General features: G+C 66.1%; 56 protein-coding genes and 1 tRNA gene (2 of these 57 cut by a window edge). 28 read left to right on the top strand and 29 right to left on the bottom strand.

The window, feature by feature from the left end:
- Together NDI85_RS10080 and NDI85_RS10075 are read left to right on the top strand one after the other, a co-directional pair.
- Window positions 1-1,281, top strand: partial view of a DUF92 domain-containing protein gene (locus NDI85_RS10080; protein ID WP_188998975.1) — the 3' portion only. 63 nt of this gene lie to the left of the window's left edge; 1,281 of the gene's 1,344 nt are visible here — the last part of the coding sequence; its start codon lies off the left edge, out of view; it ends in the stop codon at window positions 1,279-1,281.
- Entirely contained in the window at window positions 1,278-1,694 is a 417-nt protein-coding gene (locus NDI85_RS10075) for a GNAT family N-acetyltransferase (RefSeq protein WP_310915678.1), read from the top strand. Before NDI85_RS10080 ends, NDI85_RS10075 begins: the two co-directional genes overlap by 4 nt.
- Here the strand turns inward: NDI85_RS10075 and dnaG are convergent.
- On the bottom strand, window positions 1,691-3,025 hold the full coding sequence (dnaG, locus tag NDI85_RS10070; protein WP_188998969.1) for a DNA primase DnaG: 1,335 nt from the start codon (window positions 3,023-3,025) through the stop codon (window positions 1,691-1,693). The genes NDI85_RS10075 and dnaG overlap by 4 nt on opposite strands.
- A 130-nt stretch (window positions 3,026-3,155) precedes the next feature.
- Entirely contained in the window at window positions 3,156-3,869 is a 714-nt protein-coding gene (locus NDI85_RS10065) for a sugar phosphate isomerase/epimerase (protein ID WP_310915677.1), read from the bottom strand.
- Between the two features lie 52 nt (window positions 3,870-3,921).
- Between NDI85_RS10065 and NDI85_RS10060 the strand changes: the two genes are divergently transcribed.
- From NDI85_RS10060 to NDI85_RS10025, 8 genes are all read left to right on the top strand, one after another.
- Window positions 3,922-4,266, top strand: coding sequence for a tRNA-binding protein (locus NDI85_RS10060; RefSeq protein WP_166971789.1), 345 nt, complete (start codon window positions 3,922-3,924; stop codon window positions 4,264-4,266).
- Between the two features lie 75 nt (window positions 4,267-4,341).
- A complete protein-coding gene (locus tag NDI85_RS10055) occupies window positions 4,342-4,551 on the top strand; it encodes a DUF3311 domain-containing protein (protein WP_310915676.1) in 210 nt (69 codons plus the stop codon).
- A 1-nt stretch (window position 4,552) separates the two neighbouring features.
- On the top strand, window positions 4,553-6,082 hold the full coding sequence (locus NDI85_RS10050) for a sodium:solute symporter family protein (protein WP_310915675.1): 1,530 nt from the start codon (window positions 4,553-4,555) through the stop codon (window positions 6,080-6,082).
- 95 nt (window positions 6,083-6,177) lie between these two features.
- Window positions 6,178-6,660: a redoxin domain-containing protein gene (locus NDI85_RS10045; RefSeq protein ID WP_310915674.1), complete on the top strand. Its 483-nt coding sequence runs from the start codon at window positions 6,178-6,180 to the stop codon at window positions 6,658-6,660.
- 60 nt (window positions 6,661-6,720) lie between these two features.
- Window positions 6,721-7,119, top strand: a complete 399-nt coding sequence (locus NDI85_RS10040; RefSeq protein ID WP_310915673.1) for a DUF2892 domain-containing protein — start codon at window positions 6,721-6,723, stop codon at window positions 7,117-7,119.
- Window positions 7,120-7,195: 76 nt separating this feature from the next.
- The gene (locus NDI85_RS10035) at window positions 7,196-8,104 is read left to right on the top strand and encodes a DUF6293 family protein (RefSeq protein ID WP_188998950.1); all 909 of its coding nucleotides are present in this window, start codon (window positions 7,196-7,198) and stop codon (window positions 8,102-8,104) included.
- 307 nt (window positions 8,105-8,411) lie between these two features.
- Window positions 8,412-11,123, top strand: a complete 2,712-nt coding sequence (locus tag NDI85_RS10030) for a valine--tRNA ligase (RefSeq protein ID WP_310915672.1) — start codon at window positions 8,412-8,414, stop codon at window positions 11,121-11,123.
- An 84-nt stretch (window positions 11,124-11,207) separates the two neighbouring features.
- The gene (locus NDI85_RS10025; RefSeq protein WP_166971775.1) at window positions 11,208-11,384 is read left to right on the top strand and encodes a hypothetical protein; all 177 of its coding nucleotides are present in this window, start codon (window positions 11,208-11,210) and stop codon (window positions 11,382-11,384) included.
- A gap of 7 nt (window positions 11,385-11,391) precedes the next feature.
- Here NDI85_RS10025 and NDI85_RS10020 read toward each other — a convergent pair whose 3' ends face one another.
- Both NDI85_RS10020 and NDI85_RS10015 read right to left on the bottom strand, forming a co-directional pair.
- Window positions 11,392-12,171 carry a DUF1405 domain-containing protein gene (locus NDI85_RS10020; protein ID WP_310915671.1) on the bottom strand — a complete coding sequence of 260 codons (780 nt, stop codon included), beginning with the start codon at window positions 12,169-12,171 and terminating at the stop codon, window positions 11,392-11,394.
- A gap of 63 nt (window positions 12,172-12,234) precedes the next feature.
- Window positions 12,235-13,710 carry a hybrid sensor histidine kinase/response regulator gene (locus tag NDI85_RS10015; RefSeq protein ID WP_188998941.1) on the bottom strand — a complete coding sequence of 492 codons (1,476 nt, stop codon included), beginning with the start codon at window positions 13,708-13,710 and terminating at the stop codon, window positions 12,235-12,237.
- A 143-nt stretch (window positions 13,711-13,853) separates the two neighbouring features.
- On the opposite strand from NDI85_RS10015, the gene pdxS reads away from it, so the two are divergent.
- Together pdxS and NDI85_RS10005 are read left to right on the top strand one after the other, a co-directional pair.
- Window positions 13,854-14,762 carry a pyridoxal 5'-phosphate synthase lyase subunit PdxS gene (gene pdxS / locus NDI85_RS10010; protein ID WP_188998938.1) on the top strand — a complete coding sequence of 303 codons (909 nt, stop codon included), beginning with the start codon at window positions 13,854-13,856 and terminating at the stop codon, window positions 14,760-14,762.
- 98 nt (window positions 14,763-14,860) lie between these two features.
- Window positions 14,861-16,081: a mechanosensitive ion channel family protein gene (locus NDI85_RS10005; RefSeq protein ID WP_188998935.1), complete on the top strand. Its 1,221-nt coding sequence runs from the start codon at window positions 14,861-14,863 to the stop codon at window positions 16,079-16,081.
- Here NDI85_RS10005 and NDI85_RS10000 read toward each other — a convergent pair.
- Complete coding sequence (locus NDI85_RS10000) at window positions 16,078-16,386, bottom strand: hypothetical protein (protein WP_188998932.1); 309 nt, start codon at window positions 16,384-16,386, stop codon at window positions 16,078-16,080. The two genes, NDI85_RS10005 and NDI85_RS10000, sit on opposite strands and share 4 nt — an antisense overlap.
- 166 nt (window positions 16,387-16,552) lie before the next feature.
- Here NDI85_RS10000 and NDI85_RS09995 point away from each other — a divergent pair, with 166 nt between their 5' ends.
- The 5 genes from NDI85_RS09995 to NDI85_RS09975 all read left to right on the top strand — a co-directional run bounded on the left by NDI85_RS09995 (window position 16,553) and on the right by NDI85_RS09975 (window position 24,453).
- Complete coding sequence (locus NDI85_RS09995) at window positions 16,553-17,137, top strand: DUF2150 family protein (protein ID WP_188998929.1); 585 nt, start codon at window positions 16,553-16,555, stop codon at window positions 17,135-17,137.
- A 43-nt stretch (window positions 17,138-17,180) separates the two neighbouring features.
- On the top strand, window positions 17,181-20,240 hold the full coding sequence (locus NDI85_RS09990; protein WP_310915670.1) for a hypothetical protein: 3,060 nt from the start codon (window positions 17,181-17,183) through the stop codon (window positions 20,238-20,240).
- Window positions 20,241-20,335: 95 nt separating this feature from the next.
- Window positions 20,336-21,673, top strand: a complete 1,338-nt coding sequence (gene hmgB, locus NDI85_RS09985) for a hydroxymethylglutaryl-CoA synthase (protein WP_310915669.1) — start codon at window positions 20,336-20,338, stop codon at window positions 21,671-21,673.
- Between the two features lie 315 nt (window positions 21,674-21,988).
- Window positions 21,989-23,242 carry a multicopper oxidase domain-containing protein gene (locus tag NDI85_RS09980; RefSeq protein WP_188998920.1) on the top strand — a complete coding sequence of 418 codons (1,254 nt, stop codon included), beginning with the start codon at window positions 21,989-21,991 and terminating at the stop codon, window positions 23,240-23,242.
- Window positions 23,239-24,453, top strand: a complete 1,215-nt coding sequence (locus tag NDI85_RS09975) for a ZIP family metal transporter (protein ID WP_188998917.1) — start codon at window positions 23,239-23,241, stop codon at window positions 24,451-24,453. The genes NDI85_RS09980 and NDI85_RS09975 overlap by 4 nt, the downstream gene beginning before the upstream one ends.
- An 18-nt stretch (window positions 24,454-24,471) precedes the next feature.
- Here NDI85_RS09975 and NDI85_RS09970 read toward each other — a convergent pair whose 3' ends face one another.
- Genes NDI85_RS09970 through NDI85_RS09960 form a run of 3 tightly spaced genes read right to left on the bottom strand, consistent with a single transcriptional unit; the run spans window position 24,472 to window position 26,431 of the window.
- Window positions 24,472-25,179 (bottom strand): helix-turn-helix domain-containing protein, encoded by a 708-nt coding sequence (locus NDI85_RS09970; RefSeq protein ID WP_188998914.1) that lies wholly within the window; start codon window positions 25,177-25,179, stop codon window positions 24,472-24,474.
- A 54-nt stretch (window positions 25,180-25,233) separates the two neighbouring features.
- A complete protein-coding gene (locus tag NDI85_RS09965) occupies window positions 25,234-25,821 on the bottom strand; it encodes a type IV pilin (protein ID WP_188998911.1) in 588 nt (195 codons plus the stop codon).
- 43 nt (window positions 25,822-25,864) lie between these two features.
- Window positions 25,865-26,431 carry a hypothetical protein gene (locus tag NDI85_RS09960; protein WP_310915668.1) on the bottom strand — a complete coding sequence of 189 codons (567 nt, stop codon included), beginning with the start codon at window positions 26,429-26,431 and terminating at the stop codon, window positions 25,865-25,867.
- 91 nt (window positions 26,432-26,522) lie between these two features.
- Between NDI85_RS09960 and NDI85_RS09955 the strand changes: the two genes are divergently transcribed.
- Complete coding sequence (locus NDI85_RS09955) at window positions 26,523-28,019, top strand: replication factor C large subunit (RefSeq protein ID WP_310915667.1); 1,497 nt, start codon at window positions 26,523-26,525, stop codon at window positions 28,017-28,019.
- Window positions 28,020-28,043: 24 nt separating this feature from the next.
- On the opposite strand, the gene NDI85_RS09950 is transcribed toward NDI85_RS09955, so the two are convergent.
- From NDI85_RS09950 to NDI85_RS09925, 6 genes are all read right to left on the bottom strand, one after another.
- Window positions 28,044-28,247: a hypothetical protein gene (locus tag NDI85_RS09950; RefSeq protein ID WP_310915666.1), complete on the bottom strand. Its 204-nt coding sequence runs from the start codon at window positions 28,245-28,247 to the stop codon at window positions 28,044-28,046.
- Window positions 28,248-28,362: 115 nt separating this feature from the next.
- Window positions 28,363-29,346, bottom strand: a complete 984-nt coding sequence (locus NDI85_RS09945; protein ID WP_188998898.1) for an amino acid ABC transporter permease — start codon at window positions 29,344-29,346, stop codon at window positions 28,363-28,365.
- Complete coding sequence (locus NDI85_RS09940) at window positions 29,346-30,086, bottom strand: amino acid ABC transporter ATP-binding protein (RefSeq protein WP_188998895.1); 741 nt, start codon at window positions 30,084-30,086, stop codon at window positions 29,346-29,348. Before NDI85_RS09940 ends, NDI85_RS09945 begins: the two co-directional genes overlap by 1 nt.
- Window positions 30,083-30,757, bottom strand: a complete 675-nt coding sequence (locus NDI85_RS09935) for an amino acid ABC transporter permease (protein ID WP_166971738.1) — start codon at window positions 30,755-30,757, stop codon at window positions 30,083-30,085. Before NDI85_RS09935 ends, NDI85_RS09940 begins: the two co-directional genes overlap by 4 nt.
- Before the next feature lie 4 nt (window positions 30,758-30,761).
- Entirely contained in the window at window positions 30,762-31,568 is an 807-nt protein-coding gene (locus tag NDI85_RS09930; protein ID WP_310915665.1) for a basic amino acid ABC transporter substrate-binding protein, read from the bottom strand.
- A gap of 93 nt (window positions 31,569-31,661) precedes the next feature.
- Window positions 31,662-32,171 carry a cytochrome AA3 biosynthesis protein gene (locus tag NDI85_RS09925; RefSeq protein ID WP_166971733.1) on the bottom strand — a complete coding sequence of 170 codons (510 nt, stop codon included), beginning with the start codon at window positions 32,169-32,171 and terminating at the stop codon, window positions 31,662-31,664.
- 402 nt (window positions 32,172-32,573) lie between these two features.
- On the opposite strand from NDI85_RS09925, the gene NDI85_RS09920 reads away from it, so the two are divergent.
- Window positions 32,574-34,826: an NADP-dependent malic enzyme gene (locus NDI85_RS09920; protein ID WP_310915664.1), complete on the top strand. Its 2,253-nt coding sequence runs from the start codon at window positions 32,574-32,576 to the stop codon at window positions 34,824-34,826.
- Window positions 34,827-34,857: 31 nt separating this feature from the next.
- Here the strand turns inward: NDI85_RS09920 and NDI85_RS09915 are convergent, their stop codons facing one another.
- Window positions 34,858-35,100, bottom strand: a complete 243-nt coding sequence (locus NDI85_RS09915) for a hypothetical protein (protein ID WP_310915663.1) — start codon at window positions 35,098-35,100, stop codon at window positions 34,858-34,860.
- Window positions 35,101-35,295: 195 nt separating this feature from the next.
- Between NDI85_RS09915 and NDI85_RS09910 the strand changes: the two genes are divergently transcribed.
- Window positions 35,296-36,183, top strand: coding sequence for an NAD(P)-dependent oxidoreductase (locus tag NDI85_RS09910; protein WP_310915662.1), 888 nt, complete (start codon window positions 35,296-35,298; stop codon window positions 36,181-36,183).
- An 85-nt stretch (window positions 36,184-36,268) separates the two neighbouring features.
- Here NDI85_RS09910 and NDI85_RS09905 read toward each other — a convergent pair whose 3' ends face one another.
- From NDI85_RS09905 to NDI85_RS09890, 4 genes are all read right to left on the bottom strand, one after another.
- Complete coding sequence (locus tag NDI85_RS09905) at window positions 36,269-36,931, bottom strand: ribonuclease H (RefSeq protein WP_166971725.1); 663 nt, start codon at window positions 36,929-36,931, stop codon at window positions 36,269-36,271.
- A gap of 91 nt (window positions 36,932-37,022) precedes the next feature.
- Entirely contained in the window at window positions 37,023-37,265 is a 243-nt protein-coding gene (locus NDI85_RS09900) for a hypothetical protein (protein ID WP_166971723.1), read from the bottom strand.
- Between the two features lie 204 nt (window positions 37,266-37,469).
- Window positions 37,470-37,880 carry a hypothetical protein gene (locus NDI85_RS09895; RefSeq protein WP_310915661.1) on the bottom strand — a complete coding sequence of 137 codons (411 nt, stop codon included), beginning with the start codon at window positions 37,878-37,880 and terminating at the stop codon, window positions 37,470-37,472.
- A 44-nt stretch (window positions 37,881-37,924) separates the two neighbouring features.
- Window positions 37,925-38,362 (bottom strand): pyridoxamine 5'-phosphate oxidase family protein, encoded by a 438-nt coding sequence (locus tag NDI85_RS09890; RefSeq protein WP_188998876.1) that lies wholly within the window; start codon window positions 38,360-38,362, stop codon window positions 37,925-37,927.
- A 155-nt stretch (window positions 38,363-38,517) separates the two neighbouring features.
- On the opposite strand from NDI85_RS09890, the gene NDI85_RS09885 reads away from it, so the two are divergent.
- Complete coding sequence (locus tag NDI85_RS09885) at window positions 38,518-39,090, top strand: HalX domain-containing protein (RefSeq protein WP_396275528.1); 573 nt, start codon at window positions 38,518-38,520, stop codon at window positions 39,088-39,090.
- 10 nt (window positions 39,091-39,100) lie between these two features.
- Here NDI85_RS09885 and NDI85_RS09880 read toward each other — a convergent pair whose 3' ends face one another.
- Both NDI85_RS09880 and NDI85_RS09875 read right to left on the bottom strand, forming a co-directional pair.
- On the bottom strand, window positions 39,101-40,324 hold the full coding sequence (locus tag NDI85_RS09880) for an FAD-dependent oxidoreductase (RefSeq protein ID WP_310915659.1): 1,224 nt from the start codon (window positions 40,322-40,324) through the stop codon (window positions 39,101-39,103).
- A gap of 59 nt (window positions 40,325-40,383) precedes the next feature.
- Window positions 40,384-41,424, bottom strand: coding sequence for a zinc-dependent alcohol dehydrogenase family protein (locus tag NDI85_RS09875; RefSeq protein ID WP_310915658.1), 1,041 nt, complete (start codon window positions 41,422-41,424; stop codon window positions 40,384-40,386).
- A 72-nt stretch (window positions 41,425-41,496) separates the two neighbouring features.
- Between NDI85_RS09875 and NDI85_RS09870 the strand changes: the two genes are divergently transcribed.
- Window positions 41,497-41,877: a nuclear transport factor 2 family protein gene (locus NDI85_RS09870; protein ID WP_310915657.1), complete on the top strand. Its 381-nt coding sequence runs from the start codon at window positions 41,497-41,499 to the stop codon at window positions 41,875-41,877.
- A gap of 260 nt (window positions 41,878-42,137) precedes the next feature.
- Window positions 42,138-42,380: a PRC-barrel domain-containing protein gene (locus tag NDI85_RS09865; RefSeq protein ID WP_310915656.1), complete on the top strand. Its 243-nt coding sequence runs from the start codon at window positions 42,138-42,140 to the stop codon at window positions 42,378-42,380.
- A 170-nt stretch (window positions 42,381-42,550) separates the two neighbouring features.
- Here NDI85_RS09865 and NDI85_RS09860 read toward each other — a convergent pair.
- Window positions 42,551-42,694: transfer RNA gene (locus tag NDI85_RS09860), tRNA-Met, on the bottom strand.
- A gap of 134 nt (window positions 42,695-42,828) precedes the next feature.
- On the opposite strand from NDI85_RS09860, the gene NDI85_RS09855 reads away from it, so the two are divergent.
- Window positions 42,829-43,806, top strand: coding sequence for a hypothetical protein (locus NDI85_RS09855; RefSeq protein WP_310915655.1), 978 nt, complete (start codon window positions 42,829-42,831; stop codon window positions 43,804-43,806).
- A 132-nt stretch (window positions 43,807-43,938) separates the two neighbouring features.
- Here the strand turns inward: NDI85_RS09855 and NDI85_RS09850 are convergent, their stop codons facing one another.
- Window positions 43,939-44,307, bottom strand: coding sequence for a DUF5830 family protein (locus NDI85_RS09850; RefSeq protein ID WP_188998854.1), 369 nt, complete (start codon window positions 44,305-44,307; stop codon window positions 43,939-43,941).
- Window positions 44,308-44,381: 74 nt separating this feature from the next.
- On the opposite strand from NDI85_RS09850, the gene NDI85_RS09845 reads away from it, so the two are divergent.
- Window positions 44,382-45,044, top strand: coding sequence for a TVP38/TMEM64 family protein (locus tag NDI85_RS09845; protein WP_188998851.1), 663 nt, complete (start codon window positions 44,382-44,384; stop codon window positions 45,042-45,044).
- Here NDI85_RS09845 and NDI85_RS09840 read toward each other — a convergent pair.
- The gene (locus NDI85_RS09840) at window positions 45,019-47,571 is read right to left on the bottom strand and encodes a PAS domain S-box protein (protein WP_310915654.1); all 2,553 of its coding nucleotides are present in this window, start codon (window positions 47,569-47,571) and stop codon (window positions 45,019-45,021) included. The genes NDI85_RS09845 and NDI85_RS09840 overlap by 26 nt on opposite strands.
- Window positions 47,572-47,616: 45 nt before the next feature.
- Window positions 47,617-47,739, bottom strand: a complete 123-nt coding sequence (locus NDI85_RS09835) for an HVO_2523 family zinc finger protein (protein ID WP_255491948.1) — start codon at window positions 47,737-47,739, stop codon at window positions 47,617-47,619.
- Window positions 47,740-47,825: 86 nt separating this feature from the next.
- On the opposite strand from NDI85_RS09835, the gene NDI85_RS09830 reads away from it, so the two are divergent.
- Window positions 47,826-49,346, top strand: a complete 1,521-nt coding sequence (locus tag NDI85_RS09830) for a molybdopterin-dependent oxidoreductase (RefSeq protein ID WP_310915653.1) — start codon at window positions 47,826-47,828, stop codon at window positions 49,344-49,346.
- A gap of 41 nt (window positions 49,347-49,387) precedes the next feature.
- Here the strand turns inward: NDI85_RS09830 and NDI85_RS09825 are convergent, their stop codons facing one another.
- On the bottom strand, window positions 49,388-49,918 hold the full coding sequence (locus tag NDI85_RS09825; protein ID WP_310915652.1) for a dihydrofolate reductase family protein: 531 nt from the start codon (window positions 49,916-49,918) through the stop codon (window positions 49,388-49,390).
- A gap of 91 nt (window positions 49,919-50,009) precedes the next feature.
- On the opposite strand from NDI85_RS09825, the gene NDI85_RS09820 reads away from it, so the two are divergent.
- Window positions 50,010-50,300, top strand: a complete 291-nt coding sequence (locus tag NDI85_RS09820) for a hypothetical protein (protein ID WP_310915651.1) — start codon at window positions 50,010-50,012, stop codon at window positions 50,298-50,300.
- Between the two features lie 76 nt (window positions 50,301-50,376).
- Here the strand turns inward: NDI85_RS09820 and NDI85_RS09815 are convergent, their stop codons facing one another.
- Window positions 50,377-53,565: an adenosylcobalamin-dependent ribonucleoside-diphosphate reductase gene (locus NDI85_RS09815; protein ID WP_310915650.1), complete on the bottom strand. Its 3,189-nt coding sequence runs from the start codon at window positions 53,563-53,565 to the stop codon at window positions 50,377-50,379.
- Between the two features lie 495 nt (window positions 53,566-54,060).
- Between NDI85_RS09815 and NDI85_RS09810 the strand changes: the two genes are divergently transcribed.
- Window positions 54,061-54,249 carry a hypothetical protein gene (locus NDI85_RS09810; protein ID WP_310915649.1) on the top strand — a complete coding sequence of 63 codons (189 nt, stop codon included), beginning with the start codon at window positions 54,061-54,063 and terminating at the stop codon, window positions 54,247-54,249.
- On the opposite strand, the gene trpG is transcribed toward NDI85_RS09810, so the two are convergent.
- Window positions 54,246-54,854, bottom strand: coding sequence for an anthranilate synthase component II (gene trpG / locus NDI85_RS09805; RefSeq protein WP_188998827.1), 609 nt, complete (start codon window positions 54,852-54,854; stop codon window positions 54,246-54,248). The two genes, NDI85_RS09810 and trpG, sit on opposite strands and share 4 nt — an antisense overlap.
- A protein-coding gene (gene trpE / locus NDI85_RS09800) for an anthranilate synthase component I (RefSeq protein WP_310915648.1) crosses the window boundary here: on the bottom strand, window positions 54,851-55,454 show its final stretch. The gene runs 1,025 nt beyond the window's last position; only the last 604 of its 1,629 coding nucleotides appear in the window; its start codon lies beyond the right edge, outside the window; the stop codon is at window positions 54,851-54,853. Before trpE ends, trpG begins: the two co-directional genes overlap by 4 nt.

Here is a 55,454-nt window from a genome sequence, read left to right as displayed (position 1 = left end):
CCGGCCGCGACCCGCATCCAGTCGCCGGCGCTCGCGACTGTCGCCGCGACGGCCCCGTTCGTGCTCGTCGCGGTACTCGCCATGACCGTCGTCGATCAGGGGTCGGCGCTGTTCGAGTTGTTCGCCCGCCCCGGGGACTACGAGGACGGCAAACTGTACGGCCTCGCGGCCTTCGCGCTCGCCGCGGCCGGCCTCGCCCTGATAGCGGTCCAGTTCGGACTCCCCGTCTGGGTGTTCGTCGGCACCGTCGTCATCGTCGCCTACGGCAACCTCGGCCAGCGACTGGCCGCTCGGGTTCGGACCGACGAGGTCGTCGCGTCCGCCGGGTTCGTCGTCAGCGGATTCGCCACCGGCGTCGCCGCGCAGTTGGGGGCCGCCCGGTTGCAGGGCGCCACGGTCGCGTGGCCCGACGCGCTGTTTCTCGCCGCCAGCGGTGCCCTCGTCGCCGCGCTGCTCCGGTCGGTGCTGTTCGAGCGTGACGACCCGCTGGTGATGCTCTCAGTCGGGTTGTTGCTGTGGCTGTTCTTCGAACTCGACCCGTCGGTGGCCTCCCAGCGCGTGTTCGTCGCACTGGGTATCTCGGCCGTCCTCGGGTACGTCGCGTACGCGCTGGATACGGCCTCCTTACCCGGCATGCTTACCGGCGTCCTCCTCTCGCTGCTGACCATCGTGCTGGGCGGGTACGGCTGGTTCGCGATGCTCATCACCTTCTTCGGCCTCGGCGGTCTCTCGACGAAGTACCGCTACGAGGAAAAGAAAGACCGCGGCATCGCCGAGGAGAACGAGGGGGCCCGCGGGAGCGGGAACGTCCTCGCGAACTCCATCGTCGCGCTGGTCGCCGTCCTCGCGTGGGCGGCCAGTCCGAGCCACACCGCCGTCGACCCGACGTTGTTCCTCTATGCCTTCGCCGGCGCCGTCGCCGCCGCCATGACCGACACCTTCTCCAGCGAGTTCGGCGGCCTCTACGACAATCCCCGACTCATCACCACGCTCCAGCCGGTCGAACCCGGCACCGACGGTGGCGTCACGTGGCAGGGCGTCGTCGCCGGCCTCGTGGGGTCGGGCATCATCGCCGGTATCGCTGCCGTTACCATCGGCACCGTCGGGTCAGTTGGCGCGGCGGTGATTCTGGTCTGTGGGTTCGTCGGGATGACCGTCGACAGCCTCCTCGGAGCGACCGTCGAAGGCACCGTCGTCGGCAATCAGGGCGTCAACGCGCTGGCGACGCTCGCGGCGGCTCTCACCGGCGTCGCCGTCGCCGTGGGCCTCGCGCTGGTATGATTCGTCCGGCCAGCGGCGCAGACCACGACCGCCTCAGCGCCATCCAGTCGGCCGCGCTCGACCACCCGTGGCCGGGCCTGCTCGACGTCGCAATCGACGGGCCGCCGCTGGTCCTCGTCCTCGACGAGAACGGCCCGATAGCGTACGCACTCGCCGTCCCGGACCACCCCGTCGCCTACCTCGCGGAGTTCGCCGTCGCGCCGCCGGCACAGGGACAGGGTCACGGCACGCGGCTGATGGACGGCCTGCTCGACACCCTTCGCTCGGAGGGGTTCGAGACGCTTCGACTCACCGCTCGGGCCGACGAGGAACGCGTCCGGTCGTTCTACGAGCGGTTCGGCTTCTCGGTCACCGACCACCTCCCGGACCACTACGACGACGGCGACGGCGTCCTCATGGTACTGGACCTCTAGCCGACGGTTCGGACCTGCACGCTCGTCGGTTGCTTGACGTACTCGCCGTCGCCGGTCGCGACGACGACGTCGACACCGCGCTGGGCGGCGACGTCTACCACTTTCTGCGAGCAGATGTCGTCTAAGACGATGGTCCGGGGGACGCCGTCGCACGACTCGACGAGCGAGACGACGTCGTCGGCGTCGCCCTCGGCGAGGACGGTCAGGTCCTCGTCGAGCAGTCGGACGGTGCCACTCTCGCTCCGGATGACGGCGTCGACGTGGTCCGAGAGCCCGGCTGGGTCCGCCGTCTCCTCCTCGGTGGCGTCTTCGTCGCCCGCCGAGTCGTCCTCGTTGGGCGTCGCCGTCTCCTGCCCGCCCGTCGCGGCCGCTACTCGCTCGTCCGGCGACGGCGAGACCGGGTCGGGTCTGCTGACCGCCGCTGCAGACTCGGCGACCGTCTCGTCCGCGCCCGTCTGTGACCCGTCGACGGTGCCCGCCCCGTCGGCGCTCGTTTCGACTGCTTCGAGGGCGGCTTCCGGGGAGTCCGCGTCGGCGACGGTGTCGTAGGGCACCTTGTCCCGGAGCGCCTTCATCGCCTCGCCGCGCGAGAGGTCCTCGACCGAGTGGCCCCGCGGCGCGACGGCCACGTAGTCAACCTGCCCGACCTGTGCCAGTTCCTTCAGGATGAGGTCGCCGCCCCTGTCGCCGTCGAGGAAGGCCGTCACGGTCCGGTCGTTCGTCAACTCGGCGACGGCCTCGGGGACGTCGGTCCCCTCGACGGCGATGGCGTTCTTCACGCCGTACTTCAGCAGTTGCAGGACGTCCGAGCGCCCCTCGACGACGACGATGGCGTCGGAGTCGGCGACCCGTGGGCCGGCGGGGAGGCCCTCGTACTCCGTGATGTCCTCGACGCGGGCACGCTGTCGGACCGTCTCGACGATGTCCTCGGTCTGGACGGACTGCTCCTCGAAGGCGGCCAGCAACTCCGTCGCCCGGTCGACCACCTCCCGTCGTTTGGCGCTCCGGACGTCTTCGATGTCCGAGACGGCTATCTCGGCCCGGCAGGGGCCGATTTGCTCGATGGTCTCTAGGGCCGCCGCGAGGATGGCCGTCTCGACCTTGTCGAGGCCGCTCGCGACGGTTATCTGGCCGAACGACTGGCCGCTTTCGGAGCGTATCTCCACGTCGATGCGGCCGACCTTCTTCGAGTCCTGTAAGTCCCGAAGGTCCAGTTCCTCGCCGAGCAACCCTTCGGTCTGTCCGAACACCGCGCCGACGACGTCGCTTCGCTCGACGACGCCGGCGGCGGTAATGTCCGCGTGTATCAAATATTTCGCTGTGTCGTGCATTATCCCGGACTCCCGGTCCGTCGCAGAGAGTGGCGACAGACCGCTGTCACTATGCTTACGTTGGCGACGGCGCTCCAAATAATTGGCGTCGCGGGTCTGTCTGGTGGTTAGTCCCACGCAGCGACGCCGGTCACTGCTCAAGTACGCGCTCTACGACCTCGATACCGTTCTCCACCGAGGCCATCGGGTCCGCGGGGTCGTCGTGTTCGAAGACCAGCCACTCCGTGCCGGCGTCGCGGGCGGCCTCGACGACCCCGGGCAGGTCGACGACGCCCTCGCCGAGTTCGGTCGGTTCGCCCGCGGCGGTCACGTCTTTCAGGTGGACGACCGGGGCGCGGCCTGCGAGGTCCGAGAGGAGCGCCGCGGGGTCGCGGCCCGCCGCCTCCGCCCACCCCACGTCGAGTTCGAACCCGACGGCCGTCTCCGCGGCGAGGCGGTCGAACGCCGTCTCGGTCCCCACGGGGACGAACTCGTGGTCGTGGTTGTGGTAGAGGAGCGGCCGGTCGAACTCGCTTGCGAGGGCGTCGAGCATCGCGGCCGTCTCGTCGACGGTCGCCGTGTCTATGAAGTGGTCCGGGTCGAGATACGGGACGACGACGGACGGGACGCCGAGCGTATCGAGTTCGGCGGCGACGCCCGCCGGGTCCGCCCTGAGTTCGTCGGCGTCGACGTGCGCGCCGGCCGCCACCAGTCCCACTTCGTCCATCGCTCGGGCGGTCTCCGGCGGGTCCTCGATGCCGGCGAACTCGACGCCGTCGTACCCCGCGGCGGCGACCCGGTCGAGCAGTGCCGGCGTCGAGACGTCGAGGTTCCGGAGCGTCCACAACTGGACTGCCGTGTGCATACCTTCCTCTGCCGGCGCGACTGTCATATAACCGGCCCCACAATACGGTCCCATGGGATTCAGCGAAGCGAGCATCGACCCGGCACGGTTCCTCGAAGACGTGGAGATGCGCGTCGGCGAAGTCGTCGACGTGGCGGACTTCCCCGAGGCGCGAAAGGACGTCTACAAGCTCGAAGTGGACTTCGGCGAGGAGACCCTGCAGTCGGCGGCGGGCCTCACCGACTACTACGACCACGAGGACCTGCTGGGCGCACAGGTCGTCGCCGTCGTCAACCTCGGGACCGTCTCCATCGCCGGGTTCGAGAGCGAGTGTCTGGTCACCGGCGTCGACGGCGGTGACGGCGTGGTCCACCTGACCACCGAACGGGACGTCGAACCGGGGACCCGCGTGTACTGAAGAGAAAAATTCTTCATAACTTCGGTGTGAAGGTTCGATACCCATTAGTATCGCCAGTGTGTACCATGCGTCGATATGAGCGTCGCACGAACCGTCGGCTGGACAGTCGTCGCCCTCACGTTGATGGCGCTGGCCGTCCCGTGGTTCCTCTGGGGCAGTGCGGGTGTCGCGTTCGGGTTGCCGGTGTGGCTCTGGTGGCACGTCGGGTGGATGGTGCTCGCGAGCGTCGTCTTCGCCGTCTTCGCCAGAACCGACTGGGGCCTCGGCGTCGAGGGGGTACACTGAGATGGCCGACACCGCCCTCCAACTGGGTATCGTCGGTGCGTACATGGTCGTCGCGCTGGCGGTGGGCGTCGTCGCCTACCGCCTGACCGACCGGAGCGCCGAGGACTACTACCTCGCCAGTCGGACGCTCGGCACCGTCGTCCTCCTCTTTACGACGTTTGCCACCCTCCTCTCGGCCTTTACCTTCTTCGGCGGGCCGAACCTCGCGTTCGCCGCCGGCCCCGAGTGGATTCTCGTGATGGGACTGATGGACGGCATCATCTTCGCCGTCCTCTGGTACGTGCTGGGATACAAGCAGTGGCTGGTCGGCAAGCGCCACGGCTACGTCACGCTAGGGGAGATGCTCGGGGACCGGTTCGGGTCGACGCCGCTCCGGGTCCTCGTCGCCGGCGTCAGTCTCGTCTGGTTGTTCCCGTACGTGATGCTCCAGCAGAAGGGGGCGGGACAGGCCATCGTCGGCCTCACGGAGGGGGCGGTGCCGTTCTGGGTCGGCGCGGGCGGCATCACGCTGTTCATGATCGTCTACGTCGCCGCCTCCGGGATGCGCGGTGTCGCGTGGACGGACACCCTCCAGGGCCTGTTCATGCTCTCGCTGGTCTGGGTCGCCGTCGCGTGGATTCTTGCCGCCGTCGGCGGCGCGGGCGAAGCCACCGCGGCGCTCGCCGAGACGAACCCCGAGTTCCTCGCGCTGGGCGGGGGGCTCTACTCCCCGCAGTGGATGCTCTCGACGGCCATCAGCATCGCCTTCGGCGTGACGATGTTCCCCCAGATAAACCAGCGGTTCTTCGCCGCCGGGTCGAAGACGGTGCTGAAGCGGACGTTCGCGCTGTGGCCCGTCCTCGTCCTCTTGCTGTTCGTGCCGGCGTTCATGCTCGGCGCGTGGGCCGCCGGCCTCGGCGTGACGGTGCCGGAGGGCAGCAACGTCGTCCCGGCGCTGTTGGCCCAGTACACGCCGACGTGGTTCGCGGCGCTGGTCATCGCCGGCGCGATGGCGGCGATGATGTCTTCCAGCGACTCGATGCTCCTCTCGGGGTCCTCGTACCTGACGCGGGACGTCTACCGCCCGCTGAAGCGCGTCTTCGGCGAGGGCGAGACGGCCGCGGAGGACGCACGGGAGGCGCTGGTCGCCCGCGTCGGCGTCGTCGCGTTCGCGACGCTCTCGTTCGTCGCCAGCCTCTACACGCCGGGGACGCTCGTCCAGATAGGTGACACCGCCTTCAGCGGGTTCGCCCAGCTGACGGTGCCGGTCGCGCTGGCGCTGTACTGGCAGGGCACCACCCGCTACGGGATGTACGCCGGTATCGGCGGGGCGCAGGTGTTCTACGTCTTCCACGTCTTCCCCGTCGTCGAGACGCTCGCCGGAGTGGTCGGCGCCTCCGTCGCGCTCCCGACCGCGTACATGGGCTGGACGCCCGGTATCGTCGGCATCCTGCTCGGATTGGTCCTGACAGTCGGCGTCTCGCTGGTCACCTCCACCGCGCCGGAGGAGAAGCCGGCGGTCTACCGGGTCGACGGCGTCGACGCCGACTGACGGCCGTCTGCTCCGCCGTCTCTCAGCCCCCGGTTGTGTCGACCGGTCGCACACCCGGACGCCCGTTATCTATCGATGCGGCTAACGACGCTTGCATGACGCTGGAACAGTCGCAAGCGCCGGATTTCACGCTCCAGAGTACCAGCGGTGAAGACGTCTCCCTCTCAGACCACCTCGGCGACGGCCCGACGGTCGTTCTCGTCAACCGGGGCCACTGGTGCAGTTTCTGCGCCGAACAGCTACAGACGTTCAGCGAGGTCTCCTACGACCTCTGGTTCAACGACGACGTCAACATTCTCCCCGTCGTCACCGACCCCATCGGTCCCGTGACGGAGATGCGGGACCGCTACGACCTCGACATCCAACTGCTCGCCGACCCCGACGGCGATGTCGCAGCGCAGTACAGTGGCACCGAGGAGACCAGTCACGGTCTCACCGGCATCGCCGCCACCTACGTCGTCGACGAGTCCGGGACGGTCCAGTACGAACAGGTCGCGGACCACCCGGCCGACCGCACCTACGGCAACTGGGTGCGATACTTCGTCCGCAACGGCTACGAGGACCCGTTCGGCGAGTGAGGACGGGGCCGCCGTGGCCGAGATGTGAACCTACAAGGGCGTCCGGGCCGACGGTCCGATATGGACGTTTCAGAGAACGTCGGCGACCGCGACAGACTCGCCCGTGCAGCCCTCGCAGTGGTCCTCACCATCGCCGCGATTCGCTCGTTCCGGAACGGCAAGCGCATGCGGGGCCTGCTGGCCGGTGCCGGTGCGCTCGTCTTCGGATTCAACGCGAGCACGAAGTACTGCGGCGTCAACGACGCCCTCGACATCGACACGTCGGTCGGCGTCGCCGAGGACGAGTCGGACGACGACACCGCCGTGGTATCGACTGCCGACGAGACGACCGAGTCCGCGCCGGAGAGCGCGCCCTCCGGCGCGTCGCTGACCTGTGCCGCCTGCGGCGACCCCATCGTCGTCGGCGAGTCCCGAAGCCCGAACGAAGACGGCGAGACGGTCCACGACGCCTGTAAGTAACTGTTCGGTCGGTGCCCGTCGCCGACGCGGCGGGAGTCTACGGGAGTTTATAACCGTCCGTGACGGCAGTTTGGGTATGCAGACCCACATCGTCCCGGTCGGGTTCGACTACGACCGGCTCATCGCGCCGCTGGTGCGCGAGCAACTCGACGTGGACCGCGTCATCCTCTTAGAGGGGGCCGTCGGTTCGGAGGCCAACGTCGAGTACTCGCGCAACCTCGCCGAGAAGTTGGAGAAAGACTACAGCAACCTGCTGGGGGCCGAGACCGAACGCGTCGTCGTCGCCGACGTCTACGACTACGACGAGGCCTTCGAACAGGCGTTCGAACTCATCAACGCGGAACTCGACGCCGGGGGCGAGGTGTGGGTCAACGTCTCAGCGATGCCCCGGACCGTCTCCTTTGCCTTCGCGACGGCCGCCCACTCCATCATGGTCGAACGCGAGGGCGACCGGGACCGCATCCACACCTACTACACCGTCCCCGAGAAGTATCTGGAGACGGAACTCGCCGAGGAACTGCGCCGACAGGTCGCCCTCCTCGAAGACCTCCAGCAGGGTGAGGCCGTCGACGAACGGGTCGACGAGCGACTGGCGACGGCACTGGACCTCTTAGAGGAGTTCGACGAACGCGGCACTACCATCGGGGCCAAGGAGATAGACGGCTCCCACATCGTCGAACTCCCCGTCGCCTCCTTCTCGAACGTCAAGCCGTTCGAGGAGGTCATCCTCTTCACACTGGGCGAACACGGCGAGTTCGAGTCCGTCTCGGAACTGGCCCAGGAACTGGCCCGCGATCTCGGCGAGGAGTACACCGACTCGTTCCGCTCGAAGGTCATCTACAACGTCGACCGACTCGGCCCCGGCGGCAAGGGCTACATCGAACAGGAGGAACACGGGAAGTCCTACCGCACCCGCCTCTCCCGTATCGGCGAGTTGTGGGTCCGCGCCCATTCGGCCGAGGACCGCGACCACGAACTGCCCTAGATACCGTCTATTGATTCGGTAACGTCGTCGTGCTTCGACAGCATCGGAACGTCCCACCTCGTGGAACAGCCAATCGGGCGGGACTTTCTGGCTGTTCGGACCCCTGCTCGCGTCCCCACACTCAAGAGTTGCATCGACACCAGCAAACCGAAGTCGTTTAGCCCCCGGTTGGCCCACATACACGTAATGGCGCGTCGAGCAGTCTCCGAAGCCGTTCTCGTACCCGTCGTAGTAGGGGCCCCCACGCCCCACTAACACCACCTCTCGACGCCCGCACCGTTTTCGACCGACACGCCGCCGTTCAGACATGAGTGACACACAGGACCCACCGACCGAGGAATCGCCAACCGACCAGTCCGAGAGCATCGACGGGGAGTACGACCCCAGCGAGATAGAGCCCAAGTGGCAGGACCACTGGGTCGCCGAGGACACCTACGCCTACGACGGCGACGCCGACACCCGATTCACCATCGACACGCCGCCGCCGACGGTGTCTGGGAACCTCCACATGGGCCACCTCTACCAGTTCACCCTGCAGGACTTCGTCGCCCGCTACCACCGAATGGCCGACGACACCGTCTACTTCCCCTTCGGCTACGACGACAACGGCATCGCCTCCGAGCGCCTGACAGAACGCGAACTGGACATCCGCCACCAGGACTTCGAGCGCCGCGAGTTCCAGGAGAAGTGCCGCGAGGTCTGTACGCGCTACGAGGACGAGTTCACCGAGGACGTTCAATCCTTGGCTATCTCCGTCGACTGGGACAACACCTACAAGACCATCGCGCCGGAGGTCCAGCGGGTCTCGCAACTGTCCTTCCTCGACCTCTACGAGCAGGGTCGGGAGTACCGCCAGCGCGCGCCGACCATCTGGTGTCCGGACTGCGAGACGGCCATCTCGCAGGTCGAACAGGAGGACGAGGACAAACACACGAAGTTCAACGACATCGCCTTCGACCTCGTCGAGGACGGCGACGGCCCCGTCGAGGACGAGACCTTTACGATTTCGACGACGCGCCCGGAACTCCTCCCAGCCTGTGTCTCCGTCTTCGTCCACCCCGACGACGACGCGAACCAGCACCTCGTCGGCGGCACCGCGCGGGTCCCGCTGTTCGGCCAGGAGGTCCCTATCATCGCCGACGAGCGCGTCGACATGGAGACCGGCAGCGGCCTCGTCATGTGCTGTACGTTCGGCGACCAGAACGACATCGAGTGGTATCAGGCCCACGACTTAGACCTCCGACTGGCCATCGACGAATCGGCGACGATGACCGAGGTGGCCGGCGACTACGAGGGCATGAGTACCACGCAGGCCCGTGCGGCCATCATCGAGGACTTAGACGTCGAAGGCTACCTCCTCGAATCGCGCGACCACGAGCACACCGTGCAGGTCCACGAGCGCTGTGGCGTCGAAGTCGAGTATCTGGTCACCGAGCAGTGGTACATCAAACTGCTCGACAAGAAAGACGAGTACCTGCAGGCCGGCCGCGACATGGAGTGGTTCCCCGAGAAGATGTACAGCCGCTACCAGCACTGGATAGAGGGGCTAGAGTGGGACTGGTGTATCTCCCGCCAGCGCGATTCGGGCATCCCGATTCCGGTCTGGTACTGTGACGAGTGCGGTGAGCCGATTCTGGCCGACCCCGAGCAACTGCCCGCGGACCCGCTCTCGGACGACCCGCCGGTCGACGGCTGTCCGGACTGTGGCCACGACACGTTCACGCCCGAAGAGGACGTCTTCGACACGTGGGCCACCTCCTCGCTCACGCCGCTCGTCAACGCAGGCTGGGATTGGCACGCCGACGCCGACGCGGCCGAACCCAACTCCATCGCCGACGGCACCTTCGAGATGGAGATGCCGGAACTGTACCCGTTCGACCTGCGCCCGCAGGGCCACGACATCATCTCGTTCTGGCTGTTCCACACCGTCGTCAAGTGCTACGAGCACACCGACGAGGTGCCCTTCGAGAACGTCATGGTCAACGGGATGGTCCTAGACGAGAACCGCGAGGCGATGTCCAAATCGAAGGGCAACGTCATCCCGCCCAGCGAGGTGCTGGAGAACTTCCCGGTCGACGCCGCCCGCTACTGGGCCGCCGGGACCTCCATCGGCGACGACTTCCCGTACAAGGAGGGGGACCTCGAAGCGGGCGAACGTCTGCTCCAGAAACTCTGGAACGCCTCCCGACTCGTCGACCAGTTGACCCCCGCCCACGACGCGGTCGGCGACGTCGACGAGGCCGACCTCTCGGCCGTCGACCGCTGGCTACTGGCGGAACTCGACGCGACCATCGACTCCGTGACGGCGAAGTTCGAGGACTACGCGTTCTCGAAGGCCCGCAACGAACTGCGGTCGTTCTTCTGGAACACGTTCTGTGACGACTACCTCGAAATCGCCAAACAGCGCCTCTCGGACGGCGGCGACCCGTCCACGGAGTACACGCTCCTGACCGCTCACCGGACCTTCCTGAAACTGTTCGCGCCGTTCCTCCCCCACATCACCGAGGAACTCTGGAACCGCGTCTACGACGAAGAGGAGTCGGTCCACACGACCGACTGGCCCGTCGCCGGCGGCTACGAGGCGGACCTCGAAGCGGGCGAGACGGCGATGGAAGTCGTCTCCGCGCTCCGCCGCTACAAGACGGAGAACGGCCTGCCGCTGAACGCCGACTTAGAGCACGTCGAGGTGTACGGTCACGTCGAAGGGTTCGCCGCGGCCATCGCCGAGGCGATGCACGTCGAGACGCTGGAGACGTTCGAGGACGCCCCGGACATCACCACCGAGGTCAGCGACATCGACCTCGACTACTCCATCGTCGGGCCGGAGTTCGGGAGCGACGTCGGCGCACTCGACAGCGCTATCGAGGCCGGCGACTACGAGATTGACGGCGACACGCTGGTCGTCGCCGGCGGCGAGTTCGAACTGGACGCCGAGATGTTCGCCGTCGAGGAATCTCGTACGTACTCCGGCGAGGGCGAGATGACCGAGACGGAGAACGCCGTCGTCGTCGTGCGGTAAGCGACGAACTGCGTTCGGCCGCCCTTCTTCGCGCGCATCGCCGCGACCAGTAGCATCAATGCCGACCGGCGAGTACGGTCGCGTATGCAAGACGAGGCGGCGATACGGGACCGCATCGAGGCGCTTCGGGACGAGTACGACAGCCACGACCCCCCGTCCTCGGAACTGGAAGACGAGGCCGAAGTGGCCATCCTGCGCGCCATCGAGGAACTGGAGTGGGTGTTAGAGGAGCGCGACGAAGACGACCCCTTCACTATCTGAGCGCCGCTCACTCGGTCGCGGACCGGCGCTTTACCTTCTCGACCCGCGTCGACAGCGCCCAGAACGTCGCGGCGATGGTCAGGACGACGGCCCACCCGGCCGCGAGGTCGTGCGCGAGGACGGTGTGGTCGAACGTGTAGGCCGCCACCAGCGGTTCGCCGCGGAGCCACGTGTGGTGGGGGCCTCCGAGTACCGGCACGAAGTAGTCGACCACGTCGTTGAAGCCGTACCAGAACACGGCGACGGCGACCGCCGGGACCGAAAAGCTCGCGTAGCGGTGGATGAGGAACGCCTCGACGGCCATCGCCACGTGCGAGAGGACGAGAAACCAGTAGAGCCACGCCGCGATGCCGCCCGGGCCGTTGATGACCAACTGGACGAACGGCGTCCACAGGCCGAGTTTGATACACCCGAAGAACGCGAGCATGTGCAACCACTCGGCGTCCCAGTCGAGCCGCCACGCGGCGAAGGAGAGGCCGATGAACATCGTCGCGACGGGCGAGTCGGGGATGAGCGGGTAGGCGAGCAACGGCGCGGCCCCGAGTTGCCCCTCGACGAGCGGCGGCGCGAGGTTCAGCGGTCGGCCGGCGTAGTACCAGAAGCCAAACAGCGTCCCGACGAGGTTGACCAGCGCGATGGGCCACGCCAGCCGTAAGCCGACGTTTTCGAGCCACTCGGGAAGTGGCGCGACGTACCGTGGGAGTCCCTCGGTGGTGGGCACTGGCCCGTCGAAGACCCGCGCGACGATCGCCTCGATGCGCCCACCGACGCCCTCCTGTGTGGCCATGTCTCCGCTGTGGGATGGCGTGGGCAAAACGCTAGCGGTCGGGCGGATAGCGTACACCCGCGCTCAGACGCTGATGTCGAACCGCGCGCCGCCCGCCTCGCTCTCGGTCACCGCGACGGTCCAGCCGTGTCGGTCTGCGACAGTCTCGACGATGGCCAGTCCGAGACCGGTCCCCTTGGCGGCGGTCGTGTATCCCGTCTCGAATACCCCCTCACGGTCGCTCTCGGGGATACCCGGCCCGTCGTCGGCGACGAAGAATCCCGTTCCGTCGTCGAGAGGGCCGACGGCCACCGTCACGTCGGACCCGGCGTGGTCGATAGCGTTGTCGATGAGGTTGTCGATGAGGCGGTTCAGTTCGGTGGGGTCCGCCTCGACGGTCGGGAGGTCACCGACCGAGAGCGTCGCCTCGCCTGTGCTGTGACTGGCCCACGCTTCCGAGACGGCCTCGGACAGGTCGACGGGTTCCGGCGTCGGGTCGACGTCGCCGTGTCTGGCGAAGCTCCCGAGTTCGTCGGCCAGCGCGGCGATGCGGTCGTGGCTCCGTTCGATAGCGTCCAGTCGCTCGTCGTCAGCGCCCGTCTCCCGTAGCAACGCGACGTTCGAACTCGCGACCTGTAGCGGCGACCGGATGTCGTGAGCGACTTCGGCGAGGAACTGTTCGAGGCGCTCGGTGTGCCGTTCCAGCGACTGCTCGTAGTGCTTGCGGTCGCTGATGTCGAACGTGATGCCGATGAGACCGACGATGTCGCCGTCCTCGTCGCGCCACGGCACCTTGGAGGTGAGTACCCACTCGTTGAACCGCTCCTTGTCGGTGACGACGTCTTGCTCGTAGTTGTCTTCGAGATGGTCGAAACTGTACGTCTCGCCCACCTCGTCGATGGTCTGTTCCTCCTTGTGGATGATCGGTTCGCCCGTCTCGATGACCGACATGTCGTCGGCGTAGGTGTCCTCGGAGTGGGGTCCGGGGTAGAGTTCGCGGTCCGTCTTGCCGATGGCCGCCTCGGGGTCGTCGACGTGTGCGTGACTCATTCGGACGTGGCGACCCGCCGCGTCTTTGATGTACATGTGGTGTGGAACCTGCTCGAAGATAGTGTCGAGCAGGCTACTCTCGTACGCGAGACGGTTTTCGGTCCGGGCGTGGTCGACGGCGTTCTCGATGCGGTTTTCCAGCATCTCGAACGTCTCGCTGTCGCCGCTCTTCTGGACGTAATCTGTGACACCGGCCGAGATGGCTTCGCTCGCGACCTCTTCGCTCCCTTTCCCGGTAAACAGGATGAACGGCAGGTCCGGGTGGTCTTCCCGCACCTCTCGCAGGAGTTCGAGGCCGTCGATGGGGCCCATGTCGTAGTCCGAGACGACGCACTCGATGTCGCCCTCTGTGAGTCGGTCAGTGACCACTGTCGGGTCGGTGACGGAGACGATGTCGAGCGCGTCGGACTGGCGAGTGAGCATGGCTCTCGCCACCTCCAGAAAGTTCGCGTTGTCGTCGACGTGGAGGACCCGTATCTGTCCTGTGTAGTTGAGTGGGGGCCACTCCATATCCATCTGTGTACTGATTATCTGCTGAGGATAAATACCACTAGCACGTCACGGGCCGTCGTTCGCCGGACTCACTCCGGCCCGTCCGTTCCTGTCCCCGCCAAGGACACGCGTTAAGTAAATCCAGTCCTAATCCCCGATCAATGCCTGAAGCTACCGATCTGGAGGACCTCCGCCGCGGTACTGACCTCGTCAAGCGCGGGTTCGCGAAGATGCAGAAGGGCGGCGTCATCATGGACGTCGTCACGCCCGAACAGGCCCGCATCGCCGAGGATGTCGGTGCCGTCGCGGTGATGAACCTCGAAGCGGTGCCGGCCGACATCCGCAAGCGTGGCGGCGTCGCCCGGATGGCCGATCCGGCGTCGCTGCAGGCGGTCATCGACGAGGTGTCCATCCCGGTGATGGGCAAAGCCCGTATCGGACACACGAAAGAGGCCGAAATACTCGAAGCCGCGGGCGCCGATATGCTGGACGAGAGCGAGGTGCTGACACCGGCCGACGACCGGTACCACATCGACAAGCGCGAGTTCACTGCGCCGTTCGTCTGTGGCGCTCGCAACCTACAGGAAGCGCTCCGTCGCATCGACGAGGGTGCGGCGATGATTCGCACGAAGGGCGAGGCCGGCACCGGCGACGTGAATCAGGCCGTCCACCACCAGCGCAACATCAAGGGCGCCATCCGCAAACTGGAGGGGATGAACTACGAGGAACGCGAGAAGTGGGCTCGCGAGCACGAGGCCCCCGCCGACCTCGTCCACGAGACGGCCGATATGGGTCGCCTGCCGGTCGTCAACTTCGCCGCCGGCGGCATCGCGACGCCCGCCGACGCCGCGCTGATGATGCACCACGGCTGTGACGGCATCTTCGTCGGTTCGGGCATCTTCGGCGCCGAAGACCCCGAGGCGATGGGCACCGCCATCGTCGAGGCCGTCAACAACTGGGACGACCCCGAGAAACTCACCGAGATCAGCAAGAACGTCGGCAAGGGGATGAGAGGCGACGCCAACGCCGACCTGCCCGAAGAGGAGCAACTGCAGGGCCGCGGCGTCTAAACGGGCACCGCTTCGCTGTCCGTTCCGTGGTCACACCGCCGGTTCGGTCGTTCCGTCTACGGATCGGAAACGAAGACACAAGTCACTACGGTGGTGATATGGGGGGTGTGCAGGGGACGGATACGACGACTGAGGCTGCGGATCGGTCCACACAGTCGCTACTCGACTTCGTGCAGGCGCTCCAAGAGTCACTCGAAGCGCTCGCGGCGTCGGAGGGCCAACTCGTCGCGACGGCCATCCTGCTCGGCGTCCTCGTGTTCAGCGTCGTCGTCGTCCCAGCGCTGCTCGCTCGCCTGCGTACGCTCGCCGTCAGCCAGCTAGGGTCCGGTTGGCTGACTCGGCTCGCAGCCTATACGCCGACGTCGTTCCGCGGGGTCCTCCTGCGGACGGCACAACTGGCGGTGCTGTTGCTCGTCGTCCTCTCCTTTCTCGTCGTCTGGGACCTCGTCGACGTCGCCGGGACGCTGCGCCCGTACGTCGAGAGCGACGACCCGACGCTGTTACGGACCCTCCAGACGGCACTGCTCGTCACGGTGGCGTTCGTCCTCTCGGATCAGTTACAGCGGACTATCGACCGCCTGAGTCTGGCGCTCGACGACTTCACAGAGCATCAGGAGGAGATTCTGCTCCGTCTCGGACAGGTGACGATCTTCGTCACCGCCGGGGCGTCCATCCTCGCCATCTGGGGTATCAACATCGGCGGCCTCCTCGTCGGGGCCGGCTTCCTCGGTATCGTCGTCGGTTTCGCGGCCCGACAGACGCTGGGGTCGCTCATCGCCGGGTTCGTTCTCATGTTCTCCCGACCGTTCACCATCGGCGACTGGGTCGTCGTCGGCGACGAGGAGGGTATCGTCACAGACATCACCATCTTCAACACGCGACTGGAGAACTTCGACGGCGAGTTCGTGGTCATGCCGAACGACTTGGTGAGCGAGCAGGCGATAACCAACCGGAGCCAGAAGGGGCTGTTACGACTGACCCTCGACGTCGGTATCGACTACGACGCCGACGTGGACACGGCGATGGAGACCGCAGAGGATGCGATGGCCCGCGTCGACGACATCATAGACTCGCCACCGCCACAGGTCGTCCCCAAGTCGTTTGGCGATTCGGCCATCGTCCTCGAACTCCGGTTCTGGATCGACCACCCGACGCCGCCTCGCAAGTGGCGCGCCATCTCGGCCGTGGTTCGGGAAATCAAGACGGCCTTCGACCGGGAAGACATCGCTATCCCGTTCCCACAGCGGACGCTCGAGACCAGAGGCGACGGAGCGGTCGACGACCCGGTCCGGTCGGTCAGCGCCGACGCCGAGGACTAGTCGAACAACCCGTCTAGCAGGAGGCCGGCCCCGAGCAGCCAGCACCCCGCGAGCAGGCCGAGCGCGCCGACGTGGAACAGCCACGCCCGCCCGTATCCACCGACGAGCGGCGTGCCCGCCGCGGCGAGGACGGCGTCGACACCCGCTGTGAGCGTGGGTGCGTCCACGAGCATTCCGGCGACAGTCCCCACGACCAGCGGTAGCGTCGCCGCGGCGAGAGCGAGTCCGGCCCGCGTCGCCCGTCGGCCCACGACTGTCGGGTCGGTGTCGACGGGCGCGTCGAGCGTCGAACGCCGCTGTGACATGAGGTGTCATAGCATACGAAAGCGCATAAATCCCCCAGAACTGCGGGTGGGCCCTGTCGAACCGTTCGAGGACCGCCACCCGTTCGATTCCGGATGGTTTGGTGGCTACGCGGCGGTAGGCGTCGCCTGTCGAAGCTATTATCCCCGGGCGCACGAACGGAGTGGTATGAGCACTCCGCCGGGGGAGTATTACACCGAGGAACGCTGGCAGAACTGGCTCGACCGCATCGAAGAGGAGGGTGTCGACCCCGAAGACGAGGATTCGGCGCGCCTCCTGTTGAACCTGCAGGACGATGCCGCTATCGCCATCGCGAAGATACTCACCGACTACGAGGACGGCACGCTAGACGAAGAGACGACGCTGGACGAACTCGCCGGGGTCAGAGAGATCGTCCTCGACGACATCGAGATGGACGACGAAGAGACGCTGATGCTGATAGACGGCGTGCAAACGTCGCTGGTCTGTGTCTTCTACGCCGCCGAGGAGTACGTCGCAGAGGGTCCCGCCGAAGAGGCGACGGTCGCCGACTACGTCGGTGCCGCAGCGGACGCCGAGGCCGAAGAAGACCTCGACGCGGCGCTTGGCTACTGCGTGCAGGCCGGGACGCGCATCATCGACGGCGACGAACTCGCGATGGACGTCGCCGAGGACCTGGAGTACGGCCTCGTCTCCGAGTGGGTCAACGGCCTCGACAGCCTCCAGACGGCGATGAGCGACCCCGAAGTCGTCGAAGAGGAAGACGAGAGCTGAGTTACCGGACAGGTTTTTACCTACCACTCCGCAACTACCCTGCATGGATTTGGTCGGGGACCGGAGAGCACAGTCGGTCCAGGTGGGGGCCGTACTGTTGTTCGCCGTCCTCGTCGTCGCGTTTTCGAGCTATCAGGCCTTCGTGGTCCCACAGCAGAACGAGGAGATTGAGTTCAACCACAACCAGCGGGTCCACACCCAGATGCAGGACCTGCGAAACGCCATCGTCTCGCAGGTCGGCGGCGGGTCGTCGGCGTCGGTGTCGGTGACACTCGGGACGAACTACCCGAGTCGGGCCGTCGCGGTCAACCCGGGGCCGCCGTCCGGGTCGTTGCGGACGAACGGCACCGTCGACGCCTCGAAGGACCTGACGCTCAGTAACGCCGTCGCGAGCGGTGAGACCGGTGACCTCTGGGATGGGTCGCCCCGGCGGTACAACACCGGTACGCTGGTCTACGAACCGAACTACAACCTCTATGGCTCGGCTCCCACCACCTACTACGAGCACTCCGTCGCGTACAACCAGTTCAGGAGCGACGCGCTGCCGTTGTCGGGACAGACGCTCGTCGAGGGGCGCCGCATCTCGCTGGTCGCGCTGAACGGGTCGCTCGGCAGGTCTTCGAGCGGGACGACGACGGTAGACGTCGAACCGGTGAGCCAGTCGACCCGCACCGTCACCGTCACAGACGACGGAACGAACCCGGTATCCGTCTCGCTGCTGACGCGGCTCTCCCCCACGCAGGTCCAAGGTCTCCTCGACGAGGAGTACGATCCCGGTGGCACCGACCCCGACGCCTACGTCACCAGCGTGAGCAAGACCGGCGAGAACGGGCCGTTCAACAACGTCACGATTGCGTTCGAGTCGGGTGTTGACTACCGACTCCAGATGGCGAAAGTCGGCGTCGGGTCGCGCGTCACCGACGAGGATGACGCCTACGTCACGGTCGTCGACTCGGGTGACGCGACGGTCACACAGAGCGGCGAGACCGAGATCGTCCTTGAAGTGCGAGACGCGTACAACAACCCCGTCGAGGGGGTGACCGTCGAGGCCAGCGACAACAGTTCCAGTCCGGGGTCGTTCGCAGATACGACCCGCAGTACCGACCAAGATGGACGAGTCACGTTCACGTACAACACTGACGGGTCCACCGCGACGACGCCCCATCAACTCAACTTCACGACGACGGAGGCCATCACCGGCGACGCAGCGGTGACACCGAACCTCGGTTCGTTCGACGCCGGGGACCCGAAGAACGTCACGCGAACGGTGACCGTCGAGTCCGAGAGTACCGGTCTCCCAGCGGGGAGTGTCTCCCTCGTCTCGGCGCTGGCGAAAGACGACGACGACGCGGACGGCGACGGCGACGCCAACACCGTTCCCGGCGGCGTGGACCTCTCCTTCCAGAACACCTACAACAAAGAGATAACCGTCACCGACATCGACATCCGACCGGCTGATACGACTATCGACGCCCTCGCCGACGAGTCGGCGGGCATCGGACCGACGGACAACGAGTACTACGTGGACGGCGACGTGCAGGACGCGTACGTCGACTTCAGCCAGTTTTCCTCCGGATTCTCCGGCCGGGACGGCGTTTCGCTCCCGCGCGAGACCGACCTCGACATCGACGGGCGCATCAACGCCGACAACGCCCGCGTCTCCGCCGGGACGACGTTCACGGCGTACCTCTATGAGTTCTACCGCTACGACGAAGGGTCGGGGACCGCCTCGAACGTCGACATGCGGGGCGAACAACTCCTGGTGTCGCTGACGTACACCGTCGACAGCGTGGTCTACGAACGGACGTACACCGTCTCGCCCGCCGACACCAGCGGTTCGTTCAGTAGCACGCGGGCCACTGGACTGGTGCCCAACGCGAAGCAAGAACAAACGCTGACGTTTACGCCCTCGACGACGCTTCCGGCGGGGACGACGGTCACCATCAACCTCGACGACCCGCAGACGGTGAGTCCGTTGCAGGTCGACTACGGGTCGGCTTCCATCGCCTCGGCCGGCGGCGGGTCCGCCACCTGGGTCTCTCAGTCCGACGACGACCGGACCCGCATCGAGTACACCCCGTCGAGCGACGTCGCGGCGGGAACGCAAGTCTCCATCAGACTGACCGACGTCATCGCCGGCGACCAGAGCGACCAGTCGAACCCGTACTCGGTGCCGTTCACCCGGGCCGATACGGGTAACACCGTGACCGACGACTTCTCGGTCACTCGCGGGGCCGGTACCTCGGCCCTCGACAGCGTGAGCGTCGACGACCTAGACCCCAACACCGGGAGCCAGACCCAGCAAATATCGTTCTCACCGACGTCCGGGACTACGCTCCCGAACGGCGAGACGGTGTACGTCGACCTCTCGAACGCACAGGGTGCCGACGACGTGAACTACGGCAGTGCGAGCGCCACCGTCGCTGGCGGCGGTGGGTCCGTCCAGTTCCTCGAACAGGGCAGTGACGTCGTCCTGCAGTACACCTCTGACGGGGCGACAGACGGCGACATCATCACGCTCGAACTGACCGGCGTCAGCACGGGGTCGGGCGCGAACTCGCCGTACACCGTCGGCCTCAGTCGGAGCGACGCCGACACCGCCGGCACGACGTTCGCGGTCAGTTCCCCGAGCGTCCAGAACGGCATCCGGTACGAAGGCGGCCTCACGACCACCGGAAGTAACAGTGCGGTCCAATTCGAGATTAGCAACAGCGATTCGAACTTCGCACGGATTCAGGCCGTCTCTATCACTGCACGAAACGGCGTGTCCGGAGAGATATACAACGACGGGCCGCGCGAGATAGACATATCTGGCGGTGATTCAGACGGCTATCGAGACGTTGACGGCAACCCGACTTCCAGAGCGCTCTCGGCAGACGGTAGTCGTATCGACTTAGACCAGAACGCGGTCCTCAGTACCACAGGCGGCGGAAGTAGCGCGGTCGTGTTCGTCGGGCAGTTCGGGACGGCGAGCGGGAACACGTTCACCCAGTACGACTTTACCGGGCTAACGAAAGTGACGAGTTCGGACAACTGGGACGTTCGTGTCACCATCGAGTTACAAAACCGGGGAGACGTCGTCTATTACTTCCAGGAGACCTGATCGACGACATCGACCGTCGTTACCGTCTCCGAAATTCGACGGTCGTCGAATACACAGTCGACAAACACATATGCCGTCCCCGTAACTCTCAATCTATGACAGCAGTCGGTATCGACGCGATGGAGATCTGGACAGGGAAACTGAAGCTGGACCTCGCCGAGACGTTCGCGCCGGCCCAAGGTGACGACCCCGGGAAGTACACGAAGGGGCTGGGGCTGCACGCCTCCTCGTTCCCGGACGTCTACGAGGACATCGTGACGATGGCGGCCAACGCCGCCCACCGACTGATGGAGCGCAAGGGGCTCGAACCGGCGGACATCGGCCGCATCGACGTGGCGACGGAGTCCTCTTTCGACAACTCCAAGCCCGTCTCGACGTACGTCGCGGGCTGTCTCGAACAGGTCTACGACGGCGACTTCCACCACGCGAACAAGGGCGAGCGGAAGTTCGCCTGTATCGCGGGCACACAGAGCTTAGACGACGCTTACAACTGGATTCGAGCCGGTCGGAACCGCGGCCGGGCGGCCATCGTCATCGCCACGGACACGGCGCTGTACGCCCGCGACGACCCCGGCGAGGCCACGCAGGGGGCCGGCGCCGTCGCGATGCTCGTCGACGAGGACCCGAGCCTCGTGGAACTCTCCACCGAACAGGGCTTCGGTAGCGCCGACGAGACGGACTTCCTCAAGCCGAACCAGCAGTTCCCCTCCGTCGACGGGAAGCGCTCGGTGAACGTCTATCTGGCACGGATGCGCGAAGCGCTGGACGACTTCGCGTCGCAAGTCGGCGACATCCATCCCGACGACTACCCGCTGATTCCGTTCCACACGCCGTTCCCCGGCATGGTCCGGAAGGCCGCGGCGCTGGGCTACCGGCACATCATCCGCGGCACCGACGTCGAGGACCTCGTCGCCGAGGAAATCGGCCACCAACCGATGCGCGAGGACTTCGAGTCCGACGACGCGTTCCGCGACGCCATCCGGGAATACACCGACGCGCTAACCGAGACAGAGCGCTACCAGGACTGGTACGCCGACACTATCGACCCGACGCTGGAGATCTCACGCGAGGTCGGGAACTGGTACACCGGGTCGGTCCACATCGCCCGCGCCGCCGGTCTGAAACACGCCCGCGAACACGGCCGCGAGTTAGCCGGCAAACAGCTACTGGTCGCCTCCTACGGGTCGGGCGCACAGGCCGAGGTCCACGCCGAGACGGTCGTCCCCGGTTGGGAGGAGGAGATCGCCCAGTTGAACATCGACGAGCAGAATCGCAAGCGGTACAACCTCTCGTTCGAGGAGTACGAGCAGATTCACGACGTCCACAACCACGACACGAACGCCGACGTCGAGGAGTTCACTGCACCCGAATCGGAGTTCGTCTTCGATGGCTGGGGGCGGATGGGCGAACGGAAGTACCGGTACGTAGAGTAGACCGGACCCGGACGACGTGCGGTCCGCGTAAACGACGAGCGGGGAACGACGTCACTCGCGAGGCGTCTCACTCCGCTCGACGGGTCGTTCCGGCGCGGCGGCTTTTCGATCGGTGTTCCTGTCACCGAGAGACGTATCCACGCCGCAACATCGCTTTGAACCGCCAGACTGGCCCGTACTGCCGTCGTACACGCGCGATCTTACCATCGGCATACTTTTATTTTAGACGAATCTAATCTCGACTATGCAGAAGTCTAAAAACTGGAACGGCGTCGAGTTCTCTCGGCAGTCGAATCCCGATGGTGGTGCTGTCTGATGCCCGACGACGGGCCACGGTCGACCGGCGACCGCGAGGACGCGGCGGAACTCACCGAGTCGCTCTCTGACCGACTCGTCAGTGCCGTCAAAGACGACGCGGCGGTCAGTCGCCGTGCGGTACTGGGCGGGTTGGGGCTCGCAGGCGCGAGCGCCGTGGGGCTCTCCGGCGGTGCCACTGCGTCGGGCGACCACGATGGCGCCGAATCGCCACACGGTCGCGCCGGCGTCGTCGGCGAGTTCCAATCTGCGGATTTCGATCCACACGAGTTCCTCCGGACGTTCGAGACTGGAACGGTCAAGATGGAAGACGGGCAGCGCGTCCGAGAGTTCGAACTGGACGCGTCGCTCCGAGAGATCGAAATCGCGCCGGGCGTCACGTTCCCGGCGTGGACCTACGACGGGCAGGTCCCCGGGCCGACGTTGCGGGCCGTCGAGGGAGAACTCGTTCGCGTTCGGTTCAGCAACGGTCAGGACCACCCCCACACGATCCACCCGCATCTGAAGAACGTCGACCCGCAGATGGACGGCATCCCCCAGAACGGCCCGGGCGTCATCGAACAGGGCGAGCGGTTCGTCTACGAGTGGCAGGCCCGGCCGGCGGGGTGTCACTTCTATCACTGCCACTCCATGCCGCTGAAAGAACACATCCACCGCGGGCTCTACGGCGCGATGATCATCGACCCCGACCCGGAGCGCGTCCGGCAGAACCCGCGCGACTACGTCAACTACCACGGCCCGATGACCGACGACCTGCGCGCCGAGTTGGTCGAGGAAGCCGAACTGCGTAACCACGAGTACCGCGCCGACGAAGTCGACGAGATGGTGATGGTGATGAACGGCTTCGACACCAACTTCGACGGCGACAACGAGGTGTACGCCGCGAACACGCGGGCCTTCGCCTACGGCGTCGGGTCGACCGACGCCGAGAACGGCGAGTGGGAGGCCGGCGAGACGGTCAAGCCGATACAGATACGACGCGACCAGCGTCAGCGGGTGTACCTGATTAACGCCATCGAGTTCGACCTCGTCAACTCCTTTCACACCCACTCGCAGTTCTTCGACTACTACGACCACGGGACGACGCTGAAACCGACACACAAGACCATCGACACCATCATGCAGTGTCAGGCACAGCGCGGTATCGTCGAACTGGACTACTCGGACCATCAGCCGGGGCTGTATATGTTCCACGCCCACCAGTCGGAGTTCGCCGAACTCGGCTGGATGAGCTTCTTCGAGGTGCGAGCATGACCGACGAACGTACCGACGGTGGCGCGACCGTTGCTCGCGGCGGAATGCCCTTTGGCCTCCCGACGTGGGTCGGGGCCGTTGCACCGCTCGTCTTGCTCGCCGTCGTCGTCGCGGGGTTCGTCTTTCTGAACCCGTTCGCCGGACTGGTGACCGGTGGCGCGTTGCCCGACGTCACGGTCACGCACGCGTCGCTGCCGAACGACGAGACGGTGGTCCTCCACGTGACCAACAACGGGCCGGACCCCGTGACGATCAGTCAGGTGCTCGTCAACGACGCCTACTGGGACTTCACGCTGTATGCCGGCGGCGAGGCGACGAACACCCTCGCACCGATGGAGAGCGGGCGCGTCGTCGTCCCGTACCACTGGACGCCGGGGTGGGACCTTCACACCGGTCTCGTCCTCTCGGACGGGACGACGTTCACGCACACGATTCCGGCCCCGCAGGTGTCGCCGGGGCTCACCGGTGAGTTACTCGGCCTGCTGGCCGTCGTCGGTCTGTTCGTCGGCGTCATCCCCGTCGCACTCGGGATGCTGTGGTACCCCGTGATGCAAGGCATGAGCGACCGGTCGCTGCACGCTATCCTGCTGTTCGCCGTCGGCGTGCTGGCGTTTCTGGCGTTCGACGCCGGGTTCGAAGCGTTCGAGTTGGCGGCCGAGGTGCCCGGCGCCTTCGAGGGGAACCTCCTCGTCGTGCTGGGAATCCTCGGGGCCCTCTTGCTGGTGCAGGCCGTCTCGGCGTGGAACGCTTCGGGTGACGTGAATCCGCTGGGTATCGCCTACCTCGTCGCCCTCTCCATCGGCCTGCACAATCTCGCCGAAGGGCTGGCCATCGGGAGTTCGGTGGCGCTGGGGCGCGTCTCGCTTGGCGCGTTCCTCGTCGTCGGCTTTATGATTCACAACGTCACGGAAGGCCCGGCAGTGGTCGCCCCCGTCGCCGACGGCGAGCGCCCGGCCCTCTGGCACTTCGTCGCGCTGGGTGCCATCGCCGGCGCGCCGGTCATCCTCGGCGGGTGGATAGGCAGCATCGCCTTCTCGCCGACGCTGGGGGCGCTGTTTCTCGCCATCGGCGTGGGCGCTATCCTGCAGGTGAACTGGGAGATCGGGACGATGGTCCGGCGTCGCGGGTCGCTGGGCACGCCGACGAACGTCCTCGCGTTCCTCGTCGGCCTCGCCGTGATGTACGCGACGGACCTACTCGTCGCGCTCTGAGCGACGAGCAACCCGACGTTACGGGAGGCTCCGTAACCCGTCCAGCACGTCCTCTATATCCCGGTCCGTGACCGCGAGCGAGAAGTCGTCGATGCGAGCCAGATCGGCCGCCTTCTCCCACACGTCGTCGCTGTCGAGGCCGTGCAGGATGACGGCGTTCGGCGTCGGCGAGACGACGCGCAGCGCCACGAGCGGGGACTCCCCGCGGGTGACGTTCGTAAACACCAGCGCGCGGTTGGTCGACTGGCCGTACAGTTGATAGAACTCGTCGGAGGAGAGGCGCGTGATGGCGGCGATGGAGTTGATGACGGTGTGGCCGGCGACGGTGTCCTGCCCGCCGCGGTGGAGTTCCTCGGCGCCGATGGCGTCGTACACTCGCTCGACGGAGACGTTGGCCGAGTACTCCCGCAGGTCGTGGACCACGTCGCTGTCGAACCCCGAGGACAGCACGCGGGCGTGCTGTCGGATGTGGTCGCCGCCTCGCTCTTCGTCGATGTCTAAAAGCGCCCCGACGAGTCGCCGGACGACGGCGATACCCGGGTTGTCCCGACGCCCGCTCTCGTAGTCGGAGACGACCGACGGTGAGACGTCCAACCGGTCGGCCAACGCCGTCTGTGCAACGCCGAAGTCGGTACGCCACTTCCGCAGAGTCGCCCCCGGGTCGTCGCTGAGTGCGACTTCGCCGGCTATCTTCTCGGCGAGTTGGGCGCGCGCGCCGCGTGTCATTAGTTAGCAAGATTATCGGACTGGAACAAAAACGTACCGGAACGCCGGTCCCCATCAGGACGCCGTCACCGACTCTTCGACGAGGACGGCGCCCGTCGGCGTGTGGACGACCCGAACGGTGAAGCGGTCACCGGAGTCGAGGGGACACTCGCTCGTCGCCAGACGGAACTGGGCCGTCTCGCCGGCGCTCCACGTCCCGTCGTCGTCGACGTCGCCCGTCCCGATAGGCCCCTCGACGGCGTCGTAGGCGTTGTCGAAGACGTCGTCGCCGCGGACGTACGCCTCGGTCGGCCGGAGGTCGTCACCCTCCGCGGGGAGGTTCACCAACCGACCCGACTTCCCGCAGGCGTCGCTGGCGTCGACGACCAGTTCGAGGTCGGCGACGCGTAACGGGTCGCCGGCGAGGTGCGTGACGCGGACTATCTGGTCGGTGTAACGGCCACCGCCGGTCGCGTATCGCTCGAACTCGCCGCTGGACTGGGCGACGGTCGGGGCCGGGCCGCGTAGGTCACTCGCGTACCCCACGGTAGCGGCGGTCACCGAGGCGGCGAGGACGACGACGAGAGCGACGAGCAGTACCACTGCGACCACGGGCGTGACCGCTCGCTCGTCGCCTGTCTGACTCGGGTATCGACGTGCCACGGCCGTCCGTGGCCGCGCCTTCCCACGTAAACGCTTGGCCGCGTCAGTCGCCGCCGAGTGCCGTGCCGAGGACTGCCCCGAGCGTCCCGAAGACGACGGGGTAGAGGATGCCTGCGAGGACGACGGCGGTCAGGAGGTCGGGCGACCCACCGCTCCCCTCGCCGACGCTGACCGCGAACAGCAGTGCCCCGACGACTGCCAGCGGGAGGTAGCCCAGCGTGACCGCCGGGCCGACCCGGAGCGCACGCGCCGTCTCGACCGCGCCGTCGACACGGGCGGCCGCGAGACCGGCGGCGGTCAATAGAGCGGGCGGAATCACGTACAGCACGGGCGACAGCGAGTCGCTCTCGGCGACGAAGTTCACTGCGTCGGTACCGCCGAGCAAGGGCACGTCGACGGTGACGGTCGTCGTGACGAACTGGGCGTTGAAGAACACCCAGCCCACTATCTTCCACGCGGCGTTCTCGTCGCCGAACGCCTCGGCGATGCCGGTCAGTATCGAGTCCCTGACCACGGAGATGCTGAGGGCGTACACCAGTACGTACGCGAGGACGAACGCGACGGCACCGGCCGCCGCGGCGGCGACGTAGCTACGGCTGTCTTCGTTCATGACGGGTCAGACGCCGCCTGCCGGCGGTAAATGCCTTCGGGCCACGTTGTCTCCGCAACCCCTAAACGCCGGTCGCACCAACCACGGTCCAATGGACTGGACGGAGAAGTACCGCCCGAGTACGCTCTCGGAGGTACGGGGCAACAACAAGGCCCGCGACGCGCTGAAGGAGTGGGCTGATACGTGGGAGAGCCACCGCGAGGCGGTCGTCCTCCACGGCACGCCCGGCGTGGGCAAGACCTCCGCCGCTCACGCGCTGGCCAACGACATGGGCTGGCCGACCATCGAACTCAACGCCAGCGACTCACGCACCAAAGACGTCATCGAACAGGTCGCCGGCGAGGCGGCGAAGTCCGGCACCCTCACCGCCGGCGGGGCGGGGCGACGCCTCGTGGTGATGGACGAGGCCGACAACATCCACGGCAACGCCGACCGGGGCGGTGCCCGTGCCATCGCCTCGCTCGTGAAGGAGGCCAACCAGCCGATGATCCTCATCGCCAACGAGTACTACGAGATGTCCAACTCCCTGCGCAACAACTGTCAGGACATCGAGTTCTCGGCGGTGCAGAAGCGCTCTATCGTCCCCGTCCTCCGTGACATCTGCCGGAAGGAGGGCGTCGAGTACACCGACGCGGTCATCGAGGACATCGCCGAGCAGAACAGCGGCGACCTGCGCGGGGCCATCAAGGACCTGCAGGCGACCGCCGAGGGCCGCGACCGTATCGAGGCCGACGACTACGTCTCCGGCGAACGGGACACCTCCGAGGGCATCTTCGAGTACCTCGACGTCGTGCTGAAGGAGGGCACCGCCGAGGAGGCCCTGAAGGCCAGTTACGACGTCGACGAGACGCCCGACGACCTCATCAACTGGATAGAGGACAACATGCCCAAAGACTACGAGGGCGCGGAACTCGCGACGGCCTACGAGTTCCTCTCGAACGCCGACCGGTGGCTCGGCCGGGTGCGAGCGACGCAGAACTACTCGTTCTGGCGCTACGCGGGCGACAACATGACCGCCGGCGTCGCCGCCGCCCGCGACGGGAAGAAGGGTGGCTGGACCCGCTACGGGCCACCCTCGTACTGGTCGAAACTCGGCCGCTCGAAGGGGACCCGGAAGACCCGGGACTACGTCGCCCAGCAGATCGCTGCCGTCGACGGCGTCTCGATGCGGACCGCCCGCCGGGAGATTATGCCGTTCCTCGCGACGATGACCCACCACTGTACGAACCGCGAACTGACGGTGGCGATGGCCGCCACCTACGACATGGAGGCCGAACACGTCGCCTTCGTCACGGGGTCGGGCAAGGACACCAACAAGGTCCAGTCCATCGTCGAGGACGCCGAGCGACTGCAGGAGGAGGCCGCCGTCGAACACTCCGGCGGTGCGTTCGCTGGCGGGTCCGCGAGCGGTGCCGAGGCGAGCGAGGGCGACACCGCGGACGAAGACGGCGACGAGGACTCGCAGGCGACCCTCGGTGGAGCGGCCGACGACGGCGAGGAGGCCGAGACAGCGGACGAAGAGGAGGTGCCCGACAGCGACGCCGCCGAAGAGGACGACCAGCAGTCCGGGCTCTCGGACTTTATGTGACCCTCAGTCACACACATACGTCACTCATACTCCCCATCCGTCGCTTTCTATCACCCCGCACACCACCCTGCTATGACCGACGGCTACGCCATCGTCGACGCCGGCGAGGTGACGACGCCGCACACCCACGCGGGCCAAGAGGAGGTATTCGTGGCGCTGACTGATGGTCAGATAGCCATCGAGGGTGAGGTGCAGGACGTGCCGCAGGACGGCGTCGTCCGCGTCCACGAGGACACCGTCAGGAACCTCTGTAACCACACCGAGACGCGACACGTCTGGGTGGCGTTCGGGGGTCGGCACCGCCGAGGACTTCGGCGCGTACGTCGTCGAAGACGGGGGGTAGTCAGGCCTGTCGCTTCCCGCCGATACCGGGTATCGCGGTTCGATCCTCGACGAGATTCATCAGGAGCGACGCCGAGACGACCAGCGCGAGGTAGAACAGCGCCGCCAGCACGAACAGTTCCGTGTAGCGGAAGGTGTCGTTGGCGATGGACTCCGCCTGGAAGAACAACTCCCGGACCGTGATAAAGGCCGCCAGCGAGGAGTACTTGATGAGGTAGACGAGTTCGTTCGACCACCCGGGGATGGCGTAGCGAAGCCCCTGCGGGAGGACGACGTAGCGGATACCGTCCACCTTCGAGAGGCCGATAGACCGGGCGGCGGTCAACTGGCCGGCGTCGACCGACTCCAGCGCTGACCGGATGTACTCGGCCTGGTACGCCGCGCTGTTGAGGGTGAAGCCGATGATGGCGACCCACACGGCCGTCGCGGGGACGAACCCGACGCCGACGCCGGGCACCTCGCGGATGATCTGGGTCAGCGGCAGGCCGAAGTACAGCACGAATAGCTGGGCGAGTAGTGGCGTCCCGCGGATGAGTTCGGTGTAGGACAGCGAGAGCCACCGCAGGCCTCGGCCGCCGTAGACGCGAGCGACCGACAGCGGCACCGCCAGCACGAACCCGAAGGCGATGCCGGCGACGGTGAGGACGATGGTGAGCCACGCGCCGCGAGCGAGGGAGGGGAGCGAGGGGATGGCGCCGGCGACGAACCCGAGGAGACCGGCGACCACGTCCAGCGGCGCGCCGGCGACGCCCAGCGAGGCGGCGGTCGCACCGAGCGACTCGGCGGCGGTGGCGAACGGCGCCGCCGGAACGAACGACTGGTCGCTCGGGAACGCCAGCCCGTCTGGCAGGAGGAAGTCGTTCGTCCAGCGCAGGAGCAACCAGCCCCAGAACGCCACGAGGCCGGCGAGCGCCCACGGTCTGTCGGTGTCGACGGTGACGGTGGTGCGGACCTCGTCGGCGACGGACGGTTCTTCGGCGCTCATCAGTGGCCGTTCGACTGGAGCCCCGTCAGGAACTCGCTGGTTCGGTCGTGTTCCGGCCGCTGGAACAACTGTTCGGGCGGCCCCGACTCGACGATGCGACCGCTGTCGAGGAAGTGGATGTCGTCGGCCGCAGAGCGGGCAAAGCCCATCTCGTGGGAGACGACGAGCATCGTCATCCCGCGCTCTGCGAGGTCACGCATCACCTCGACCACCTCGCCGACGAGTTCGGGGTCCAGGGCGCTGGTCGGCTCGTCGAACAGCATCAGTTTCGGCTCCATCGCCAGCGCGCGGGCGATGCCGACCCGCTGTTGCTGGCCGCCCGAGAGTTCGGCGGGGTAGGAGTCCGCCTGTGCGGCCAATCCCACCTGTGCGAGGTGGTCGGCGGCCCGTTCCGTCGCCTCGGCTTCGGGCACGCCCAGCACCCGTTTCAGGCCGAGCGTGATGTTCTCCAGCGCGGTGAGGTGGGCAAAGAGGTTGAAGTCCTGAAACACCATGCCGACGTCCTGCCGGAGTTCGTTTACGTCAGTCTCCGGGTCGTAGACCGGCGTCCCGTCCAGCCAGATGCCGCCGCTGTCTATCTCGGTCAGGCGGTTGATACAGCGCAGCATCGTCGACTTCCCGCTGCCGCTGGGGCCCATGAGGACGTCGACGTCCCCGCGGTCCATCTCGAAACTGACACCCTTCAGTACCTCCTCGTCTCCGTAGGACTTGTGTACGTCCTCGACTCGTAGCAGTGTCATGAACTCTCTCCCGACGGAATCGCGTAGTACTCGCTCAGGCGGTCCAGCGCCCGGTTCGTCCCGAACGTCAGCACGAAGTAGACGGCGCTGATGGCGACGAACACCTCCAGCACGGCCGTCGACCGGCCGCTCTGGGTGAACAGGTCGTAGCCCCGGGTCAACAGCTCCGCGAGGCCGATGGCGAAGGCGATGCTCGTGTCCTTCAGGACGATGGTGAACTCGTTCTGGAAGCCGGGCATCGACCGCCGGAGCGCCTGCGGGACGACGACGTGGCGGATGGCCTCGAATCGACTCATCCCGACGGCGCGGGCCGCCTCCATCTGCCCCTCGTCGACGCTCTGGAGTGCCCCCCTGAATATCTGTGACTGGTAGGCCGCGCTCCGCAGTCCTAGCCCGACGGTGGCCGTCACGAACGCCGACTTCGAGATCGAGACGACGAAAAAGAGGACGAGCATGATGACGACGATGGGCGTCCCACGGAGGACGACGCCGCTGACGCTCACGATGCGCTGTGCGATGCCCTCGCCGTACACCTCGACAGCCCCGGCCGGGAACCCCAGCAGGAAGCCGAGCAACAAGCTGGTCAGCGTCAGGCCGACGGTGACGGCCGCGCCGGTCAGCAGGTAGTCGAAGTTGTCGAGGACGAACGCCCAGTCGCCTGCCTGCAACATCGATTTACTCGCCGAACCACTTTCGCGTCAGTTCCTCGTAGGTGCCGTCCTCGCGGACCGTCGAGAGTCCCGAATTGAGGGCCTCTTGGCGAGCGTCGTCGTCGGTGCGGACGCCGAAGCCGAACTTCTCGCCGGTCTCGTAGACGAACGCGACCTCGACGGACCGGTTCGCCGCGAACGTGTTGGCGACGGGCACGTCGATGACGACGGCGTCGACGTTGCCGTTCTGGAGGTCCTGAATGGCCAGCACGTAGTTGTCGTAGGCGTTGTACTGGTTCTCGGTGATCTCGTCGCCGACGAGTTCGTCCTGTACGACGCCTTCGCCGGTCGTCCCCTTCTGGGCGCCGACCGGGCGGTCGGCGAGGTCCGAGAGGCTCTCGGGGGCGAAGTCGCCGTCCGAGCGAACGACGATGGCCTGATCCGAGGAGTAGTATGGGTCGCTGAAGTCGATGGTTTGGTCGCGGTCGTCGTTGATGGTCATCCCGGCCGCGATGACGTCGATGTTGTTGTTCGTGAGTGCGGGGATGAGCGAGTCGAACTCGAATTCCTTCCAGCCGGAGAACTGGTACTCGGTCTCCGAGACCACGGCTTCGAGTAGGTCGATGTCGAATCCGACGAGGTCGCCGCCCTCTTTCATCTCGAACGGCGGGAACCCTGGCGCAGTGCCGGCCGTGATAGTCGGTCGCTCGGTGCCAGCGTCACCGCCGTCACCGCTGTCGCCATCACCGGAACATCCGGCTACCGAGAGCGTCACTGCCGTCCCGCCAACGGTGGTGAGGTACTGTCGTCGCGAGAGTCCTTTGTCTGACATGGACGGTACATGGTCGCATGCCCGGATTAGTGTTACGAACCGGTTACTACCGGTGTTGTACGTTCTTCGAAACGTTTGGACGGAATCGGGCGGTCAGTCGGAACTGGGACTGGCGTCGGCGTCCGCCGTCGACTCGCTCGCCGAGGTGTCCGACCGGGTTTCGGCGGGCGAACTGGCCCCGTCGAACGTCCACGCGGTCGCCGCGACCATCGCGGTCAGAATCGTCAGCGCGGCGGCGTGGTGGAGCACCTGTGCGGCCGCGCCGAAGTTGATGATGGTGTTTGCACCGAGCAGTATCTGGACGGGGAGGACCACGGTGGCGACGCCGGTCGCGTACTTGATGCGCGTCGAGTACCCGCCGCGCCACGCGGCGACGGTAGAGCCGAGGATAGCGAACCCGGTAATCATCGCGACCAGACGGTGGAACCACTCGACGAAACTCGCCCAGTTAGCCGGGAACAGTCCCATCCAGCCGTCACACAGTGGCCATCGGGCCCCGCACGTCAGTCCCGCACCGATGGCACCGGTGTACACCCCGAGCAGGATGAGGCCGAACGTCAGGGCTGTCGTCGCCGTGAGTAGCCGACGGAAGCGGTCGGTCATACTCGGACCTTGGTGCGCTCGTACTTAGCCCCTTCTTTGGGTGGCGGAGGCTGTAGACGCCACGCCGTCCGAGACACAAGCCACTGCCTTTCACACCGCATCGCTGTACGACGCCGTCGAACTCGTCACCGTCGCAGAGATGGGGCGGACGCGTCCTCGACGTGATATCGAGTGCCCGTCGACGCCGTCTCGTCCGTCAGTCGAGCGGTTGCAGACGCGAACGAGAGACGGGTGCGTACCGAGGCTCCGCCACGGACCAGCAGTCCGCGACGACCGAACTCGCGAATACCGTCGCCGGCACGCGGTGTCGAGACTGCCCGAAAGATTTCGACAGTCGTTGAGGTTGACTACGTCGCTTGACGGTAAACTTGCCTTTTTGATGGCCGGGAACGACGTCTCGGTATGGGACTTGACGAAGACGCACTCGACTATCACAGCCGGGACCCGCCCGGCAAGATAGAGATAGCGACGACGAAACCGACCAATACACAGCGGGACCTCTCACTGGCGTACTCACCCGGCGTCGCCGCACCCTGCGAAAAGATCGCGGAGAACCCAGAGCGGGCCTTTACTTACACAGCGAAGGGGAACATGGTCGCCGTCGTCTCGGATGGGTCCGCGGTGCTGGGGTTGGGCGACATCGGACCGGAGGCCTCAAAGCCAGTGATGGAGGGGAAAGGCGTCCTGTTCAAGCGCTTTGCCGACATCGACGTCTTCGACATCGAACTAGACACGGACGACGCCGACGCGATGGTCGAAACCGTCCGGGCGATGGAACCGACCTTCGGCGGCATCAATCTCGAAGACATCGCCGCTCCGGAGTGTTTCGAAGTCGAGCGCCGCCTCCGGGAGGAGATGGACATCCCGGTGTTCCACGACGACCAGCATGGTACTGCTATCATCTCCGGGGCCGCGCTGGTCAACGCCGCCGACATCGCCGGGAAGGACCTCGCCGACCTCGACATCGTCTTCTCCGGGGCCGGCGCGAGCGCCATCGCTACCGCCCGTTTCTACGTCTCGCTGGGCGCGACGAAAGCGAACATCACGATGTGTGACTCCTCGGGCATCATCACTGCAGACCGCGCCGAGCACGAGGACCTCAACGAGTTCAAACAGGAGTTCGCCCGGGACGTTCCGGAGGGCGACCTCGCGGACGCGATGGCCGGTGCCGACGTGTTCGTCGGCCTCTCTATTGGCGGCATCGTCGACGAGACGATGGTCCAGTCGATGGCGTCGGACCCCATCATCTTCGCGATGGCCAACCCCGATCCCGAAATCGACTACGAGGACGCCAAACACGCCCGCGACGACGCCGTCATCATGGCCACCGGGCGCTCTGACTACCCCAATCAGGTGAACAACGTGCTGGGGTTCCCGTTCATCTTCCGCGGCGCACTGGACGTGCGCGCCACCGAAATCAACGAGGAGATGAAGGTGGCCGCCGCCGAAGCGTTGGCCGACCTCGCCCGACAGGACGTGCCCGACGCCGTCGTCAAGGCCTACGGCGACCAACCGCTCCAGTTCGGGCCGGAATACATCATCCCCAAACCGCTGGACCCCCGCGTGCTCTTCGAGGTGACGCCAGCCGTCGCGAAGGCTGCGATGGACAGCGGCGCCGCGCGCAAGGAGTTAGACCTCGACGACTACGTCGAACGGCTGGAAGCGCGGTTGGGCAAGTCCCGCGAGATGATGCGCGTCGTCCTCAACAAGGCCAAGAGCGACCCCAAACGGGTGGTGCTGGCGGAGGGCGACGACGAGAAGATGATTCGAGCGGCCTACCAACTCGTCGAACAGGGCATCGCCCAACCGGTCCTGCTGGGCGACGCCGACGAGATAGAGGCGACGCGTCGCCGGTTCGGACTGGAGTTCGACCCCGTGGTGGTCGACCCGGAGACGGCCGACGTCGAGGCGTACGCCGACCGCCTGTACGAACTCCGCCAGCGCAAGGGCGTCACGCGGCGCGAGGCCGAGGAACTGGTCCGTGACGGCAACTACCTCGGCAGCGTGATGGTCGAGATGGGCGACGCCGACGCGATGCTGACCGGCCTGACTCACCACTACCCCTCGGCCCTGCGCCCGCCCCTGCAGGTCATCGGCACCGCCGAGGACGCCGACTACGCCGCCGGCGTCTACATGCTGACGTTCAAGAACCGCGTCATCTTCTGTGCGGACGCGACGGTCAATCAGGACCCCGACGCCGACGTGCTCGCAGAGGTAACTCGACACACTGCCGAGTTGGCCCGCAGTTTCAACGTCGAACCACGCGCGGCGATGCTGTCGTACTCGAACTTCGGCAGTGTCGACACCGACGGAACCCGAAAACCCCGCGAGGCCGTGGCGAAGTTACAGGCCGACGACCGGGTGGATTTCCCGGTCGACGGGGAAATGCAAGCCGACACCGCCGTCGTCGAGGACATCCTCAACAGTACCTACGAGTTCTCCGAACTCGACGACCCCGCGAACGTGCTCGTCTTCCCGAACCTCGAAGCGGGCAACATCGGCTACAAACTGCTCCAGCGACTCGGTGGCGCCGAGGCTATCGGTCCGATGCTCGTCGGGATGGACAAACCGGTCCACGTCATCCAGCGTGGTGACGAGGTCAAGGACATCGTCAATCTCGCGGGCGTGGCAGTCGTAGACGCCCAGCAGGAGTGATCACGGCGACGTCGTCGCTACGGCGGTCGTTTCACCTGCCTGTGGGCGGGTTGATGAAGAGGGCGTCGACGACGGCAGTCAGTGCCAGTACCGACCCGACGGCGAGCGCTTTCGGAACCGCAACGCCGACCAGTCCGGCGGCGACGACCGTCAGCAGGAACGTCGTGGGGATGAGCGCGAGTACGAAGTCGTATCGGGAGAGCGACGGTGTCGGTGCCGACCGATCCGTGTGCTGTCCGTCCGAACTGTGAGTCCTGCTGCTACTGGTACTCATCTGTCTGTCACCTCCCAGTGGTTACTATACATCCCCTCCCACTTAAAGTTTGAGCTGTGTGACGTTGGAGGAACGTTGTTGAAGTCATATTCAAACGCCTGTGTAACTTATGCAGTGCTAAACCGTGCCGTCACAATGGTCTGCAGCGGGACACTCGCCACGACGGTTTTGTCTTCGGCCCCTCACTGGCGACGTATGGGAACAGTCGCGGTCACCGGCGGCAACGGTCGGGTCGGACAGGCGGTCCTCGAACACCTCGGTGTGGAAGGGTATCGGACCGTCAACATCTCTCGGGGGAAACCCGACGAGTCACACTCGGACGCCTATCTCACGACCGACTTGCTCGACGCCGGCGAGGTGTACGGGTCGCTCGCGAAGAGCGACGCCGACGCCGTCGTCCACCTCGGGATGCTCCCGACGCCCGAACGAACGCCGGGGTATCGGACCTTCGAGAGCAACGCCATGTCCACCTATCACGTACTGGAGGCCGCCGGCGAACTCGGCGTCGAGACGGTGACGCTCGCGTCGAGTTTCAGCGCCATCGGTGGCGGCTTCGAACCGGGCCCCATCACCGTCGACTACCTCCCGGTCGACGAGTCTCATCGACTCACCCCGTCGACGTCCTACGGGTTGGGCAAGCAGACGCTTGAGACCATCGCGGACGGGTTCGCGCGACGGACCGCCGACCGGCCACGGACTATCACGTCACTTCGGTTCCCGTGGGTCGTCGACGACGAGATGGCCCGCGAGACGTTCGTCGAGGCCGACCGGACGCTCGACGGCCTCCGGGCGACGGATACCCTCCACACCCAGCGCAATACACTGTTCACCTACGCACACGTCTCAGACGTGGTCGACCTCGTCCGGCGGTCGGTCGAGGCGGCGTTTGACGGCCACGAGCGCGTCTGGGTGTCGGCCCCCGATACGAGCGCGGAGACGCTGACGGAGGCAGTGGTGGCCGACCTGTTCCCGGACGCGGCGGTCCGGGCGGACCTATCGGACCACACCGCACTGGTCGATACGTCGAAGGCAGCACGGCTGTTCGATTGGGCCCCGTCTTGGAGCTGGCGGACGCTCGAATGACCGGTTAGGTGGTGTATAATCCGCCGAGATGGGCGTACCGTCGTCGGCTATCCGCGCCGGGACGAGCGTCGGCCCGCCCTCCGGGTCAGTCTGAGGCCCCGCCACGCTCCGACCGAGAGGGCGGCGGCACACGCTTGTCGGTGGACGTGGTCTGTGGGAGGACACAGCGGTCCGGTTCGCCGTTGACGTGGGCGTACTGGTCCGGCGCGTTGGCGAGCGGATGGGCCGGGTTTCGGTCGCTTGAGATGCGGGCCGCCCGAACCTCGCCGAAACTGTTGACGCGGGCCTGAATCCCCCGCCAGTGGAGGCCCGTCGCTGGCGGTACCGAGACGCTGTGGGGCGGGTCGTAGGCCGACCCGTGTGTCGCCAGTACCTCGGCGTTGACGTTCTCGGCGAGTTGGTCGTGGTCGATGAGCAGTCCGACGCGGGCGTCAGCCGGTGCCCGCGTCGCGAGGACGTCCAGTCCGAGGTGGAGCGCCCGGTACTCGGCGACGTTGTTGTCCGGCGCGCTGTCCGGTACCGAGAGACGGACGACTCGCTCGCCGTCTAGTGTCTCGACGACGACTCCCAGACCACCTCGCTCCGTCGGGCGTCCATCACTGGCGACGGGGTCGATTCCGTGCTGTCGGAAGGACCCGTCTGTGGCGATGTAGAAATCCCGATGGTGGCTACGAGGGGGGTGTGCGATGTGCGGCGTCGGTGACTCGTCGAACAAATCTCGTAGGGTCGGCCGGCCGTAAGCGGCCATACCAGTTCTTAGACGACTGGGAATATAAATATGTGGCCCCGACCCGCCGAGACAAAGTCGGGGCTGGGGCCGACAGACGCCACTCCGTCTCTCACTCTCGCGCGTACGAGTGGCCGAGGAGCAATGCGACGGCGTTACAGGCGACCAGTGCGGCGAACGCCGTCCTGACGGCCGGGGTCTCGAGGCCCGACGCCAGCAGCGGCAGGTAGAGGAACGGGAGGGCAATAGCTGTCCAAAAGGCGATGCCACGGAGGGGTTCCAGGAGGGTTTGGGGAACGTTCGGGACCGTTTCGTCGAGGCGGGCGAACAGTTCGTGTGCTGACGAACTCGACATGGAGTGACCTGTTCCCTCGTAGAACGGATACCGGCTTATAACCGCGAGAGCGTTCGTCCTATTTCGTTTCGTTTCACGCCACGCCCCGAGACGACCCCGACGTTTCACGCCACGATTAAATCCGCGTAGACGTTTTAGAATCCCCTCTCGTGCTGTTTCAGCCGGTACTATAGCAGTACAGATCGGTACGTTCGACCCCGTTTTTCAGGGACCCAATAGAGAGATATTAACTTCGTGGTCGACGGCCGGCACCGTGGCCGTGTCGACGACGTGGTCGCACACCGTCTCTCGCCATTCGTCGACGCGCCGTTCGTGGTACGCCCGGTGGCGCTCGACGGTGTACGTCTCCGTCTCGTCCGCACGGAGTTCGTCTGCGGTGTCGTCGGGCGTCGGATAGGCCGGTGCCGTGTCCGTCAAGAGTCGCTCCGGCGCGACGTGGAGTGTCTCCTCGTCGTCTCTCTGTACCACGTGGAGTCGCGCTCGCATCCGACCGCTGTATGGCGGCGTCGCACGGAGGACCGTCCGCGGTCCGTCACGGGCGTTTGCCTCCAGTGCCGCGGTGAGGTCTTCGGCACTGACGGCTAGCGAGCGAACGACCGACGGGTCGGGTGACATCGGCGGGGGTACGACCGCCAGCGACAAAGCCCCGACGGGTCGCGTCACATCCGACTGCTGTAGTCCCACGAGTGCAGGCGGTCGGGGGTGATCGTGATCGTCACCTCGCGACGGTCGGGCGACAGGAGTCGCTCGGCCAGCGGCGAGTCGGTCCCACCGAGGTACCGGTGGATGAGCGCTCGCAGCGTCGCTTTTCCCTCGTCCGGCGAGACTGTCGCGGTCCCGTTTCCTCTGACACCCCGGTACGGTGGGTCGTTGGTCGACACCTCGAAACTGACGACGTCGTCGTGTTCCAGATACCCGACCACAGCGGCGTCGGCGGCGGTCGCACACTGTAGCGTATCGTCCTCGTAGCGATACCACAGCGAGAGCATCCACGGGTCGCCATCGGGGCGTCGACACCCTAGCCGGATCGGTACCGTCGTCGACTCGAGGAAGTCCGTGAGTTCCTCGTCGGACCACGGACCCGTGACAGTGGCCATCGAGTGCCGATAGGTGGGCCGGTGTAAACTGTTCTGGGGTCCCGCTCGTCTACGCAGAATCACCATTGATAATCCGAGAGGTGGGTTTATTATTGCCATCCGGTAAGAACGCAATCAGAACAGTCGGTGGGGACACGATGACGAAGAAACAAAGTGTGCAAGCGACGACTCACTCGGGGACGGCGACGGTACTCGTGGTCGACGACGAACACGACGTCGCCGAACTCTATACGGCCTGGCTTGGAACAGACCACGACGTCCGGAGTGCTAACGACGGCGAAACCGCACTCGAGAAGATGGACGACGCCGTCGACGTCGTGTTTCTGGACCGGCAGATGCCGGGGATGTCGGGGGACGACGTGCTCGACGCCATCGAGAACCGGGGTCTCGACTGTCGCGTCGTGATGGTCACGGCCGTCGACCCGGGATTCGACATCGTCGAGATGCCGTTCGACGACTATCTCACGAAACCCGTCGGCCGCGAGGACCTGTTAGCGGCCGTCGACGAGATGCTCGTCCGCGATACGTACGACGACCACCTCAAGCAGTACTTCGCCATGGCGTCGAAGAAGGCGACGCTCGAATCCGAGAAAAACCACGCCGAACTCGACGCCCACGAGGAGTACCACGAGGTCAGCAGGCGCGTCGAGGAACTCCGCCAACGGGCCGACGACGCGGTCAACGAGTTCGACGACTTCGAGGCCGCGTTCCGGGAGTTTAGCGGGTAGCAGTCACCAGTCAGCCACGCGTGACGACGTCTTCGTCCGTCGGCCCCTGTCCGTCGTATCTCGCGACGAACTCGTCTAGCCTGTCGCCGTCGTCCGCGCCGGGCAGGCGTCGAGTCGCCGTCTCGCAGTCGGCCTCGACGCCGAGTCGCTCGCAGACGAGGTCCGTCGTCGACGCTGCCATCTGCCGGTAGGTGGTCAACTTGCCGCCGACGACGCTGACCAGATTCTCGACGCCGTCGTCGGCGTGATCCAGCCTGAAGAACCCCCGCGAGATCCCCCTCCGGTCGCCGTCGCCCTCGTCGGGCGCGTACAGCGGTCTGACGCCCCACCACGTCCGGACGACGTCGGCGTCCGCCACCGGCGGCAGCATCGCCGCACACTCCTCGATGGACCGTTCGACCTCCCAGTCGGCCCTCTCGTAGTCGTCGGGGTCCGAGACGGGGACGCTGGTCGTGCCCAGTACCGCCTCGCTCTCGTGTGGGACGACGATGTCGCCGTCGTCGGGGTCGCGACACCGGTTCAGAACCGGCCCGAGCGAATCGTACTCGACGGAGACCATCACGCCCCGCGCCGGGGCCATCTCCACGTCGACGCCGGCCTTCGCCGCGACCTGCCCTGCCCACGCGCCGGCCGCGTTGACGACGTAGTCGGGATCGACCGTCTCGTCGGCGTCGCCGCCGAGCGTCGCGGCCGTCACCCGCCCGTCGGTGACAGTGAGCGATTCGAGGGGCGCGTGCGGGTGAATCGTCGCGCCGTTGGCCTCGGCGTCGGCCGCGTTCGCGGCGACGAGACGCGAGGGGTAGATGACGGCGTCCGGAACTCGCATCGCGCGTTCGACCTCGGGAGAGAGGTCCGGCACCAGTTCGCGGGCCGCGTCCGCGTCGAGTTCGTCAGTCTCGATGCCGACGGCCTCGCAGGCGTCACGCTTCGCTTCGAAGTACTCGGGGTCGTCCTCGGTCAACTGGACGAACAGGCCGCCGGTGTCGCGGATACACTCCCCGGCGACGTCTCTGAGGATCCGGTTCTCCTCGATACACTCCTCGGCGCCGGTCGCGTCGGCCTCCGCGTAGCGCGCACCGCTGTGTAAGAGCCCGTGCGAGCGACCCGACGTTCCGCTGGCGAGGCCACCGCGTTCGGCCAGCGTCACGTCGACGCCGCGGAGCGAGAGGTCACGGGCCACACCGACGCCGGTCGCACCGCCGCCGACGACCAGTACTGTCGTAGAGCGTGTCATCACCAGATATTGGTCTGGATACACATGGGCCTAGCGCTCGGGCCGGGCGCTCGACCCACCTACGGTTTGACGAGGACCTTGATGGCGTCGCGTTCGTCCATCGCGCGGTAGCCCTCCGGCACGCCGTCAAGGTCGACCGTCTTGGTGAAGATGGGCGACGGGTCGAGCGTCCCCTGCAACACGTCGGCCATCAGGTCCTCGGCGTAGGCCCGGACCGGCGCGACGCCGCCGCTGAGAGTGATGTTGTCGCCGAACATCCCGAAGAGGTCGAGGCCGTCCTCGTTCACGCCGTGGGGGACGCCGACGTAGCCGACGGTTCCGCCCGGCCGACACACCTCGATGGCGGTCTCCATCGCCGACGCGGCACCGACACACTCCATGACGTGGGTCGCACCGCCGTAGGTCGTCTCGATGGCTCGCTCGATGGCCTCCTCTCCGCGGGCGCTGATAGTCTCGGTGGCACCGAACTCCCGGGCCAGTTCCAGTCGGTCCTCGTGGTGTCCCATCGCGACGATGCGCTCGGCACCGAGTCGACGCGCGGCGAGGACCCCACACAGACCGACCGCGCCGTCGCCGACGACGATGCAGGTGTCGCCCTCGCCGACGCCCGCGCTCACGGCGGCGTGGTGGCCAGTCCCCATCACGTCGGTCAACGGCAGCAACGCTTCCAGCATGTCCTCGTCGTCGGCGTGCCGGTCGGGGACCCGGACGAGCGTCCCGTCGGCCGTCGGCACGCGGACGTACTCTCCCTGTCCGCCGCCGTTGTCGCCGCCCCACGAGTCGCCGTTGACACAGGAGGTGTGCAGTCCCTTGCGGCAGAACTCACAGTGCCCGCAACTGACGACGAAGGGCGCGAACACCCGGTCGCCGGGTTCGACCGAGCGCACGTCCTCGCCGACTGCCTCCACGATGCCCATGGGTTCGTGGCCCACGCGGGAGCCCTCCTCCCGGTCGCTCTGGCCCCGATAGAACCACAGGTCGGAGCCACAGACTGCCGTGTGTGTGATGCGGACGACGGCATCGGTCGGCGACTCGACTTCTGGCTTCGGAACCTCCTCGACGGTTATCTCGCCGGGGCCGCGATAGATGGCTGCGCGCATACCCGGCGTTCGGGCCGGGCGTGGAAAACCGTTCGCCCACAGTAGTAAGGTCCATCGCCGGCATGTCCCTGTATGGATGCCAGAGCGACCATCCACGACTACTACGACTCGCTGCGACACGGTGCGCCGTTGGACACCTTCTTCGCCGACGACCGGCCGGCCGACGACCCCATCGTGAAGTTCGGCCTTTCCGAGCGCCTCGTCGGCTCCGACACGATTCAGGAAGGCCTCCGCGACCAGACCGCGTCGACGAGCGACTGGACCGTCGAGAGCCACGACCTCCGGGTCACACAGCGCGACAGCGTGGCGTGGTTCAGCGACGTCGTGGCGCTCTCCTGGGACGAGGGCGACGCCCACCACGAGTTCTACACCCGCTGGAGCGGGACGCTCGAACACCGCGACGGCGACTGGCGGTTCGTCGGGATGCACGTCAGCGTCGCGACGGAGTTGTAAGCAGGCCGTCTCACAGTGCCGTGGGAGCGCACACTCTTCACTGACCCCATCGAGCGCGGTCGTGACTGGGCGATAGGCCCCGCGCGAACGACGTCCGACGCGACGCTCCGCGGCGAGTATCGCTGGAGCGGGACAGTATCACCGACGTCGACACACCGCGAGGTCGGACCATCGTTTGTGACGACGAGCGCTATGTGGCAGCGATAAATTAATGAAAGCTAGCCTGTATATTTATCCCGCTCCACGGCGATGGTAGTGACATGTCCCAGGTCCTCGCAAACGAACTCGCTGACAAGCGGGTACTAACGACAGACGGACAAGAGATCGGCACCCTGTACAGTATCACGGCAGATCTGGATTCTGGCGCGCTGGACACGCTCATCGTGGAAACGGACCGTCACGAGGTGTACGGCATCGAGAGCAACGCCAACGGACGCGTGTCGCTCCCGGCTGACACCCTCAAGGCCATCTCCGAGCACGTCGTGATCACGCCGCCGGAGTGACCACCACCGGCGTCGCAGAACACGACTCGTACTGTGACATCGGCGACGTCCGACGCCGTCGTCGAGGCCGCGGTCCGGTGACTCGCCGCACAGGAGTCCCAACGAGAGCGGCAGCGTCCTTGATCCGGTGGTGTAGCAGCCGCTCACTGAGGTTCGCAGTAGTCGAAAAGTGCCCGGGGAGGGCTCCGAACCCTCGATCTCCGCATAACCCAGGTCCGGGGTGTGACGAGCACCCCACGGGTCATGCCGGTTGGTACCGCATGAGTCGTCAGACCCTATGAGTGCGGCGCTATGTCCAGCTAAGCCACCCGGGCTCGGGTGCACTCGATCGTTGGCCGCTTTCCGTCTTGAAGGTTCTCATCTGCCGTGGGGCTGTGGGACTCTCTCACGGCGGCCGCCCGCTCGGGGGACCCACGGATTTAAGCCACCACGCTAGTATGCACCCTGCATGGAGATTCCCGACCTCGTCCGGCAGGAACTCGGGGACGAGGAGATCCAGGCCGGCGTCAACCTCGGCGACGAGGACGCTGTTTGTTTCACGCCGACCCGGACGCTCGTCTACCGCGGGGAGGGGTTGTTGAGCGACGAGAAGGTCACAGCCCACCCTCACGACTTCGAGCGCCTGACGATATCCGAAGGCCGACGAAAGACCAAGTTCACGCTGTATTACACCGACGAGAAGCGCGACTTCGGCGTGCCGAACGACCGCGCTGGGACCATCCTCGAACGGTTGCTAGAGGGCAAACTCCGCGTCTCGAACGGTATCGACGCCGACGAGAGCGTCACCGGCGTCTTCCGGTTCAGCGAACTCACGCTTGTGGTCACCGACACGCAACTGCTGAAGCATCTGGGCAACGTCACGTGGGACGCCGACTACGAGGCCTACCTGTTCGAGGACGTCACCGGCCTCGACTTCGAGGAGGGCAGTGTCGCGACGGCCATCGTCCTCTCGGTGAACGACCGCCCCGAACGCATCAAGGCCCCGGCCGAACAAGCTCCGATGGTCCGAAAGACGCTGCAGGAGGCGCTCTTTGCCTACCACGACGTCTCGTCGCTTGCCGACCTGAACGCGAAGGTCGGCACCGAACCGGAGGACGGGAGCGACGCCGGCGGCGGCCTCGGCCTCGAATCCGGTATCGACCCGCTCGTCGGCGACGACGAGGAGGCCGACGAGGACCAGTCCGAGCAGCGCTCCACGCAGTCCGCTGCGGCCGCGACACAGCACCAGTCGTCGACGGCCGACGCCGAACCGGCGACGAAGTCGACCGTCCAGCCGTCGTCGTCGACGGACCGCGGCGGTGACGTCGAAGCCCTCGAACGACAGGTCGCCGAACTCACGGCGGCCGTCGAACGCCAGACCGAGCGCATCGAACGCCAAGAGCAGACCATCAAGACGCTCATCAAAGAGCTTCGACAGGGGCGCTAGACCAACGGCGACGGTCCGGTTCTCGCTACACGTCGCCGAAACCGCTTCCGAGGTCACCCGCTCGCTGTTGCTCTGCGGCTCGCGTTGCTCACCGCGTCGTTCGAGGGACACGCCTTCCGGTCGTGTCCCTCGCTACTCCCGCCCCAGCACTTTCCTGATACACGTCGACCCGAACGGTCCCAACTCGCCGCCGTCGAACTGGACGAAGTGGCCCGTCGAGATGCTCGCGCCGCAGCGCTCACAGGAGAAGTCGCCCTCGCGGACCACCACGTCGCCCTCGAAACTGACGTAGGTGCCTCGCGTGCGGGGGCGAACGAGGCCCTCCTCGCGGTCGATGACGCCGCGCATCGCTGCGGTGTCGAGAATCTCCCGTTGGAGGCCGGGATTGGTGGTGACCGTCTCGATGCGGTCCATGGCCTCGGCTACCGATAGCTCCTCGTGTTCGAGGTGGGCGAGCAGTTCGACCCCGAGTTCGACGGGGTCGCGGTCGGCGTCGTCCACGCCGGCACGTCGTCCGCCACCGGATTAACGCTTACCACAAGAGGTTTGCCGCTCGCTGTCACTGTCTCGGGTAGATGGACCGTCTGGTGAAGCGGCAGGTGGTGGGGTCGGCCGCACTCCTCGCCGCCGTGGCCGTGGCCGCGCTGGTTCTCTCGCCGGCCCACATCATCCGGGAAGCGATGCATCTGGCCGACCACCCCGTGTATCTGGCGGGCCTCATCGTCGCCCTCTATCTCGTCCGGCCGCTGTTCGCGTGGCCGACGATGCCGCTGTCGGCGTTCGTCGGGTTCGTCCTCGGCGTCGAGTGGGGGTTCCCTGTCGCGCTGATGGGCGCGCTCGTCACCTGCCTCATCCCGTACCGGTTCGCACGGAAAGCCGGTGAACAGGGCGGGATGTTCGGCTGGCTGGGCGAGTCCGGCCAGCGAATCATGTCGGTGACCGGCGAGACGCGCGGGGTTCTCGCCGCTCGTCTCTCTCCCGTCCCGGCGGACCCGGTGTCCTACGGCGCTGGCTTCGCCGACGTCTCGACCCGGGCGTTCGTCGTCGGCACGTTCCTCGGCGAGATTCCGTGGGTCGCGGTCGAGGTGATAGCCGGCGCGTCGATGCGCTCGCTCACGCTGACTGGCCTGTCTATCGAGGCCCTGCCGCACCTCCTCTCCCTGTTCGGAGCCATGGCGGTGCTGGTGCTCGCTGGCCCGACCTACCGGCACTTCAGCGGTCGGCCGGAGTCGTCCTGAACTCGAAGCGTGCGCCGCCGGTCGCGCTCTCGGTGGCTTCGACCGACCACCCGTGTGCGGTGGCGATGTCTTCGACGATAGCGAGGCCGAACCCGGTCCCGTGGTTGCTTGAGGTATAGCCTCGCTCGAAGATTTTCTCATGCGTCGCCGGCGGGATGCCCCGGCCGTCGTCAGCGACGACGAAGCCAGCGGTCGACGCCCCGTCCGCCATCGTGTCGACGGTCACGGTGAGGTCAGCAGTCTCGGATCCGGTGTCCGCACCGTGTTCGACGCTGTTCCGGAACAGGTTCTCCAGCAGTTCTCGAAGCCGAGCGGGGTCGGCCTCGACGGTCGTCGTGGCGGCACAGTCGAGCGTCGCACCGCCGGTATCGACGTTGGCCCACGCCTGCTCTGCGGTGGTCCGGAGATCGACTTGCTCCGTGGTTCCGACGGTTTCGCCCTGTCTGGCCAGCGACAGCAGGTCTTCGATGAGTCGCTCCATCCGGTCGGCCGCGCCCGCCGCGTCGCCGAGGTGGTCGATGTCGCCTGTCTCTTCGGCCAGCGTGAGACGCCCCTGAACGACGTTGAGTGGGTTTCTGAGGTCGTGGCTGACGACGCTCGCGAACTCGGCGAGGCGCTCCTCGCGCTCTTTTCGCTCGGCGATGTCACGGATGACGCCGGCCGTTCCGGCGAACTCGCCGTCGGGCGCCGGGAGGAGCGCCATGTTGTTCTCCGACGGAATCCGTTCCCCGTCCCGCGTCACGATGTCCATCTCCAGCGTGCCGCTGTTGGCGTCGTCGTCGTCCAGCAGGTCCTGTATGATCTGCTCACCGCGTTCCAGTCCCTCGTCGGTCATGACGACCCCGATGTGTTCGCCGACGAGTTCTTCGGGGCTGTACCCGGTCATCGGTTCGATGGCCTCGTTGACGAACGTAAACACGCCATCGTCGTCGAGCGTGTAGACGGGGTCGTCCACGGCCTCGACGATAGTCTCGTAGCGTTCGAGTTCCCGTTCGCGTTCGGTGCGCTCGGTGATGTCACGGATGACGCCGACGGACCCGACGAACTCGCCGTCGTCGTCCACCAGCGGCGCGACCTTGTCCTCGTTCACCGTCCGGTTCCCGTCGGCGTCGATGGTGTGCATCTCGAACGTGGCCCACGTCCGGTCCGGGTCCGAAAGCAGTCGCTCGATGATATCGTTCCCCGTCTCGACGTCTTCTGGGGGCATGAACTTCGTGGGCTCTGTGCCGATTATCTCCTCGCGTTCGTACCCGAGATGGTCCACCATGGCGTCGTTGGCCATCCGTATCGTCCCGTCGGCATCGAGGACGTACATCGCGTCGCCGACGTTCTCGACGAGGGTCTCGTACTGTTCGAGTTTTCGTTTGCGGGTCTTGCTGTCGGTGACATCGCGGGCGATACCGGCGACGCCGAGAACCTCTCCGTACGGGTCCTCGATGCGCGACCCGCGGAACTCGTGGGGAATCAACTCGCCGTCTTTCGTCTGTATCGGTAGTTCGACCGTCGTGTGGCCCTCCGCGGCAGTCTCTTCGAGACGGTCCAGCAGCACGTCGTGGTACGCCTCGGGGAACAGGTCGAGGGCGTGCATCGAGGCTATCTCCTCCTCACTGTAGCCGGTCACGTCGAGGACGGTGTCGTTCCATCGGAGCAGCTCGCCGTCCGGGCTGACGAGGTAGAACACGTCGTCGATAGCGTCGACGAGCGTCTCGGTGAACTGTCGCGTCTGCTCTAGTTCGCGCTCGCGCTCCTTGCGGGCGGTGATGTCGGTGACGAAGCCTTCGAGCAGTTCGACGCCCTCGTCGTCGGTGCCGACGAGCCGGCCTCGTTCCCAGAGCCACCGCGTCTCGCCGTCGGCCGTCTCGACCTTATAGGTGACTTCGAACGGTTCGTCTGCGGCGAGACAGGTCTGAACCCGCTCCCAGAGGTGGTCCGTCTCCGTCTCTTCGATGAGGTCGCCCCACGTCACCTCGCCGGACTCTACGGTCTCCGGGGCGTACCCGACCAGTTCCTCGGCGCCGTCGCTGACGAACTCCATCGGCCACTCGGGTTCGTTCCGTGCGCGGTAGACCATCCCCGGGAGGTTCGAGATGAGCGTCGAGAGTTGCCGCTCCGACTCCTCTAGAGCGGCCTTCGCTCGGTTCTCGCCGACGGCGCGTCTGATTCTGTTGGCCAGTACGGCGTACTGGTCGGTGCCGACGTCCTTCTGGAGGTACTCGGTCACGCCGGCCGAGATGGCGTCGCTCGCTATCTCCTCGTTGCCCTTCCCGGTAAAGAGGATGAACGGCAGTTCCGGGAACTCCTCGCGGACCGCCTTCAGAAACTCCAGCCCGTTCATGTTCGGCATATCGTGGTCGCTCACCACGCAGTCGAACGGTTCGGACCGGAGCCGTCCGAGCGCAGCGCGGGCGTCCCGCTCAGAGACGACGTCGATGCCGCCGTCAACCCGTTCCAGATGCATCGCGGCGACATCCCCGAACTCCGATTCGTCGTCGACGTGGAGCACGCGAATTTCGCCATCGCTACCCATTGTACTACGTCTGCGGTTCCATCATAATAAAGCCGCCAGCAGCCGTCAGTAGAACGTATCAGCGCAGTCATATACGACGCCGTGTTCCGGGCAGACGTACTTACAGTGCCGATGGTACATCGCACGGTCGCACATCGGACAGGGCCGCCCGCCTGACTCGTCGCTCATACGCCGTGGGACGGACTCCTGACGCTTCGCTCTTTGGGGTCGAAATTGGAACAACGCCTTTTGTCGGGTAGCGCCTCGGAGCGAGTATGACCGACGACGTCCTCGACACGAGGGGTGGGCGGGTACTGGTCAGCGTCGCCGCCGGGGTGGCCGGTCTCGCGGGCTCCTACGCCGTGACGGGGAACGCGCCGGCGTTTCTGGCCTCGCCAGTCGAACGGACGCTCGCTCGCACTCTGCCCGGCGCGATAGTCTCGTTCGCGATTACGACGCTCGGGAGCCTCGGCCAGCAACTCAATCTGCTGACCGCCGTCGTCGTCGCGGGCCTCTTCGTCGCGCTGTCGGCACGGGCAGCCATCCTCGCCGGAGATGCGGCCAACAACCGCCTGCTCCCGAGCGTCGGGACGGCCGTCGTCACGTGGGCCGTCGCCGTCGCACTCACGGGTGAACCCGTCCTCTCGGCGGGCGCGGCACTGCCGGCGGCCGGCGTCGTCGTCCTCGCACAGGCACTCGACGCCGCCGGTGGCCACACCACACCTATCTCCTCGAAGCGTCGTCGGGCGCTCTCGACGGTCGGCGTCGCCCTCGGTGCGAGCGTCCTCGGCTACAGACTCGGCGGACAGCGGACGCCGACGGCGACGGCGGCGGACGCCCCGACGCTTGCGGCCCCCGGTGCGGACCTCGACGACGCACAGACGAAACTCGACGCCGCCAGCGACCGGTCGCTGGACGTCGACGACCTCGACTCGCTGGTCAGCGAGACGTTCTTCGAGGTGGACATCAACTCCATCGACCCGCAGGTCGACGCGGGCGAGTGGACGCTCTCGGTCACCGGCGCCGTCGAACAGGAAGTCACCCTCGACTACGACGAGTTGCAGGGAATGCCCGCCGAGAACCGCTTCTCGACGCTCCGCTGTGTCGGAGATTCCCTCAACGGCAAGAAGATGGACACGGCGCTGTGGACCGGCGTTCCGGTCGACCAGTTGCTCGACGAGGCGGGGATTCAGAGCGGGTGTGAGTGCGTGATGCTCCGCGCGACAGACGGCTACTACGAGGAGTTCCCCATCGAGGCGCTCCGCGGCGGTCTGCTGGTCTACGGCATGAACGGGAAGGTCCTCCCGCGGGGCCACGGCTACCCCGTCCGGGCACTCGTCCCGGGCCACTGGGGCGAGGTCAACGTCAAGTGGCTCACCGAAATCGAAGTGCTCGAACGCGAGGCCGAAGGCTACTGGGAGCAACGCGGCTGGCAGGGCACTGGGCCAGTCAAACCCGTCGCCAAGCTCCACCACGCCGAGCTGTTGGACGACGGCCGCCGGCGACTGGCGGGCCACGCCTACGCCGGTCTTCGCGGTATCTCCCGCGTCGAAGTCTCCACCGACGGCGGGGAGACGTGGGCCGACGCGACGCTCTCGGACCCGCTTCCGGCCGTCGACGGTGACGGGGCCGCCGAGGACGCGTGGCGGCAGTGGGTGTACGCCTACGACCCGCCCTCCGGCGGACACACTGCGGTCGTTCGCATGGTCGACGGTGAGGGAACCGTCCAGACTGCCGAGGAGACGAACCCCGTTCCGAGTGGTCCCTCCGGGTGGGTCAGTCGGGAGTTCGCCTGACTGCGGGCTACGGTGGTGGTACGGACCCGCCCGCCGACTGGCTACTCGGTGTCGATTTCGTACGCCAACTCGACGAGCCCGTTCGCGTACTCCGTCGTCTCGACGAGAGTCAGCGCCTGTCGCGGTCCGTCACCGAACAGGGAGATGCCGCCACCGAGAAGTATCGGGACGACGGCCAGCCGAAGCCGGTCGACGTGTCCCTCGCGGAGGAACGCCTGTGCGAGTTGCGCGCCGCCGACGAGCCAGATTCGGTCGCCCCGTCGTTCGAGACGTTCGGCGAGTTCGTCCACACCGCCGGAGACGAACTCGACGGTGTCCGCCGCGCGCGGCAGGTCCCTGCTAGTCACGACGTACGTCGGTCGGCCGTCGTACGGCCACTCGCCGAATCCCAGCACCTGCTCGTACGTCGTCGACCCCATCACCAGACAGTCCACGTCGTCGAAAAACGCGTCGTAGCCCTCGCTGACCTCGTCTGACTGGAACCCGTCTAGCCAGTCGACGCCGCCGTCCGCCGTCGCGACGTACCCGTCCACGCTGGTCGCGACGTACAGGACGGTAGTGCTCCTATCCATGACCGACGTTCGCTCCGCGTAGGCATATCGCTGTGCCCACGCCGATACTCACAGAGACAACACACATGCCCGTCGGCCACGAGACGCCGATATGACCGAGACGATTACGGGCGAGGTCATCCACGTCGTCCCGCCCGAGGACCTCGACGACTACGAGCTAGACCCCGACTTGCAGTCGCTTGCCGAGGCCCGGTACGTCCTCGTCTGTCGGAAGGGCGGCCGCCCCTCGTGGGTCGAACGGGCCGTCGCCTTCTTCCGGCGGACGCCCATCGAACCGGTGACGCTCGTCGCCGACACGGCCGCCGAGGAGGGCGAGGACGTGACCGCGAGCGTCGAGGAGACCGGCGTGACCGGGGTCTACGACGTGGTCGAGTTCCGATAGAAAACCGCTCCGCGCGGGTGAAAAACGGGCTCCGGTGTCACACGCTCCGTCTGGCCGCTATCGCAGGCCGGTCAGTTCAGCACTCGGACCAGCCACAGGACTCGCAGGTCTTACAGCCCTCCGAGTAGTACAGCGAGAGCGACCCGCAGTCGGGACACTCGGGGCTCTCGCCGGCGTCGATGAGTTCCTGCTGGTCGCCGGTCGTGCCGGCGTCGGCGTTCGGGCCGTCGGCGGTCTGGGTACCGCTTGGCTGGGCCGCCGGACCGCCATCAGACTGCGTCTGATGTGCTCCGGCGTCTACGGACGCCGGACCGCCGTCCGTCTGTGTGGCGGCGTCACGCTCGGCTTCCTCTTCCTCGGCCGTCTCCTCCAGCGTGACCTGCTGGGGGTAGGCCTTGTCGACGTCGCCGTCGAGGTAGCGGCGCAGGGCCGTGCCGATGGCGTCCGGGATGGACTGAATCTGTTCGCCCTTGTCCCAGGCGACCTTCGGCGACCGGATGCCCTGCAGTTCGTCGGCTATCTCCTCGGGGTCGACGCCCGAGCGCAGCGCCGTCGAGATGGTCTTCGCCAGCGCCTCGGTGAAGGAGGCGGTGAAGCCACCGGAGTTGCCGATGTTGGCGAACAGTTCGAACGGCCGCTCTGCCTCGGGGTCCTCGTTGATGTTGACGTACAGTTTCCCGTAGCCGGTGTCGATGCGCTGGGTGACGCCGTGGAGGACGTCGGGCCGCGAGCGCTTGCGGGCGAAGTCGGACTGCTCGCCGTCTGCGACCGAGAGCATACCCTCGACGGAGTCGTCCAGCGCCGCCTGCACGGCCTCGTCCTCGAGGAATCCCTCGATACCGCCGAACATCTCCTCCAGCTGGGCGACCAGTTCCTCGGTGTCCATGTCCGAGAACTCGGTGTTCTGGGCACGGGTCGTCAGCACCTGCTTCGAGCGGGTGCCGTCGCGGTAGTAGGTGACGCCCTTGCCGCCGTGTTCGTAGATGTACTCGAACACTTCGGCGGCGTCCTCGACGGTGGAGTCGTTCGGGGCGTTGACCGTCTTCGAGATGGCGGAGTCGACGCCCTCCTGACAGGCGACCTGCACGCCGGCGTGGTCCTGTGCGGAGAGGTCGCCGGTCGTGACGAACAGTTCGCCGATGGCATCGGGCACCGTCGAGAGGCCGTCGACGCCGTCGAACTCGTTGTTGGCCATCTGCTCTTGGGCCTCTTCCTTGACGGCCTCGACGTCGATGTCGTTGTCCTCCAGTGCGCGCAGGAAGTAGTCGTCGAACTCGACGAGCATCTCGTCGCCCTGGACGTCGTCGGAGACGTTCTTGTAGTAGGCGACGTTGTAGATGGGCTCACACCCGCCGGTGGTGTTGCCGATCATCGACGTGGTGCCGGTTGGCGCGATGGTCGTCGTGTTGTGGTTGCGGATGGGGAAGCCCTCGGCCCAGTCGTCGGCGTCCTCGCCGGTCTGCTTCTCGAACCACTCGCGGTACTCGGTGGGGTTCGCGTACTTGGAGTTGTCCCACTCCTCGAAGGTGCCGCGGTCCTCTGCGAGTTCGCGGCTGGCCTGCTTCGAGCCGTGGTTGATGTGGCGCATGACCTGCCGGGCGATCTCGTTCGCCTCGGGCGAGCCGTACTCGACGCCGAGCTGGATGTACAGCTGTGCCAGCCCCATGATGCCGAGGCCGATCTTGCGCATCTCCCGGACCTTCTGCTCGATTTTCTCGACCGGGAAGTCCGACATCGTGACGACGTTCTCGAGGAAGCGAGTGCCGAGTTCGATGCGCTCGTTCAGTTCGTCCACGTCCAGCGCCTCGTCTAAGAACGCCTCGATGGCGGCCTCCTGCGTGTCGTACTCGTCTGCGTGTTCCTCGGCCCAGACGCGGTAGTCCGGCGCGTCGAGCGCGGCGAGCGTCGAGAGGTTGATATGGCCGAGGTTACAGGCCTCGTACTCCTCTAGTGGCTGTTCGCCACAGGGGTTGGTCGCGAGAATCTGGTGCTCGGGGTGTTCCTCGACGTCGAAGGAGTGCTGTTTGTTGACGCGTTCGAGGTAGATGACGCCCGGTTCGCCGTTCTCGTGGGCGCCCTGCACGATGCGTTCGAACAGTTTCTCGGCGGGGATAGAGAGCTCCTCACCGACGTCGACGTACTCGCCGAGGTCGAACATCTCGTACAGTTCCTTGGTCTCGGCGGTGGCGACGTGTGGTTCCTCCGTGCGGGGGTTCGTGAAGGTGAACTCCTCGCCGTTCTGGAGAGCCTCCATGAAGTCGTCGGTGATGCCGACGGAGATGTTGAAGTTCGAGAGGTGGCCCTCGACGGCGTTCCGGAGGTGCTTCGGGACCTTCCCGTCGTCGTCGATGAGTTCGCGGGCCTCTTCGAGCGCTTCGGCGAAGGAGTTGTGCGTGAAGTCGTCGGGGTCGTTCAGACGCAGCGTCTCGGCCAGCGAGACGTCCTTGTTCTTCGCGTGGATGAACTGGATGACGTCGGGGTGGGAGACGCGCATGACGCCCATCTGGGCGCCACGACGGGCCCCACCTTGTGCGATGGTCTCGCACATCTGGTCGTACGTTCGCATGAACGTGATGGGGCCGGAGGCGATGCCGCCGGTCGACCCGACGGGGTCACCGTACGGGCGAAGCTTCCAGAACGCGTACCCCATGCCACCGCCGGACTGGAACACCTGCGCCGCTTCTTTGGCGGTCTGGTGGATGTCGTCGATGTCGTCGGCCGGCGAGTCGACGAAACAGGCCGAAAGCTGCTGCAGTTCGTCGCCGGCGTTCATCAGCGTCGGCGAGTTCGGCATGAAGGAGAGCTGTTCCATCTGCTCTTGGAACGCGTCGGCCGTCTCCTCGACGTGGTCGCGTACCTCGTCGGGGAGTTCCGGGACGACCGTTTCGTAGGCGAACTTGTTGACGTTGTACACCGAGAGCGTCGTCTCGACGTCGTCCTCGGCGGTGGTTCCCTTACCGAACACCTCGGCGGCGAGTTCGTCGCGTCGCGGGTGGTCGGGCTTGAGTTGGTCGGGCGTGACGGTGACCTCGACGTCGCGCTTCTCGGCCTCGAAGACGGCCTCGGCGAGTGCGATGTTCTTCGCGACGCGGTCGAAGAGGTCCTCGGGGTCCTCGACGAGGTCGCCGTCGGCGTCCTTCCGCAGATAGCGAGCAGGCAGAATGTTGTTGTAGGCGTTGCCCGTCAGTCGCTCCTCGATGGTGTCCCCGTCGGTACGTTTGATGGGGAGCGTGAGTTCGTCGGCGGAGAGTTCCGCGTCACTCATTCGGCGTCCCTCCTACCGACAGCGTCCGTCTGCCGGTCGATACCCCTCTCGACTGCTGGCCGAGTTCCTGTCATTTCTGGCGGCGAATACGTATTCATGGATGGCGTATAACCCTTGCTTTCTCCAACTTTTGTCAGATTCCGTAGCTATCAGAGAGTCGAGACTACGGTGGTTGTGGGTCGGTGCTGGCGACACGCACGGAATAGTCGTGTACGACCACTAGCAACGTCGGTTACTCCTTAATGGTGAGCAGACCGCAGTGAAAGTGAAAACGCCCCACCTACAACCACCGGACAGCGACCTGAGATCCAGTAGAAACGAGCGGGGGTTTCGAGTGGAGGTTTGGGCACACCCCCGCCATATTTCGGGCCGCATAGACTGCGTCAGACGTCCCGCAGTCTGGCGATTATTGCCGCGCTGGGTCGCCGTCTTGCGGTGCGGGCCAGTTACCAACTAGCCACGAAGTATATGTGTCCGTCTCGCGTGAATGACGATATGTTCTCGCTGTTGCAGCTAGGGTCGCTCGGGTCCCCGCCGTCGTTGCTCGTCGGCCTCGTCCTCGTCGCACTCGTGTTGCTCGTGGGGCGATTCGTGCTGAAAGTGGCGTGGCGCCTCGTCCTCCTCGCTATCGTCGCCATCACGGTACTGTGGATACTTGGAATGCTCGGGATTCAAACAATTTAGACGGTCGCGAGGAAGTTCCGGACGACGTCGTGACCCACGGCGGTCAGTACCGACTCCGGATGGAACTGTACCGCTTCGATAGGGTATTCGCGGTGTCGAACGCCCATCACGAGTTCGGTCCCGTCTGCTGTCGTCGTCGTGGCCGTCACGTCGAACGCTTCGGGCACTTCGGACGCGACCAGTGAGTGGTACCGGCCGCCCTGAAACCCCTGTTCGAGGCCGCGGAAGACGCCCTTCCCGTCGTGGTCGATGGGGAACGCCTTCCCGTGAATCGGTTCGGGGGCGCGGCCGACGGTGCCGCCGTAGGCGTACACCGCCGCTTCGAGGCCGAGACAGACGCCCAGAGTCGGAATTTCCGGACTTAGCTCCCGGAGGACGTCCATCGTCACGCCGACGTCCCGGTCGTTCTTCGGATGACCCGGACCGGGCGAGAGGAGTATCGCGTCGGGGTCGAACGCCCTCACTTCTTCGAGGGTCGCCGTGTTGCGGACGACCTCCGTCTCCGCGTGTTCGGAGACGTACTCCACGAGGTTGTAGGTAAAGGAGTCGAAGTTGTCGACGAACAGCACACGCAGGTCGTCGGTGGCCGGTTGCTGTGTGCTCATCGGTCCACCTCCGCGTCGACGACGGCACCGCCGGGCGTCTCGATGCGTTCGAGCGCTGCGAGCACCCCGTCCATCTTCTGTTCGGTCTCGACGTACTCGCTCTCCGGGTCCGAATCCGCGACGATACCGGCCCCGGCCTGCACCGTGACGCGGTTGGACCGCTCGCCGGCGTCCGGCGCGGCGTCCGGGAGCGAAACCCCGTCCTCGACGGTGGCCGAGCGGATGACGATGGCGAAGTCGGTGTCGCCGTCCCAGTCGAAGTAGCCGACGCCGCCGCCGTAGGGGCCCCGGGGAGACCGTTCGAGTTCGTCGATTATCTCCATCGCGCGAATCTTCGGCGCGCCCGAGAGCGTGCCGGCGGGGAACGTCGCCCGCGTGGCGTCGAAGGCGTCACAGTCCGCGGCCAGCGTCCCCGTGACCGTCGACTCAATGTGCTGGACGTGGCTGTACTTCAGGACGTTCATGAACTCTTCGACCCGGACCGACCCGGCCTCGGCGACCCGCCGGACGTCGTTTCGCGCGAGGTCGACGAGCATCGTGTGTTCGGCCCGCTCTTTCCCGTCGGCGAGCATCTCGCCGGCCAGCCGTCGGTCCTCGACG

Source organism: Haloarcula sp. S1AR25-4, assembly GCF_031624555.1.
Taxonomy (GTDB): domain Archaea; phylum Halobacteriota; class Halobacteria; order Halobacteriales; family Haloarculaceae; genus Haloarcula; species Haloarcula pellucida.
The sequence above is the reverse complement of the archived record's forward strand: the minus strand, read 5'-3'. Positions and strand labels throughout refer to the sequence as shown.

Coding starts and splice junctions, on each gene's coding strand:
- NDI85_RS10075 (WP_310915678.1), top strand. CDS start 1,278: ATGATTCGTCCGGCCAGCGGCGCAGACCACGACCGCCTCAGCGCCATC.
- dnaG (WP_188998969.1), bottom strand. CDS start 3,025: ATGCACGACACAGCGAAATATTTGATACACGCGGACATTACCGCCGCC.
- NDI85_RS10065 (WP_310915677.1), bottom strand. CDS start 3,869: ATGCACACGGCAGTCCAGTTGTGGACGCTCCGGAACCTCGACGTCTCG.
- NDI85_RS10060 (WP_166971789.1), top strand. CDS start 3,922: ATGGGATTCAGCGAAGCGAGCATCGACCCGGCACGGTTCCTCGAAGAC.
- NDI85_RS10055 (WP_310915676.1), top strand. CDS start 4,342: ATGAGCGTCGCACGAACCGTCGGCTGGACAGTCGTCGCCCTCACGTTG.
- NDI85_RS10050 (WP_310915675.1), top strand. CDS start 4,553: ATGGCCGACACCGCCCTCCAACTGGGTATCGTCGGTGCGTACATGGTC.
- NDI85_RS10045 (WP_310915674.1), top strand. CDS start 6,178: ATGACGCTGGAACAGTCGCAAGCGCCGGATTTCACGCTCCAGAGTACC.
- NDI85_RS10040 (WP_310915673.1), top strand. CDS start 6,721: ATGGACGTTTCAGAGAACGTCGGCGACCGCGACAGACTCGCCCGTGCA.
- NDI85_RS10035 (WP_188998950.1), top strand. CDS start 7,196: ATGCAGACCCACATCGTCCCGGTCGGGTTCGACTACGACCGGCTCATC.
- NDI85_RS10030 (WP_310915672.1), top strand. CDS start 8,412: ATGAGTGACACACAGGACCCACCGACCGAGGAATCGCCAACCGACCAG.
- NDI85_RS10025 (WP_166971775.1), top strand. CDS start 11,208: ATGCAAGACGAGGCGGCGATACGGGACCGCATCGAGGCGCTTCGGGAC.
- NDI85_RS10020 (WP_310915671.1), bottom strand. CDS start 12,171: ATGGCCACACAGGAGGGCGTCGGTGGGCGCATCGAGGCGATCGTCGCG.
- NDI85_RS10015 (WP_188998941.1), bottom strand. CDS start 13,710: ATGGAGTGGCCCCCACTCAACTACACAGGACAGATACGGGTCCTCCAC.
- pdxS (WP_188998938.1), top strand. CDS start 13,854: ATGCCTGAAGCTACCGATCTGGAGGACCTCCGCCGCGGTACTGACCTC.
- NDI85_RS10005 (WP_188998935.1), top strand. CDS start 14,861: ATGGGGGGTGTGCAGGGGACGGATACGACGACTGAGGCTGCGGATCGG.
- NDI85_RS10000 (WP_188998932.1), bottom strand. CDS start 16,386: ATGTCACAGCGGCGTTCGACGCTCGACGCGCCCGTCGACACCGACCCG.
- NDI85_RS09995 (WP_188998929.1), top strand. CDS start 16,553: ATGAGCACTCCGCCGGGGGAGTATTACACCGAGGAACGCTGGCAGAAC.
- NDI85_RS09990 (WP_310915670.1), top strand. CDS start 17,181: ATGGATTTGGTCGGGGACCGGAGAGCACAGTCGGTCCAGGTGGGGGCC.
- hmgB (WP_310915669.1), top strand. CDS start 20,336: ATGACAGCAGTCGGTATCGACGCGATGGAGATCTGGACAGGGAAACTG.
- NDI85_RS09980 (WP_188998920.1), top strand. CDS start 21,989: ATGCCCGACGACGGGCCACGGTCGACCGGCGACCGCGAGGACGCGGCG.
- NDI85_RS09975 (WP_188998917.1), top strand. CDS start 23,239: ATGACCGACGAACGTACCGACGGTGGCGCGACCGTTGCTCGCGGCGGA.
- NDI85_RS09970 (WP_188998914.1), bottom strand. CDS start 25,179: ATGACACGCGGCGCGCGCGCCCAACTCGCCGAGAAGATAGCCGGCGAA.
- NDI85_RS09960 (WP_310915668.1), bottom strand. CDS start 26,431: ATGAACGAAGACAGCCGTAGCTACGTCGCCGCCGCGGCGGCCGGTGCC.
- NDI85_RS09955 (WP_310915667.1), top strand. CDS start 26,523: ATGGACTGGACGGAGAAGTACCGCCCGAGTACGCTCTCGGAGGTACGG.
- NDI85_RS09945 (WP_188998898.1), bottom strand. CDS start 29,346: ATGAGCGCCGAAGAACCGTCCGTCGCCGACGAGGTCCGCACCACCGTC.
- NDI85_RS09940 (WP_188998895.1), bottom strand. CDS start 30,086: ATGACACTGCTACGAGTCGAGGACGTACACAAGTCCTACGGAGACGAG.
- NDI85_RS09935 (WP_166971738.1), bottom strand. CDS start 30,757: ATGTTGCAGGCAGGCGACTGGGCGTTCGTCCTCGACAACTTCGACTAC.
- NDI85_RS09930 (WP_310915665.1), bottom strand. CDS start 31,568: ATGTCAGACAAAGGACTCTCGCGACGACAGTACCTCACCACCGTTGGC.
- NDI85_RS09925 (WP_166971733.1), bottom strand. CDS start 32,171: ATGACCGACCGCTTCCGTCGGCTACTCACGGCGACGACAGCCCTGACG.
- NDI85_RS09920 (WP_310915664.1), top strand. CDS start 32,574: ATGGGACTTGACGAAGACGCACTCGACTATCACAGCCGGGACCCGCCC.
- NDI85_RS09915 (WP_310915663.1), bottom strand. CDS start 35,100: ATGAGTACCAGTAGCAGCAGGACTCACAGTTCGGACGGACAGCACACG.
- NDI85_RS09910 (WP_310915662.1), top strand. CDS start 35,296: ATGGGAACAGTCGCGGTCACCGGCGGCAACGGTCGGGTCGGACAGGCG.
- NDI85_RS09905 (WP_166971725.1), bottom strand. CDS start 36,931: ATGGCCGCTTACGGCCGGCCGACCCTACGAGATTTGTTCGACGAGTCA.
- NDI85_RS09900 (WP_166971723.1), bottom strand. CDS start 37,265: ATGTCGAGTTCGTCAGCACACGAACTGTTCGCCCGCCTCGACGAAACG.
- NDI85_RS09895 (WP_310915661.1), bottom strand. CDS start 37,880: ATGTCACCCGACCCGTCGGTCGTTCGCTCGCTAGCCGTCAGTGCCGAA.
- NDI85_RS09890 (WP_188998876.1), bottom strand. CDS start 38,362: ATGGCCACTGTCACGGGTCCGTGGTCCGACGAGGAACTCACGGACTTC.
- NDI85_RS09880 (WP_310915659.1), bottom strand. CDS start 40,324: ATGACACGCTCTACGACAGTACTGGTCGTCGGCGGCGGTGCGACCGGC.
- NDI85_RS09875 (WP_310915658.1), bottom strand. CDS start 41,424: ATGCGCGCAGCCATCTATCGCGGCCCCGGCGAGATAACCGTCGAGGAG.
- NDI85_RS09870 (WP_310915657.1), top strand. CDS start 41,497: ATGGATGCCAGAGCGACCATCCACGACTACTACGACTCGCTGCGACAC.
- NDI85_RS09865 (WP_310915656.1), top strand. CDS start 42,138: ATGTCCCAGGTCCTCGCAAACGAACTCGCTGACAAGCGGGTACTAACG.
- NDI85_RS09855 (WP_310915655.1), top strand. CDS start 42,829: ATGGAGATTCCCGACCTCGTCCGGCAGGAACTCGGGGACGAGGAGATC.
- NDI85_RS09845 (WP_188998851.1), top strand. CDS start 44,382: ATGGACCGTCTGGTGAAGCGGCAGGTGGTGGGGTCGGCCGCACTCCTC.
- NDI85_RS09840 (WP_310915654.1), bottom strand. CDS start 47,571: ATGGGTAGCGATGGCGAAATTCGCGTGCTCCACGTCGACGACGAATCG.
- NDI85_RS09835 (WP_255491948.1), bottom strand. CDS start 47,739: ATGAGCGACGAGTCAGGCGGGCGGCCCTGTCCGATGTGCGACCGTGCG.
- NDI85_RS09830 (WP_310915653.1), top strand. CDS start 47,826: ATGACCGACGACGTCCTCGACACGAGGGGTGGGCGGGTACTGGTCAGC.
- NDI85_RS09825 (WP_310915652.1), bottom strand. CDS start 49,918: ATGGATAGGAGCACTACCGTCCTGTACGTCGCGACCAGCGTGGACGGG.
- NDI85_RS09820 (WP_310915651.1), top strand. CDS start 50,010: ATGACCGAGACGATTACGGGCGAGGTCATCCACGTCGTCCCGCCCGAG.
- NDI85_RS09815 (WP_310915650.1), bottom strand. CDS start 53,565: ATGAGTGACGCGGAACTCTCCGCCGACGAACTCACGCTCCCCATCAAA.
- NDI85_RS09810 (WP_310915649.1), top strand. CDS start 54,061: ATGTTCTCGCTGTTGCAGCTAGGGTCGCTCGGGTCCCCGCCGTCGTTG.
- trpG (WP_188998827.1), bottom strand. CDS start 54,854: ATGAGCACACAGCAACCGGCCACCGACGACCTGCGTGTGCTGTTCGTC.